Raw genomic sequence first — 57,671 nt, forward strand, 5'->3', positions numbered from 1 at the left:
GGCCATTACGCTTCGTCCTTCGAACTCGGGGAATCGGAGCGGAACACCTTGGTGACGCCGTTGACCCGCAGCAGAGCCCGTATGAGCGCCTGGAGCTGCTGGGCGTTGGCGACCTCGATCGAAAAGTCGAGCACGCCCGTGCGCTGCTTCGTCGTGCGGGCGTTCGCGGAGTAGATGTTCACGCCCTGGTTCGAGATCACGCTCGTGACGGCGTTCAGCATGCCCGGCCGGTCGGTCGTCTCGACGCGCATGCGCGTCCGATACGACTGGTCGACCTGTTCGACCTGGACGCCCATATCCCAGCGCACGTCGATCAGACGCCCCTCGGGCTGTTTGTACAGCTCTTTCGCGTTCGGGCAGTCGGTGCGATGAACCGTCACGCCTCGTCCGCGAGTGATGTATCCCATGATCGGGTCGCCCGGAATCGGATTGCAGCAGCGCGATATCTTGACCTCGGCAGATTCTATTCCGCCTGCTATAATTCGTGGCCCCTTCCGGGCCTTCCGGCGATGCTCTCGGTCCGGCTTGCGCTGAGGCTGCTGCGCGGACGGCACGACGGGCGGCGCCTGCCTGGGCACGAGGTCGGGAAACAGTTTCCCGATTACCTGCTGGGCGCGGACCTCGCCGGCTCCGATGCCGGCATACAGCTCGTCGAGGTTCGGGAAACCGATGTTCTTGATCTCCTCGACGAAGGCGGGAAGCTTGATCTTCTTTTCTTCTTCCTTCGTGCCACCCATCCGCGAAAGCGTCTCGAGGAACTCCTTCTCGCCGTTGCCGACGAACTCTTCGCGGAACTCCTTCTTGAGCCAGGCCCTGATCTTCTTCTTCGCGTTCGTGCTCTGGACGAACTTGAGCCAGTCGCGGCTCGGGCCTTTCTGGATCTTGCTCGTGATGATCGAGACGATGTCGCCGTTCTGGAGCGAGTATTCGAGGGGGACGATGTGCCCGTTCACCTTCGCGCCGATGCAGCGGTGTCCGACGTCGGTGTGGATGTGATACCCGAAATCGACCGGCGTGCTGCCCTTGGGAAGCTCGACTACGTCGCCCTTCGGAGTGAAGACGTAGACGTGATACTGGAACAGCTCGACCTTGACCGTCTCCATGAACTCGGAGGCGTCCTTGGCGTCCTGATACCAGTCGATGAGGTTTCTGAGCCACGACAGCTTTTCCTTGTAGTCGGGCGTCGCTTCTTTGCCGCTCGATTCCTTGTAGTCCCAGTGGGCGGCGATACCTTCCTCCGAGATGCGGTGCATCTCTTCGGTGCGGATCTGCACTTCGAGCGGCCTGCCGTCGTAGATGACAGTCGTGTGTAGCGACTGATACATGTTCGGCTTGGGAACGGCAATGTAATCCTTGAAACGCCCTGGAATCGGCTTCCAGAACTTGTGAACGATGCCGAGCGCGCCGTAGCAGTCCTTGACCGATTTGGTCAGGATGCGCACGCCGAGAAAGTCGTAGAGCCCTTCCAGCGTGAGATTGTGCTTCTGCATCTTGCCCCAGATCGAGAAAATCTGCTTCGGTCGCCCCGATAGATCGGCGTGGATGTGAACTTCGCGCAGGTGCTTGTCGATCTGGTGCAGCGCTTCCTGGAGCTTGGCGTCGCCCTCGAGGCCCTGCTTGACGAGAAACTCGGAAATTTCCTTGTATTGGTCTGGCTGAAGAATCTGGAAGGAAAGCTCTTCGAGCTGGCTCTTGATCTTGTTGATACCGAGACGGTGGGCCAGCGGAGCGTAAATCTCGAGCGTCTCTTTCGCGACGTATTTCTGCTTCACCGGCGGCAGATACTGGAGGGTGCGGAGGTTGTGAAGCCGGTCGGCGAGCTTGATCAGGATGACGCGCACGTCGTTCGTCATCGCGAACAGCATCTTGCGGAAGTTCACGGCCTGAGCCGCCGTCGCGGAGCTGAAGAACATCTTGTTCAGCTTGGTGACGCCCTCGACGAGCTGGGCCAGCGTCGGCCCGAACATGGCTTCGAGGTCCTGCAGGGTGGCGGCCGTGTCCTCGACTACGTCGTGGAGCAAGGCGGCGCAGATCGACGTCGAGTCGAGCCGCAGTTCCTGCGCGACGATCATCGCGACAGCTTCGGGATGAATGAAATACGATTCGCCCGAGGCGCGAAACTGGTCTTTATGGCACTCCTGGGCGAACCGGTAAGCCTTTCCGATGCGCTCGAAATCGGCTTCGGGGTTGTAGGCTTTTACTGCTGTGACGATTTCGTCGAGGGAAATGGCGTACCACCTTCCGCGGCCGTTGCGAAACTCTTCACGGCGTCTTCGAGGGTGTTGTAGACCGCGAAATGGTGCGTGAACTGGGTGATCAGGAACACGCGCCGCATCTTCGCGCTCAGATTGACAAGGCGAAGGTCGCCCTTGCCCTGCCGCGTCTTCTTCAGGCCGTGGACGAGCACGCCCATGCCGGCCGAACTCATGTACTTCAGGCTGGCGAGATCGATGATCAGGCGGCAGCGCCCCTGGTCGCAGAGCTCGTTGAGCTTGTCACGCAGGATGTCTGAATTCTCGAACGTGATCTCGCCGCGCACGTCGATGATGACGGCACCGTTGTCGCGTTCCTGGCATTCGATGGTAAGACTCATGAGAACCTCTCGGATCCGGGTTTGATGTACAATACCACCGCCTGAAACAGCGTGTCAACGGTTCCACCGTGAGAGTGAGAATTCACGATGGTTCGACCATTTCGGTGGGCTTTTCGCGGAGGCTGAGGTGGTAACTGAGCGATTCGAGTTCGATCGCGAGATCGACGTTATGGACCGTCACTTCGCCGGTCGAGATCAGTTTGAACGGAGCAAAGTTCAGTACGGCCTTCACGCCCGACAGCTGGGCAATCTCGAACACCTCGTGAACCGCCTCTGCCGGGACGGTCAGGATCAGGATCTCGATGCTGAGCTCCTTGACCGCCTTCGGAATTTCGGAGACATGGCGGATGGTTCCGGCATTCCCTACGTTTTGGCCGATCACCTGCGGGTCTTTGTCGAACAAGGCGACGACTTTGAAGTTGCGCCGCTCGAAGCCGCGATACGAGGCCAGGGCCTTTCCCAGGCGGCCTCCCGCGCCAACGATGCCGACCATGCGCTTGCGCTCCAGGCCGAGAATCTTGATGATGTGGTCACGAAGTTTCCCGACCGAGTAGCCGACACCGCGCTTCCCGAACTCGCCGAAGTAGGCGAGATCTTTTCTGACCTGGGCGGGATTCAGATCGAGCCGGTCGGCCAGTTCCTGCGATGAAACGACCGGGATGCCGTCGTCATCGAGCCCGTTGAGACACCGGAGGTAAACCGAAAGTCTCCTGATCGTGGCCTGCGGCGGCTGAATCTGGCTTTTTTCCACGCGGAGTTGCTCCTGGACAAGCGGCGATGCAACTTTCTACCACAACGGGCCCCGCGAGAGCAACAACGCATTTTTGTCCGTCGAACCCGTGGTGTTATACTATTTCACCAATAGCAGGAGGGAACATATGTCCCCTGAAATCAAGAGAGCCGAAAAAAAGTTCACCTACGGCGATTATTGCACCTGGCCCGACGACGAACGCTGGGAATTGATCGACGGCGTCGCGTTCGATATGACACCTGCTCCGTCCCGGCAACATTCGCTCGTTCAAGGGGCTCTCCAGGACATTCTCCGGCCATTTTTCCGGGGAAAACCTTGCGAGGTGCACAACGCCCCCTTCGACGTACGGCTGCCGAAAGGCCAGGAGGCCGACGAACTGGTGGACACCGTCGTTCAGCCCGACCTGCTCGTCGTCTGCGACGAGAAGAAACTCGATGACAAAGGATGCCGGGGCGCACCCGATCTCGTCATCGAGATTCTATCGCCCTCCACCTCGTCACGAGACCACATCACGAAAAAATATCTCTACGAGAAGCATGGCGTGAAAGAGTTCTGGATCGTCTCGCCAGCCGACCGCCGAATCATCGTCTATGTCCTGGAATCAGCCGGGCGCTTCGGGGAAGCGGTCATATATAGCGATATTGATATCATGAAATGCAGCCTGTTTCCCGGCCTCGAAGTAGATCTGGGGTATGTTTTCTCATCTATTCCCCGGACCGTTCGGGAGTCTCCAAGAAAATATCTCGCCTGATATATGCTTTTGCCGCCCGTCTTGATGCAAGCGGTGACGTCTACTCCAGCGAGGCTGGGAACGTGAAGCCGCGCAGGAAATCCGCGGCCGGCATCATCGATTTCCCGGGGCGCTGAAGCTTCAGCAACAGCAGAGAGCTGCCCTCGCCGCAGGCCACGCGGACGCCGTGCGCATCGGCCCGGATGACCGTGCCGGGAGCGGCCGTGACTGACTCGTCCACCGCGGCCGCCCCGACCTTGAGCCGTTCGCCGTTCGCTTCGAACCACGCGCCTGGGCAGGGCGTCATCGCCCGGATGAGATTGAAAAGCTCTGTCGCTGGTCTGTTCCAGAGAAGATGAGCCGTGTCGCTCGAGATTTTCTGCGTATAGGAGGCGAGCGCGTGATTCTGGGGCTCGGGGCGTATCTCGCCGCGTGAGAAGCCGAGAAGCGTGCGCACCACGAGTGGGGCTCCCAGCTCGCTCAGACGGTCGTGCAGGCTCGAAAGCGTGTCGGCAGGCGCGATGGGCGTCGTTTCCGTCGCGAGAATGTCGCCTTCATCCATTTTTTCGTTCATCAGCATCACGGTGTTCCCTGTGACGGAGTCGCCCGCAATCAGCGCTGCATGAATGGGGGAGGGGCCACGGTATTTCGGCAGGAGCGAGGCGTGCAGGTTGACCGCCGCCAGCCGGGGGATGTCGAGCACTTCCTGCGGGAGGATGAGCCCGTAGGCGACAACGACGAGAAAATCGGGCTTCTCTGCACGCAGTTCGGCGACCGCTGACGGATCTTTGCGGAAGGATGCTGGCTGCCAAACGGGGAGCCCGAGCGCCTCTGCTGCCTGTTTGATGGGAGTCGCCGTCTCCTTGTGCCCTCGGCCCTTGGGCCGGTCGGGCATGCAATACACCGCCGTGACCTGGAACGCGGGTGATGCAGCAAGGGCCTTGAGGACAGGCACCGCAAAGGCGGGGCAGCCCATGAAGACCACCCGCAGGGGGGAGGACCCGGCTGATTCGGGCATGTTCCGTTTTCAGGCGACGGCTTCGTCGTCGCCGTCGTCGTCCCGTTCGTCGTCTTCGTATTCGATCGTGCCGCCGGCTTCGATGATCGAAAGCTCCTGCCTGATCTGCAGTCTCCGGGCCTTCGAGATGCGGTCGACAAATACGACGCCGTCGAGATGATCAAGCTCGTGCTGGAAGGCACGGGCCATCAGGCCGTCGGCCTGGATTTCGAACAGCTTGCCGTCGAGATCGGTCGCACGGCCGACGATCTTCTTCGCCCGCGTGACGTTCTCACGCAGTCCCGGCAGGGAAAGGCACCCTTCCTCGCAGGTTTCCTTGCCGGACTGGCTGATGATCTCGGGATTGATGAACACCATGGGATTGTCGCCGGTGTCGATCACGAACAGCCGTCTGTTGATGCCTACCTGCGGGGCTGCGAGACCGACGCCGTTGTTCTTGTACATCGTCTCGAACATATCCTTGGCCAGCGTGCGAAGTTCATCGTCGATGGCCTGAATGGGTTCTGAGAGCTCGCGCAGCGGCTCTTCACCCAGGTGAAGTATGCGTCTGATCATGGAATGTCTCCTTCGGCGGACAGGGTTCCAATCGCTTGGAACGAAATGCGTGAATTTCCCGACAGTATATCAGAATCCTTCCCGCATTCCTACCACTGAAATGCTGCCGCAAGCGCCTCTTGGGTTTGTTCCGCAGGCGCGCGCTGCCGTACGCGCGCTAAAGGACGAAATATGGATCTATATCAACAGATATTTTTACCCCGGAAACGGCAGCCGCCTTCAGCGACGCCCGCAGGGCCGTCGCCAGCGCACCCCGGTCCGGGTTCCGCGCGAGGAGTTGGAAGCGGAACTGGTTGTTGATTCGCTCGATCGGTGCCGGCGCCGGCCCCAGGATGTTCCCGCCCGCGAAGCCGGGATTCCCGGAGAGGGCATCGGCGAGCTTCTGCGCCGCCTCTTTCGCCTTGTCGGCCTGCTCGCTGGTGAACAGGAGCGAGGCGAGCGCGAGGAACGGCGGAAACCCTGCCGCGCGCCGGTGTTCCGACTCTTCGGCGAAAAAGCCGTGGTAATCCTCGGTGAGGGCATGCCTGATCGAATGGTGATCGGGAAAATACGTCTGAAGAACGACGCGCCCCGCAACATCGCCGCGCCCGGCTCTGCCTGCAACCTGTGCCAGCAGCGAAAAATTCCGTTCCGACGAGCGGAAATCCGGAATCCGCAGCAGGCTGTCCGCGGCGAGAATGCCGACGAGCGTGACGTCGGGAAAGTCGAGGCCCTTGGCGACCATCTGTGTGCCGATCAGGATGTCAACCTCGTGACGGCCGAACCGTTCGAGAATCTGCTCGAGCGAGCCCCGGGTGCCCGTCGTGTCCGAGTCCATGCGTGCGATGCGGGCGCCGGGAAAATACCGGCGTGCCTCTGATTCGACGCGCTGCGTGCCGGCCCCGAAATACCGGATCGCCTCGCTGCCGCACGACGGGCAGACGGTCGGCAGGGGCTTGGCCTCGCCGCAGTAATGGCATCGCAGGATGCGACTGCCCTCGTGATACACGAGAGACACCTGGCAGCGCGAGCACTCGATGACCTTGCCGCAAGCCCGGCACAGCACGAAACTGCTGTGCCCGCGGCGGTTGAGATAGAGGATGGCCTGCTTGCCGGCGCCGAGGGTCGATCTGAGGGCGTTCGCGAGCGTTTCCGAGAACATGCTCCGGTTCTTTTTGGCGACGAGCTCCTGCCGCATGTCGACGAGATCGACCTGCGGCGGCGTGCGGTCGGTGACCCGCCGCGTCATTTCGACGAGACGGTACCGGCCGTCCCTGGCCCGCTGAAACGCGTCCATCGTCGGAGTGGCCGATCCCATCACGAGCTGTGCGTGCTCGAGTTCGCATCGCTTCGCGGCCGCCTCGCGGGCATGGTAGCGGGGGGATTCCCCCTGCTTGAATGTGGGTTCCCCCTCCTCGTCGATGATGATCGAGCCGAGGTTCGGAACCGGTGCGAAGACGGCCGACCGGGCGCCGACGACGACGGGAGCCGCGCCCGAGCGGATCAGTTCCCACTGGTCGAACCGCTCCCCGTCGGACAGTCGGCTGTGCAGGATGGCGACGCGCTCGCCGAAACGGTCGCGGAAACGTTTGACCATCTGGGGGGTCAGGGAAATTTCTGGGACGAGCACGATGACGCCGCGTCCCGCTTCCAGGAGCTCGGCCACCCAGCGGAGATAGACTTCGGTCTTTCCCGAGCAGGTGACGCCGCGAACGAGCACCGGCCGACGGTCTCCGGCTGCCGCCGCCCGGATCTCGGAAAGCACGGCCGTCTGTTCGGCCGTCAGTTCGGGAAGCGGAGGCGTGGCGGTGCGGTAATACGCGTCGCGCGCCACCTCGCGCCAGAACCGCTCTTCACGGATCGTCAGCATGCCTTTCTTCACGAGTTGCTGCACGGGCGCGTTGCTGACGTCGGCTTCCCGGCACAGCCTCGGGATGGACAGGGGCGTATTGATGCGGAGGAGCGCCTCGATTACCTGGCGCTCCTTCGGCGTCAGGGACTCGAGTTCGATGGCCCGGTCCTGCGGAATCGCAACGAGCCTGACGACGCGAGGTCCTGCCGCTTCCTGCTTCTCGAAGCCGACGACGACCATCCCTTCCGCCGACCACGTGGCCAGTCGGGCGGAAACCTGGGGAAAGCGCGCCAGCCACGATTTATAGGCGGCCTCGCCCTTGCCGCGCAGCCAGGCGACCGGGGCGGGAAGGGCTTCCATGGAGCCGGCCAGCGCCGCCGGGCCGGGCCGGGCGATCCGTGTCATCTTCTGTTTCACCCCCGCCGGAAGCATCGCGTGAAAGGCCTCGCCGGGCGTGCAGAGACAGGACTCCGCCATCCAGAGGGCGAGGCAGACGAGGGCATCGGAGAGAAGAGGGATCGGATCGAGGACTTCGGTCACCGGGAGGGTGCGGAAGTCGGGTTTTATATCGGTGACTCTAATAATATACCCAATAATTCTCTGGGACTGGACGGGCGCGACGACCCTGCAGCCGACGGCCGGGAATGCGTCTGGCGACGCGTCGAGATGATAGGTGAGAACACCGCCTTCAAACGGGATCGCGACCGGGAAAGAGACTTCGATGTAGCGCCGGACGATGCCGGTGTTCATGCCGCTGCGGACCGCTCAGCCGGCCGGCTGGGAACGTCTGTCGGCCAGGAGTTCGGCCAACCGCAGAAACGCAGGCTGGGCGGTGACGTCGGGAAGGAGCCGATCGCCCGAGCCGTCGGTGACGATCAGGTGCCCGAGCGGTTGTCGCCGGACGACGAGCGTTCCGGTGGCGGCAAGCGTTTTGACGGCAGTCTCTGGGGCGTCGGGATGGACGAACCTGACGTGAAACGCTCCGGGAGGGGCAGGGGGGACCGTTTCCGATGCTGTCGGATCGAGGGTCACGCTCAGGGCCGAGCTTCGTCCCTTTTTCGCAGGAAGCGGGAATGGGCCCTCGTATGTTTCGATATGGAGCATGGGTGCTTTTTCCGAAGTCGGAAAGCCGAGCCTGCGGAGCTGACGCCTCAATTCGGCGAGCCACGCCGGGGCATCGCCGGCAAGCGTGGCGAGAGGAGCCGGAACGGTTCGCGTGACGGCCACGGGGAATGCCGCAAGAGACTCGCGCCTGGAAAGAAGCAAGACCACGTCGGAGAGAAGCCGTTCGAATGTTTTCCGCCACATGCCGGGATGCTGGGGCAGTTCGACGAGGGTATGCCCGAGCGCGGCGCACTCGCGCGCAATCGGTTCGCCCGATTCTGGAAGCGTCTCGTGAAGGAGGAACAGGGCCCCCCCGCGGCGGAGCATCAAGTCGATCGCAGGGGTGCGCGCAACGCCTCGCGTGAGATCGGAGAGGGTTGCCGGTGGAAGCCCGATGGCGACAGTCGCGGCAAAAACGTCGGTGCGTTCGGCCCAGGCGGGATGCGGTTCGTGAAAAAGAACCGGGGCTCCACTCAGGGCGCGCAGGGCCTCAGGAGCGGCCCACCCCTCGGCTTCGGGAGCAAGGGCAATGCGGATTTCGAACCCGCCCTGTTGAAAATGCCAGACGAGATCGGGCGCGAAGCCCGCGGCGAGCCCGCGACCGACGACGATCAGCAGGCGCGCCGCGGCAGGCTTACTTTTCGACCTCAATCTCGAGGGCTCCGGAGGCGATCTCTTCCATCGCGACCTTCACGTAGTTCTCGTCGCCGGTGTCGATCAGCCGCTTGCGGCCTTCGACCAGCATCTTGACGCGCTGGGAAATGGCCATGACGGCGTCATACTTGTTCGGGATGCGATCGGTGATTTCGGTGCGTGAGCGGAACTTCAGAGCCATTTATTCGACCTCCGGTGTGTGGTTGATCTCTTCGGTAGCCTCTTCCTCGCTGTGGTCCGCGATCTTGCGGCCAAGCAGGCGGAGCGCTGCGGTTTCGGGGTTGATCGCCGAAAGAATGACGTGATCGGAATCGGTGACGACGATGGCGCGGGTTTTCCGGCCGTAGGTCGCGTCGATCAGCTTGCCCCGCTCCTTGGCGTCTTCCTTGAGGCGCTTGATCGGAGCCGAGCCGGGGCTGACGATAGCAACGATGCGGCCGGCGACGACGACGTTGCCGAACCCCACGTTGAGAAGACGGACCTTCATACGATGCTCCTCACACTCTCACTCGATGTTCTGGGCCTGCTCGCGAATCTTCTCGATCTCGCACTTGATGTCGAGAACCTGCTGGATGACGAGTATATCGCCAACTTTACTGCCTGTCGTATTCGCCTCGCGGTTGAGCTCCTGAAGCAGGAAATCGAGGCGGCGGCCGATGGGTTCAGAGCTGTTCATGATGGTGCCGAGTTCTTTCAGGTGGCTTGCGAGCCGGGTCAGCTCCTCGCTGATGTCGGAGCGGTCTGTCCAGATGGCGATCTCGGAGGCGAGCCGCGAATCCTCGATCCCGGACTGGCCCGCGAGTTCCTTGATGCGGGCGGTGAACCGTTCGATGAACGCGGCGCGATACTGGGGAAGACGCTCCTCGATCGCCTTTCGGCATTCGTCGAGGCGATCTTTACGTCGAAGGATGTCGGCGGCGAGATTCGCCCCTTCGCGTTTGCGCGACTCGATGAAGGCAGCGATCGCTTTTTCCGCGACCGGCTTGATGCGGGCCCAGATGACGTTCTGGTCGGCTTTTTCGGAATCGACCTTCATGACGCCGGGAAGCCCGAGCATGCCGTCGAGCTGAAGCGGAAGCGCGCGGCCGGTCTCCTTTTCGAGATCTGCGGCGAGGTCGATGAAGGATTTCAGCAACTGCCGGTTGACGACGGCCTGCTGCGTCGGGGTGTAGTCGACGATCTCGAGGTTGACCGAAACCTTGCCGCGGGAAATGCGCTCGCTGATGAGACTGCGAAGCATCGCGTCGGCCCAGCCGTACCCCCACGGCACATGCACGTCGAGTTGGAGAAAACGGTTGTTCACGGACTTGAGTTCGACCGCCACACGGCCGGTCGCATCCGTCACTTCACCTCGCCCGAAACCCGTCAGACTCGCTACCATATCCGCATATTATACTGTATTCCCCAGATGAATGCAAATCGAAAAACTCGCACGGGCGGAGTAGGATTGACACGCTATGATGCACTGGACGGATACGCATTGCCATCTCGACGCCCCGGAACTGGCTGCTGACATCGCCGGTGTGCTGGAACGGGCCGAACAAGCCGGGGTCGGGCGATTGATCGTTCCCGGCGTGACCGGCGGTGTTCGTGATCCTGGCTGGCCAGGGTCGGTGGCGAGGGCCTGGGGGGTGCATCCATGCTACGGCGATGACAAACGCCCGGAAGATATCCTGGCGGAATGGGCACGGTGCGGGTATCGGCCCGTGGCGATCGGTGAATGCGGGCTGGATGTGAAGTCGGATGTCCCGATGTGCCATCAGATCGAAATATTCACGGCACAGGCCGAGATCGCGCGACGAAGCGGGCTTCCTCTGCTCGTGCATCTTCGGGGCGCCTGGGACAAAGCCCGCGCAATTCTCCGGGACCATGCGGTCGGCGTTCCCTGGATCATGCATGCATTCAGTGGCCCGGTCGAGATCGCTCGCCATTTCCTCGCGGACGGGGCCGTCATCTCGTTCGCTGGCTCCCTGTGCATGCCCCAGGCGCGGAAAACGCCGGCCGTCGCCCGTGATGTTCCGATCGACAGGCTCGTGTTCGAAACCGACGCTCCCGATCTGAAACCCTATTTCTTCAATGCGCCCTGTAACGAACCGGCTTCCCTGCCGGGGATTGCAGCGTATCTGGCCGACCTTCGCGGCGTGGCCGTTGAGGAAATTCAGGCTGCAGCCGCCTCGACCGTGCGCCGCATCTTCGGCTGATTCCGCCCATCAGGGGGGCGCACCAATTCTCGAAACTGCTGACGTAGCATGGCGTTACCGGACAGTGCAGAGTCACACGCCCGTTCATCCCGACTTGTCGAAGGGTGAACGGCACTCGCGCGTCGACAGGCTCAGCACGAGCGGAACATCGTCACTGTGCGAAACGTCTCATACGCTTGTTCTGCCCTGCCTTTGGGGCGGAAGCCTCGCTGTGGTATGCTCCTGCAACATCGACACGGAGGAAGGCGGGGGCTGACATGGGCGGGGATGAGACACGGTTTTACCGGACGGAACTGCTGATCGGGCCTGACGCGCTCAAAAAGCTGGAGGGTGCGCACGTTGCCGTGTTCGGGATGGGCGGCGTCGGGTCGTATGCCGTCGAGGGGCTGGCGCGGGCCGGCGTCGGGCACCTGACGCTGGTCGATTTCGACACGATCGGCCGCACCAACCTGAACCGCCAGATCATGGCGCTCGAATCGACGATCGGCAGGCCGAAGGTCGATGCGATGGGTGATAGAGTGCTCGATATAAATCCCGCCTGCGTCGTCGAGCGGCACCAGGTCTTTTTCGACCGGGAACAGATCGCCGGTCTCCTGCAGCGCCCGTATTCGCTCGTCATCGATGCGATCGACTCGTTCAACCCGAAGATCACCCTCATGGTCGAGACCGTGAAGGCGGGGCTGCCCCTCCTGTCCGCCATGGGCGCGGCAGCCAAGATCGATCCCACGCGCGTGAAAGCCTGTGATATCAGCGAGACCACGATCTGTCCCTTCGCGCGCCGCATCAGGAAACGGCTGCGGAGTTTCGGCATCGAGCGGGGCATCACCGTGATCTCCTCGGTCGAGCCGCCGATCATGCCCTACCACCCCGACGAGATCCCCGGCGAGCGGCGCGAGGTGACGCTGACGCGCGGCCGGCCCCGGATGATCCAGGGCTCGATCGGATACATGACCGCCATCTTCGGGATGATGCTCGCCGGCGTCGCCGTTCAGCGGCTGACGGGACTTGCGACGGCGTCCCAGACGCCGCGAGGCTTCACCGCGAAGGCCACGGCCTCGCTCCCGGCCGTCAAAGACGACGAAAACGAAGACTGAAAGCGGCATCCGCCGTTCCGGCCGTTCAGGAAAAGGGCTGAGATGCCAGCTCGATGACGGTATCGAGGGGAATGGTTTCGCCCCGGGCCTTAGAATCTAAATTCAACAATATAAAACGATCTTCCCAGGGCGGCTTCGCGCCGGGGAAGGCATGCTTCAACAAGGAAAGCGCCATCTTGCGCCGGCTTCCCAGCATAACCGAAAGAAGCTTCAGGGCACGTTCCCGGCGCCCAAATTCGCCTTCGTCGAGGGGCAGGGGACGCAGTTCGAGGATCGTGCTGTAGACCTTGGGAGAGGGGCGGAACGAGGCGGGGGAAAACCTCGTTCCGAGAACCGGCTCGGCGAACAGCCGCACCTGGGCCGACAGGTAGCCGTAGGCGTCAGTTCCGGGCTTCGCCGCAGCCTTGCGGGCGACTTCATCCTGAAGCAGGAACACGAGCCGGGTGGGTTGCGGCTTCAACATCAGAAAGCGACGGAGAATCGCCGTGCCGCAGTAATACGGAAGGTTGCCCGTGACGAACAGGCGCTTCCCGGCCGGCACCAGGGGGGCAAGGTCCATCTCCATGACGTCGCCCCACCGGACGGTGAGGCGGTCTCCGAATCGGGCGAGCTCGTCCCGCATCCGCTCGTCGATCTCGAACGCCTCGATCGACGCGCCGGTCGCGATCAGCTTCTCCGTCAGCGCACCCGTGCCGGGACCGATCTCCCAGACCACGTCGCCGGGGCCGGCGTCAAGTCTGCGGACGATCTCGGCTGGCAGCCGCGCATCGGTGCAGAAGTTCTGGCCAAGCGATTTTTTCGCGGCCGGTTTGCCGTCACTGGTCATCCTGCCACCAGTCGTCCGACGGGGTTTTCGCGACGTCCTTTATCGTCTCGAGAAACTCGTCCCGTTTCGCGCGCGGCATGGTCGGCTGCGTCAGCGCCTTCAGAACGCGGACTTCGAGTTCACGGCGGGGGAGGTCGAGCCTGACGACGTCGCCCGCCGCGATTTCACGGGTGGGTTTGGCCGGAATGCCGTTGATTGAAATCAGGCCGCGTTTGCAGGCTTCGTTCGCGAGAACGCGGCGTTTGATCAGGCCGGTCGCCTGGAGAAATTTATCGAGTCTCATGTGCGTTCGTCCTCGGATAAAACGACGGGGACGGGCCGGTCGGCCCGCCCCCGTCGATCGGTTGTCATTACAGCAGTTTGAGCAGTTCCTGGTTGCGGATGACGTGGGCCTGGTTGCGCATGCCTGTCAGGAAGCCGGAATAATATTCCTGCATATATTCCTGCTTCAGCTGGGCACGAATCTTTTCGCGAACGGTGGTGTCGAGCTTCGCCTTCTCGCCGCGGTCGCCCTCGGCCTCGTAGAGGATGATGGACCAGCCGTAGCTCGTCTGCAGGGGCGGGGTGAACTGGCCGACATTCAGCTTCCAGACTGCTTCCTCGACGTTGGCGGGGAGCTGGCGGCGGCGGATCTTGCCGATGCTGCCGCCTTCCGTGCCGCTGCCGTCGATCGAGTAGCGCTTGGCGAGCAGCGAGAAAATCTCGCCGTTCTGCAGCCGCTTGTACACGTCGTTCGCCGTTTCTTCGTCGGAGACGAGAATCTGGCGCAGTTTGCGTGACTCGGGTGTGTCGAACTTCTCTTGGTTCTTCGCGAAGTAGTCCTGGATCGCGACCTCGGTGGGTTCGAAGGTCATGATGTTGCGCAGTTCGTCCTTCAGACTTTCGAACGGCTTGAACTGATCGACCTTGTAGGAGTCGATGCGGATGAAGTGGAAGCCAAGCTCGGTCTCGATCGGGCCGAGCATCCGGTTTTCCGCGCCGATCTTCGGAAGGGCCGCGAACTCCTTGTGGATGGCCGGGAGGTAGGTGTGCCCGTCGACGGTGACCTGGCCGACGGCCTGCGTCAGCGCGAAGTTCGAGAAGCCGGGATTGGCGGAGAAGGGCAGGGGGCCGATCTTGACCGAACCCGCTTCGTGCGCCTCGGAGGCGACGGCTTCGAAGGTGGCGGCATTGATGCGCTTGGCGATTTCCTGGGCCTTGGCGGACGCGAGTTCGCGGCGCCGCTTGTCTTCGAGAATACTGCGGATCTTCGCCTTGACCGTATCGGTGAAGCTGAGCTGGATCGGATCGAGGATCGATTCGAGCTGGAAGAGGTGGTAGCCCTTGTCAGTCTTGATCACGGGCGAGACTTCCTCCGGCTTGAGACTGAACACGGCTTCCTCGATTTCCGGCATGATGCTGCCGCCCTGGCCGATCTCGTCTTCGAGCATCGCGCGCTGTTCGGTGGAGTAGTCGGTCGTGATCTCACCCTTGAAGAACACCGGCAGCTTGCCTTCGGTGCGGCGGGATTTGCCCATGGAATACTGCATCGCGACTTCCTTGGGCGTGCGGCTCTTTTGTTCGAGCAGATCTTTGGCTAATTCGAGATCGCTCTGGGCCTTCGCGTCAGCCTGCTCTTTCCGAAGTTCGGCCTCGATACGGCCGCGAACCTCGCTCAGCGGGCTTGTCTTGCCGGCGTCGCGACTTTCGACCTTGATGATGTGCCAGCCGAACCGGGTGCGGACAGGCTCGGTCACGTCGCCGATGGCCGCGGCGAACGCGGCATCCTCGAAGGGCTTGACCATCTGGCCGCGGGCGAATGCGCCGAGACTGCCGCCATCCTTCTTCGAACCGGTGTCATCGGATTTCTCGGAGGCGAGCTTGGCGAAGTCTTCCTTGCCGTTCACGATCCGGTCGCGGATCGCGCGGATCTCGGCCTCGGCCGCCGCGAACGCCCGCTCCTCATCGTGGGCGGCGCTCACGTCGAACGAATGCGTGCTGTGCTTGTCCCTGATTTCGAGCTTGGCGGGGGTTTCGCCGGCCGGAAGGACGATGCACACGGCGCCGGAGACGGCTTCCTGCGGTTTCCCGGAAAGGGGCAGGGCGAGAGCGCCGTCGACCTTCTTCTGGCTCTCGGCAGTCGGCTGGAGAGTGGTTCCCGACGCCGTCGTGAGAACGATGCTGGAGTAGTCGAGCGCGGCATCGGCCTTGCGGTCGGCGATGCCGGCATTGAAGGTGTAAAGCGTCTCACCGTTCTTCTGTCCGATCGCGAAGTTGCGAAGCGAAATAGAATAGTTGTCGAGATCTTTCTCGAAACTGTTGCGGGGCTTGATCAGGATATGCCGGGCGGTGACCGTCTCGGGAACCTTGAACTCGTCGATCTTGTCGGTGTAGCGGCGCTTGATATCGCTTTCGGAGACGGGCATGCTCTTCTGATACTCGGCGTCGTTTGGGTTGATGAACACGTGGAACACGGACGCGCGCTTCGAACTCATGAACTCGCCGCGGTTCTTGTCGTAGTATTCCTTGATCTCGGCGTCGGTGATCGAGGCGATTCCGGCGAAATCGCCGGGGGCGATCAGCAGGCTGGTAAAGGTGATTTCGTCGGGGTTCTTGAAGCGTAGCTTGTTCTCTTCGTAGAACTTTCTCATCGCCTCGTCGGTGAGACTGGCGACGGTGCTGACGGGCCTGACGACGCGGCTCTGCACGGAGCGGATGATCTCTTCACGATACCGGCGGTCGGAGTATTCCTTCTCGTCGATGCCTTCGCGCATGAGCATGCGGTCAAACTCTCCCGGGGCGATCTGACGGCGGTCCTTGTCGACGAGCGACTTCGGACTTTCGACGGGGCGGATGTTGTTCGCCTTCGCATACAGGTTCAGCAGGCTCGTGGTGATCAGCCCCTCGAGCACGCTTTCCTTGATCTGCGCGCCGAACGCCTCGCGCAGCTGCTGGGGAACGTTCTGCAGCCGGCGATACTCGTTGGTGGACATCAGCGCGGTGAACAGTTGCTTCACCGTGATCGCTTCGGTCAGGGAGGCGTTCGCCGTTGGGTAGGAAACATGGACGGCCGGAAGATCGGCTTTGGCTGCGAGTTCAGCCGGCAGGGCCGATTCCGAGCGCATGGCTTTCGCCTCGTTCGCTTCGGCGCGTCGCCGCTTCTCGTCCATTTTGCTCTGGGCGCGGCTCGAGCCGTAGCCGATGATGAAGCACGAGAGGACGAACAGGGAAACCGTCGCCCAGATGATCTCCTTGAGATGGAGTCTCAGCCACCTCATCGACATGAACCTCGCCTTGGCCATTGCTACCGCTCCTTCAGAAAGTGAGTGATGGTGTACAGGTTGATCCTGCTCACGTTTGGGCGCGCCCGCTTCCAGCCGCGATGTATTCGGGCCGGAGGCGGACGAGACGACGGATTATAGCACCTCACCTCTCGGGTGTCAAAGACTCCGATGTCTCCGGAAAAGGCCGCGGAGTCTTTGCGTTGACAATCGCGGGTACGGCTGTTAGCCTCGCAGCATGTCGAAGAAACCCTGCCGGAGAAGGCCGGCGTGAGTCTCGGAAGAGCGTTCGGTTCCCTTGCCGCGCTGACCCTGCTGTCCCGTCTGAGCGGCTTCGTCCGGGTCGCCGTTTTCGCCGCCATCTACGGCGGCGGTCGCGAGGCCGATCTGTTTCTGGCCGCGATGATTCTGCCGGAGCTGCTCTACAAGTTCATGGCGGACGGCCTGGTGTCCGCCGCGGCGATCCCCCTCTTCGTGCGTCGCCGCGACGATGCCGGCGCGGTCCGCAGATCCTTCTGGAGCCTGTTCTGGTTCGTGTCCGCCTGCGCCCTCGCGCTTTCCGGCGCGCTGGCGCTGGCCGCGCGGCCCATCTGCGGCGTCCTCGTCCCCGGGTTCCTCCATGAGACGTTCGAACGCATGGTCGCCCTCTGGCGCATCCTGACGCCCTACACTCTCCTGTCGGTCCAGGCGGCCCTGCTGACGTCGTATCTGAACGCCATCGGCCAGTTCGCCCGGCCGGCCGTCGGACCGCTCCTGGTGAATCTCGCGATCATCGTCGGCATGCTCGCCGTGCGGGGCGGCCCCGTCGAGTCGATCGGAGTCGCCGTTCTGGCGGGGGCTTTCCTCCAGTTCGCCTGGCTCTTCCTTCTCGCGTTGCGCAGCGGAGCCTCCGGCACCGGTGCGGAATCGTCCCCGACAAATATAGATAAAAATATTATATATGACTTCATCTTCGGAACCGGCCCCGTCGCCGCCTGGGTGCTTCTGACGGCGATCGTGCCACTGTTCGAACGATCCCTGCTCTCCGCGGGAGCGGAAGGCGCGGTTGCGGCGCTGAACTACACCGACAAGCTCATCAACCTCCCGCTCGGAATCGTCTCGATAAGCCTCGCATCGGCGGTTTTCCCGTCGCTCAGCGCGGCCCCGGAAAACGAGCGCTTCCGACTCGCCGGGAACGCCCTCTGGCTTCTCGGCGGCCTCCTCGTGCCCGTGATCCTCGTCATGACCGGCGGCGCGGAGGCCGTCACGACGGTGGTTTACAAGAGGGGCCGATTCGACGCCGCCGCCGCGGCGTTCACGGCAAACCTGCTTCAGGCTTACGGATGGGCCCTGTTCCCCGTATCCGTGACGATGCTCCTGAATCGTCTGTGTTTCGCGGCCGCCCGGTTCCGACTGCCGTTCATCGTCGGGCTCGCATGCACCGCGATGCAGGTCTGCCTCGATTACCTGCTCGTCGCCCACATCGGGCCCGTCGGCGTCGGGTGGGGAGCTGCGGGGGCGGCCGTCCTGCAGGTCGGGCTGCTGCTGACGGCCATGGCTCTGACGACCGAGGCGCGACGGGATGCCGCGAGGTTGCTGATTCCGATCGCCTGCTGGAGCGCCATCGGTCTCGTCGGAGCCGCTCCGGCCGCGCATCTCTGCGCGAAAATCTGCGGCGCCCTTCCGGAGGGAGGGACGTGGGGGTTCCTTCGGCTTGTGACGCTCTGGGGCGCGTTTCAGGCCTTCGCCGCCGTGACGGTCCTGCTTGCGCGAGGGAGAGGAGGTGCGGCCGTCAGGGCGTGACGGGGGCTGACGCCGCTTCCGATCGGGCCTGCCTGAACTGTTCGGCATCAACCGACGGCAGGAAAATCGCCGCCGCGAAGCCGTCGGTGCCTTCGAAGGTGAATGTCGTGTTCCGGCTGTCCCGCCGGCTTTGCCAGTGCGCGGGATCCGGCAGGATCGCGTCGAAATCGGACGGGGCGACGATGCTGATCTTCACGTTCCGGAAATCGACCGGGAAGATGCCCCACTTTGAGATCAGCGGACCGACCATGAACCGCTTGCCGAACTTCTCGTTGTCGAAAAGGGAGCGGAGGTCGTCGAGGGCGAACCCGCGTTTTTTGGGGGCCGCGTCCTGGAGCGCCGACTGCTGTTCCCGCTGTTCCCGGTTTGCCGCTTCGAGACTGTACTGGATGCCGTGCCGGGCTTTGAGCAGGAGAGAGATTTCCTGGCCCGGGGCGAGAGAAAACGGCAGACGCGGATTCGCACGGTCATACCGGACGGGTCGGCCGTTCACTTCGAGCTGGGCGGCCGCATCGCCTGTCAGGTAAAGGATGCGGATCTTGAGAGAACTCTCGACCTGTTTGTCGCTGACGTTTTTGAGGGTTATTCGGACGGTGCTCTCGGCCGTTTCATCGAGGAGGCGGCTTTTCGCTTCGCATTCGACCACCTGGAACGCGTCCGAATGACCCCGTTCGAGAACGAACTCGGGAAGCCTCGGAAGCAGGTTGCGGCTCGCGGCCGTCAGCGGAAGCACCCCGGCGACGACCAGAAAAAGCGCGAGAAGGCTCGCGAGATAAGGCGTCCTGGGGAATGATATGCCGTACGGTATCACGATTGTCGAGGCTCCAGGCGTTCGTTAGATGTCTGTCCCGGCGATTCCGGAATATTCGTAGTATAGCCAAACGGTGGAAAACTGTCAAAAATCGGCTCGCGCGAGGGCTGGAAAATTCCACCGGGGTCTGGACGTACGGCGTCGCTGCATGTAACATCGTCGAACCGCCGCCGTCCTCCGGCGACCGTTCGAAAGGGGAATCGCATCCATGCCTACATCCGCTTCCGCGCAGGAAGTCCTCAAGCCGGCCGTCGCGGCCGGCGTTTTCGCCGATCTGCACGTACACAGCACCGCTTCGGACGGCGTGTTTTCCCCGACGGAGATCGTGCGACAGGCAGCCGAGATCGGCCTGGGTGCGATCGCCCTCACCGACCACGACACGCTCGCGGGAGTTCCCGAGGCCCGCTTCGCAGCGGTCGATGCAGGAATCGAGCTGGTTGCCGGCATCGAACTCTCGTGCGGCTGGCCGGGAAAAGACGTTTCCCTGCACGTGGTCGGCCTGTTCCTCGACGAGACGTCAGAATCGCTGGTCCGTCTCCTGGACGACCAGAAAACACATCGGTTTCACCGGGCCATGGAAATCATCGACCGGCTACAGCGGCTTGGATTTCCGATGGAGCCCCTCCGTGAGCGGTTCGCGGCCTCGACCGAGAAGGTCCTCGGCAGGCCCCATGTCGCGCGATATCTCGTCGAGATCGGGGCGATCCCCGATTTCCAACAGGCGTTCGAGCAGTATCTCCGGCGCGGCCGGCCGGCATACGTCCAGAAAAAGCACGTTCTTCCGGAAGAAGGGATCGAGGCGATTCACAGTGCCGGCGGAATCGCGTTCATCGCCCATCCCGGCCTGATCTCCGACTGGCCCGCCGTCTGGGAACTGATAAAGGATCATCGCTGGGATGGCGTGGAGGCCCATTATTCCGAACACACGCCTGAGCAGTTCGACTTTTTCCGGCGCCTGGCGGCGGAATACGGATGGCTGATGAGCGGCGGCAGCGATTACCACGGCGACTACGGGAAGCACGCCAGCCGTTTCGGCCTCTTCGGCCTCGACCGGTCCGGTTTCGCACGGCTTTCGGCCGGAGCCGCCGAACGGCGGCTGAAAGAAGAGAAGGCGGCATGAAACGGATTTTTTCGACACACCCCCGGAAGCAAGAGGGCAAGAACACGCCCCAAGAGAGCCCGGCCGTCACCGCCCGGCCTCTCCGCAAAGGCCGCCCGGTTTCGGACCCGCGTTCGGAGCCGGCGGGAAAGCGCGAGCGGATCTGCTTCGAATGCGACGTTTCCTCTCTCACCGCGTCGGGCCGATACGGGCGGGAACTCCTGCTGGCATCGCGGGGAATCGAGCTTCCTCTCTCTCTTCAGATCCGCAAATCCTACGATCACGACGACGCCTTCGTCCTGCCGAACTTTCTCGAAACCCTCGCGCAGCGTCCCCCCATCGGAAGCACCAGGATGGTCTGCCTGCCCGCCTTTGCCCTTCCCGAACGCGTCGAAAACGGGCGCTACTGGGCGCTTACCGCATTCAATCCCGAGCGACTGAGCGACGCCGAGCGGCGGGCCCTCCGCCGGCCGGAACGCCTGTTCGTGCCGACGGAGGCCCATGCGGCCCGGCTTGTGAAAGAAAAAATATCTAAAAGTATAATAACCGTCCTCGAGCCCGCGGTGAATCCGGGGATATTCACACCGAACGCGGTCTGGCCGGCCGAACGGCTGGACAAGGGAAAGGCGTTTACGTTCATCGCGGTGATTTCCCCCCTGCGCCGGCACGGCATCGATCTCCTTCTCCGCGCCTGGGTCGAGGAGTTCCGGGCCGGCGAACCGGTCCGGCTGGTGCTGAAACTTTCCCATCTTCCGCGGCTCAAAAAACGCCTTCCGTACGAAATTTCCGACCTGGCGATGCGCCTAGGGGCGTTGAACCGCCTGTTCGCGCCAGTTTCCGTGCTCGAAGGCTTCTGGGCGGAAGACGACCTTGCCGGCCTGGTCGCCGGATCGAATGTTCTCGTCTGTCCCGACCGCCTGCCGTTCACGGGCTTCAGGATCCGAGAGGCGGTCGCCTGCGGCGTTCCGGTTATCGCTCCGGAATCTGTGCGCTCCGTCGTGCCGCTCGATGAGAAAACGGGATATCTCGTCGAAACGCACGAGGTCGAACAGCCGGCCGAATCGCTGTTTCCAGGGTCTCCCGCCTGCCGCGTCGCCGAACCGGACGTCGCCGCTCTCCGACGCCGCATGCGCGAAGCCTTCGGTTCAGCCGCGGAAGCTCGGCGGCGCGGGGAAGAAGCCGCGCGGCGTTCGGCGAAACAGACCGACTGGGAAAACCGCGCGAGACTCCTTCTGCGTCAGGCGGAACGCTGATACAGCGGCAGGGTGATGACGAACGTCGTTCCCTTGCCAACCGTGCTCTGAACGGTCAGGGTGCCCTTGAACAGCTGAATGATGCGGTAAGAGACCGCGAGACCGAGGCCGGTTCCCTTCCAGTCGCGCTTCGTCGTGAAGAACGGGTCGAAGACCCTGCCCAGTTGCGCCGCGGGAATGCCGCATCCGGTGTCGTTGACCTGGATGCGCGCCGAAGCGCCCTGTCGCTCCAGCGCGATACCGATCCGGCCCGGGCCGGTGATCGCCTGGACGGCGTTCAGCAGCAGGTTGACCAGAACCTGCTGGAACTGGTGGGGGTCGCCGAAGATGTACATCTTTTCCTGCGGGGGGTCCCAGGCGAAATCGATCCGCCGCTCCGTGTCCTGGTACCGGACGAGCTTGACGGTCTCGTCGATCGTATCCTGCAGCTGAAACACTTCCGGAGTGACGTCCCGGCCGTGGGCGAAAATGTGGAGATCCTTGACGATCTTCGCGATACGACCGATGCTCGACAGAATGAGGTCGCACAGCTCTTCGTGCCTGCGGCCGCCCTGGTCGGTCTTGCGCAGTAATTGAATAGCGTTTGATATACCTGTCAGGGGGTTGTTCACCTCGTGGGCGATGCCGGCGGTCAGAATGCCGAGCGAGTTGATCTTTTCGGCCTGAATCAGCGCTTCCTCCATCGAACGGCGCTGCGTCACGTCACGGATGACCACCTGAAGCATCGCGACCGCGCCTGCGGCGTTCTTGATCGGCGAACAGCGCATCTCGAGATGCAGCGTGCCCTGATTGGACGACGCCAACTGGACGGTTCGGTCTACCGACGAAGCGGTCGTTGCCGCCTGCTCGGCGATCGCGGCGACCTCGCGGAACAGGTCGGAAACCGGGTAGAGGGCCGTCAATTCGCGTCCGGTAAACGCTTCCGTCGTTTTGCCCCTGAGGAGTTCCACGAAGCGGGAGTTGTGAAATAGCAGTTCCAGTCGGTTCGACAGGAGCAGAAGGGCGTCGGGAGACTGCTCAACGAGGCTCCGATAGCGTGCTTCCGAGAGTTCGAGGTCGTTCTTGAGTTTGCGCATGCGCAGGTGGGCCTTGATGCGCGCCAGAAGTTCGCCGATCACGAACGGCTTGGTGATGTAATCGTCGCCGCCGGCCTCGAAGCCCGTGATCTTCTCGGTGAGCGAGTCCTTGGCCGTAAGCAGGAGAATGGGCAGCGAGCGGGTCGCCGGCTCGGCGCGCAGCTTGCGGCACAGTTCGATGCCGTTCATCTGCGGCATCATCAGGTCGAGCAACATCAGGTCGGGCTGGAAGCTCGAAACGGCTTCGAGGCCTTCGAGCCCGTCGAACGCCTGGTGCACTTGGTAGCCTTCATCGGTCAGCGTCTGCACCAGCAGATCGTTCGCATCCCGGTCGTCTTCGACGACGAGAATGCGCGAGGGGGGGCGCTCCTGGCTGGCGGCTTGAATCTTCATCGCTGCGAAGGCGGCCGGCGGATCAGCGCGAGAACACTCCCAGGATCTCGAGGTGGAACGTGCCCGGGAAGAGGTCGAACGCATACACCTGCTCGAGTTGGTAACCCATCTGCATGATCGCCTGCGCGTCGCGCTTGAACGTCATTGGGTTGCAGGACAGATACGTCATCGTGCGCGGCTTGACGCCCATGAGACCGCGCATCACCCGCTGGGAAAGGCCCGTGCGGGGCGGATTCAGATGGATGGCGGCGAGGCTCCCCTTCGTGAGGGGGGAGCCAAATATAGATTCTACTTTTTTACAATAGAAGCGCGACCGCGAGGGGTTGCGGACTTTCTGGTTCTTCAAGGCGTCCTGATACGAATCTTCGTTGCACTCGACGCCGATCACCTCGTCGAACCGGCTTTCGAGAAGCACGGTCTGAATGCCGACGCCGCAGTACAGGTCCAGGAACTTGCCGCGCTGTTGGGTGGCTTCGTAGATTGAGATCAGCGTGTAAAAGATCGCCTCCGCGCCTTCGAGATTGTTCTGGAAGAAGGATCGCGGGGACACGGTCCAGTTGCGCTTCATGAAGGTGAACGGCTGCTGCTCGCGCATGAGAGTGAGATAGACCGCGTCGGGGGCGGCGACTTCGAGTCGGCCCAGTTTCTGGTGCGTGTCGTGATAGCCGCGCCAGGCGTTCAGCGTCGCCTCGTCAGGCGCGGCCCTGAGCGTGACCATCATCTGCTGCTGCGGCCCGAGCGTTCGAACCATAATTTCTACGATATTTGCGGCCATGCCCCGGTTCTCGGGCTGGTTCAAAAACGCGCAGAGGGCTTCGTAGGCTTCCATGTTCTCGGCGCACTGGACCTGGCAACCCCGGATGGCGACGACGTCGTGGGTGTGATACGCGTAGTTCCCGAGCGTGACCGTGCCGTCTTCGGCGACGGCGACCTTGAGCTCCATCTTGTTCCGGTAGCGGGTCGCCGGAAGCGGCTCGATCGGGTAGACGGTTCCCGGGTTCAGCGGCTTGACGAGCCAGCGGAGCATGGCTTCCTTCTCGCGGCGCTGATGTTCCGGTTTCAGGTGCAGCCAATGGCATCCCCCGCAGGCCGGAAAATTCGGGCAGGGAGACTCGCGCCGGGCATCGGACGGCGTGAGGATCTTCGAGACGCGGCCCCGCAGGTAATCCGATTTCGTCTCGGTGACCTCGATCTCGGCGGTGTCGCCGGGCGCCGCGTAGGGAACGAACAGAACCTTGCCGTCCAGGCGGGTGAGGGCGTCGATGCCGTAGGTCATTTTTTCGATAGCCAGCGTATGCATGTCGATGCGTCGTCCTTACGTTTCAGTTGCTGCCGCCGGCTGTAAAAGAGCCGGGCATGTCCGCTTGCCGCGGGTCGCGCCGGGCGGCCGGGAAACGGGGATACCCGGCAGAAGGCACAAGGTCGGTAACGCCGCGCGCGTGACGGCATTATTGCCGTCTCCGGTGCCGTTTGTCAATAACTGCATTTTTCCCGGAGTTGTGGTATACTCGTCTGACCGTCTTCCTAGGGTCGTACCCTGGCGTCGATACTTGGGTTGACGAGATGATAAAGGAGCGACACAGCAATGTCCATCACCAAAGAATCCAAAACCCAGGTCATTCACGACTACCAGAAGACCGAAAAGGACACGGGCTCGCCCGAGGTCCAGGTGGCCATCCTGACCACCCGCATCAACAACCTCGCCGCCCACTTCGAGAAGAACCCGAAGGATCATCATTCCCGCCGCGGTCTGCTCAAGATGATCGGCTCCCGCAAGCGCCATCTCAGCTACCTGCGCGAGAAGGATTACGAGCGCTACCAGACCCTGATCAAGCGCCTCGGCATCCGCCGCTAAGGAGCATTCATGGATAATCAGGTACAGATAACCGCCTGTTCGCTGCCCAATCAGACCGTTACGTTCGAAACCGGCCTGATGGCCAACCAGGCTGATGGCGCCGTGGTCGTTCGCGCCGGAGACTCGGTTGTCATCGGAACCGCCGTCGCGAGCAAATCGGTTCGCGAAGGCTGTGACTTCTTCCCGCTGACGGTCGATTACTTCGAGAAGACCTACGCCGCCGGCCGCATTCCCGGCGGATTCTTCAAGCGCGAAGGCCGCCCGACCGGCAAGGAAATCCTCACCAGCCGTCTCATCGACCGGCCCCTGCGGCCGCTCTTCCCCGACCACTTCTTCAACGACGTCCAGATCGTCGGCATCGTCCTTTCCTACGATCTCGTCAACCAGGTCGACATCCTGGCGATGAACGCCGCGAGCTGCGCCCTGCTGATCTCGTCGATCCCGTTCGACAACCCGATCGGGGCCGTGCGCGTCGGCAAGATCGACGGCAAGCTGATCCTCAACCCGTCGCCCGCCGATCTCGAGCACAGCACGCTCGAAATGGTCGTCGCCGGCACCGAGCAGGCCATCACGATGGTCGAGTCCGGCTCCGCCGAAGTGACGGAAGACGAGCTGATCGAGGCCCTCGGTTTCGCCCACGACAACATCAAGAAGCTGGTTGCCTCGATGCGCGACCTCCAGTCGCGGATTGGCAAGCCCAAGATGGTCGTCGTGCCGCCGGCCCCCGACACAGAACTCGAGCAGCTCGTGCGCGACACGATCTTCGCGGACGTGCGCGACGCGCTGAACACTGCCGAGAAGACCGCCCGGAAGAACAAGTTCCAGGTCATCGGCGACAAGCTCGAGGCGGCTCTGCAACAGAAATACGGTGAGCAGGCCGGCGAAAAGGGCAAGCGCGCCCATGCCATCCAGGAAGACATCGTCCAGCGCGAACTGCGCCGGATGATCCTCGAGGAAGGCCGCCGCATCGACGGTCGCGGCTTGGCCGACATCCGCCCGATCACCTGCGCCGTGGGCTTCCTTCCCCGCACGCACGGCTCGGCGCTGTTCACCCGCGGCCAGACCCAGTCGCTCGGCGTCGTCACGCTGGGCGCGGCTTCCGACTCGCAGATCATCGACGGCATCGACGAGGAATACAAGAAGCAGTTCCTGCTGCACTACAACTTCCCGCCGTTCTCGACCGGTGAATGCAAGCCCATGCGCGGCCCGGGCCGCCGCGAGATCGGCCACGGCGCCCTCGCCGAGCGTGCTCTCGCCCGCGTCATGCCGCCGAAGGACGTGTTCCCCTACACGGTGCGCGTCGTCAGCGAGATCCTCTCCAGCAACGGAAGCTCTTCGATGGCGTCGGTTTGCTCGGGCGCCCTCTCGATGATGGACGCCGGCGTTCCGATCAAGGCCCCGGTGGCGGGCATCGCCATGGGCCTGATCAAGGAGAACGACAACTTCAAGGTCCTGTCCGACATTCTCGGCGACGAGGATCACTTCGGCGATATGGATTTCAAGGTTGCCGGCACCACCACGGGCGTCACCGCCCTGCAGATGGACATCAAGATCAACGGCGTCACCCTCGAGATCATGAAGACCGCGCTCGCTCAGGCAAAGCAGGGCCGCTTGCACATTCTCGAGAAGATGGTGCAGGCGATCGCGAAGCCCCGCGCCTCGCTGTCGGTCTACGCGCCGCGCATCGAATCGATCGATATCGATCCGGACAAGATCCGCAACCTGATCGGACCCGGCGGAAAGACCATCCGCAAGATCCAGGAAGAGTGCAAAGTCCAGATCGACACCGGTGACGACGGCCACGTCACGATCGTCAGCCCTGACCAGGCCGCGATCGAGAAGGCCCTCCACATGGTTCGCCAGATCACCGAAGACGCCGAAGTGGGCAAAGCCTACACCGGCAAGGTGAAGCGCATCATGAAGTTCGGCGCGTTCGTCGAGATCCTGCCCGGCGTCGAAGGCATGGTTCACATCAGCCAGCTCGACCACAACCGCGTGAACCAGGTGGAAGACGTCGTGAACATCGGCGACGAAGTCACCGTGAAGGTGATCGAGATCGACTCACAGGGCCGCGTGAACCTCTCCCGCAAGGCCCTCCTGCCCGAACCGCCCGGCGGCGTCCGCCCGCCCGAGCCCGCCCGCGAACCCCGCGGAGACCGCCCTGACCGCGGAGACCGCGGCCCCCGCCGCGATCGCGGCGATCGTCGACCCGAGTAAAAATATCAAATCATATACAATCCCCGGGGCGTCCGCCCCGGGGATTGTCGTATCACGCAGCGGCTGATCGCGATCCGCTCGCGGCAGACTCTGGAAACACCGCGAAATTCTTCTGCGAATTCCAGAAATGCTTCGTTCCGTTGCGCCGTTGCGGTGGAACCGAACGTCTCCGTGACGTTCACGCGCCTTGGGGTTTACGCTCAGCCGCTCAACTGGCGGGCGACCTCGAGGTCGTATTCGGCCCGGCGGATCAGCATGTCGCGGTTTTCTTCCTTGAGGTGCTGGATGGCGAGCGTCTTGACCCGGAGCAGGTGCGTCATCGCCTCCTCCGAACTTATCCAGAGCGGGGCTTCGGGCGGAGCAGAGCGGGGATACACGCGTCTGATCATCTCCCGGAGGTCTTTCTGGGCCTGGACGAACTTCGTTTTGTACTGGACGTATCCGTCCTTGTTCTTCAGCCGGAAGTAGCATTCCGACATGCTGTCATACAGTTTCATCCGGTTCTGGAGATCCTTTTCCGGAAGATCCGACAGGATCTCGTTGAACTTGGAAAGGGCCTGGTCGAATTTGCCGGCGGCATACAGGGCGTTTCCCAACGCGATTTCCGGGTGGTTGATCGCCGCCAGCCGCTTCGCTTCCTCGTAAGCCTCGTCACGCAGAGGGGCATCGCCCTTGGGCTGCTTCCGCTTCGAAAGGGAGCGGGCCATTCCCTGGTCGAAGGCCGACATGGCCGCTTCGGCCCGGCCCGTGTCCAGGTGCCGTTCGGCGAGGGCCATCTGGTGGGAAATGGCCGAGGTGGATCGGTATGAGGTTTCAGACGTCCCCTTCGGGGACTTCTTATAGGTCGCGTAATCGACGTAGATACGGTCGTGCGAGAAGCGCTTGATGTTCGATTTGAAGATGGTGCTCAGGAAATTGTAGATCAGGAGGAGCAGAACGATCGTCACCACGACGACGGGCCAGCGTTTCGGTTCCATATCTCAGAACCTGCCGTCCGCGTCGGTGCTGCAGAACGTGCCGGGGTTCATTTCTTCGGCGAGCTTGACGCGGCTGTACAGCTTGGCCACGATGTCCAGTTCCTCGTCCCGCCGGTCGGAATGGTGCTCGTCGATCCTGCTGTGGACCCGGAGGGTGATGAACGCCGTCGCCGACGCGTTCGCCGCGTTCGCGGTGTCGACGGGAACGATCTTCACGTAATCGTCTCCGGCCGTCGCGGTCGGATTGAACTCCTGCGCGTACGGTTTGAAAATAAAGTCGGCGATATTTTCGAGAACGACTTTTTCCTTCGCTTCGTTTTCGGTGCCGGAATACTGCGAGGCCGGACCCTCGGTGAATGTCGGGGACGCTTCCTGAAACCTCAGTTTGCCGGGGGTCTGCGTGCGCTTCACCTTGCCGTCGGCGGTCCAGAGATACTCGACCTTCAGCACGTCGATCTGCTGGCGTGCCGGGGGAATGGCTGCTCCGCCAGCGCTGTCGTCGTAGAAAATGTAATCGAGCGGGGTTCTTGTATATTGAAAACAATACATGCCGAGCTTCTTTTCGGCCGGGTTGACGGCGTAAAACCGGTAACAGGACGCGACATCGCGGCTGATCTGGTCGAAGAACCAGCGCGCCTCCGACTGCATCTGGCTCATCGAAACGTTGTACCGCATGGTTTCCCGGCCGCCAAAGTAGATTTTCCACGCGTAGCCCATCAGGAACGTGACGATGACGATCGTCACCATCATCTCCATGAGGGTGAATCCGCGGCGCCCCGGGGCCGTCGTCTCAGTTCTCGCCATAATTCACCACCACCGTGCCGAACCCGAGGCTGAACGTGCGGTCGGGTTCGCGCCACCGGACTTCCATCTCGATGCGGTATTTCGTCGGGTTGGCATCATCGTCCGCATTCGCGACGACTTTCGTCTCGAACCGCTCGTAGTAGACCGGCCACGTGATCGAGGAGTCGTCGGACTCGACCATCTTGCCTTTGACCTGCTTCCAGTCGTGAAACAGGCCGAACGTCGGGGTGTCGAGCTCGCGTCTGACGCCGGCGAAGCCGAGACTTCGGACTTCATCGATGATCGTACGCCCGAGACTCTGGGCGATCATCAGGTTCTTCGCCTGGGCCGTCGTCTTGTGACTGCTCTGGAACAGCACAATCAGGGGCAGCATGCCGAACGAGAAGATGAGGATCGTCATCAGCAGCTCCGGCGTGGAAAACGCCGACCGGGGGAGGAGGCGCGAAATGCCGCGAGTATGGCCGGAAGAAGGGTGGATCACTGGGTGGCTCCGGAGAAATGCAGATGCTGGATCCGCGGGCTCATGACGACGACATGGGCTGCGATTTCGTGCGCTTCAGTGTTCGGTTTCGAAGCGCTGTCGCGCTCCTGGTCCTCCAGGAACTGGTTGATCATCCAGACCTTGGGCGACGTTTCCGTAAAATATAATGGATTGTTTATATCGTGGAACACCCATAGATCGCCGTCGAGGCGGGACTTCTTCATGAAAAAGTTACAGTAGTTGCCGATGATCGAGTTCACCTTGTCCCGGAGGTCGGGAAGCTTGAGCGTCGTGCTCCATTGGGCCGGGATGTCTTCCGGGTTCATGCCGCAGTCGCGGAAGTCCTGCTCGCTCATGATCCCGTCGGTGGTGCGGATGCCGGCGAGCGAGAAGACCGACGCTTCGATTTTCTTCCCCTTCCCCTCGATGATCAATTGGCACTGGTTCAGGTCGGGCAGGGTGCCGTTGCTGTTGAAGGGGTAGTAGACGATCGTCAGGTGACTGTCGCTGCGCGTGCCGTCGTTGGCGCGGGCGGCGATGATGTTGCCGCGGATCACCGCCGGCTTGAAATTGTCGCCGACGAAAATCATGCCTTTTCCCTTGTACACGACGGGACCGAACGTCTCGAACGTGTCGAGCCAGTAGAGCCCGTCGAGAATCCAGAAGCCGTCCTTGTCTTTCGGGATCTCCGCCGTGCTTTTCAACTTGTGCGTCGCGGCCTTGAAGAAATACTTGAAGTTGGTGGGGTAAAAGTTGCGCAGATCCGAGTCGTTCATCGCCGTCGGGGATTTCGGGTCCTGCGGCTTGATGACGAGCCCCACGAGAGAGCCGCCGGCGTGCCAGAGCAGTTTGGCCGGCGTGGTGATGTTCCGCCAGGCGCCCACGGCGAGATCCTTCACGCCGCTCCAGAGCGCATCGAACAGGCCTTCCGCATCGCGGAAGTTCCCGTAGTTGAGGCTGAACTCGGGCATCTCGAGACGCGGGTAGTTGTTGGTCGTGTCGAGAATGCGAATGCCGGCCGCATTCCGGATGATGAAATGCCGGACTTCGGCATAGATCTTCGTCTGCTCGTCGACGTCGGCGTCGTTGAACAGATTGCGGTGCTCGATGCGCAGGTCGGGATCGGGATCGGGCCAGGTGTCTTCGATCTGGTTGGGGGCGAACGCCGCCTTGCGGCGCTGCGGAACGTATTTCCAGGGGAAGCGGCAGAACGGGCCCGCCGGGAAGAACACCTGCTTCTTGCGCGTGCCCCGGATGTACTCTTTCTGGAGCTCGCTGATGCCGGTCGTGAGGAACTTGCCCAGGTCGGACCAGGTTGTTTTCTCGCGTTGCGGCAAATACCCCTTTTTGTAGGTATTGTATTCGAACAACTGCTTCTCGCTGTCGGACATCGTCTCGAAGTCTTTCTTCGTATTGTCGAGATTGTTCCACCATGCGTAGTCACGGCCTTCCCAGAGGGCTCGGGCGGGGTAGGCAAGATACGATAGGCCATTATATGTATCAGAATATTGGAACGCGAGGTTGAACCCGGGCCTGCCGTCCGTGCTCGTCTGGAGGAAGGCGCCGTACATCTCGGCCTTGTCGGTCGAGGCCGGGTTCGTATCGGGATTTTCGAGGCCGATCACGGCAGGGCCGTGAATGTAGATACGCGACTGGTAGGGGTGGTTCCAGAGGACGAGCCTGCCGTTTCCGCGGGAAAGGTCGTTTGCGACCTCGCTCGCGTCGCGCGGATCGACGCCAAGGCAGCTGTACAGAGTGTAGTTGCGGCCGATGGGGCCGACGTTCACGACTTTCATGTCGCGGGTGATCTGGAACAGGAACCGGCTTTTCTTCAGACCGCTGGTGACGGCGACGGTGACGTCGAACCCGATGCTCAGGTAGAAATCCCGGGTCATCGTGTTGTCGAACGACTTGTCGGCGCGATCTTTCGGGGTGTAGACGCACTCCGGCTTGGTGAGCGGGCGATGGTCGATCGGGCGGCAGTCTGTGATGCGAGGCTGGACCTTCTCGATCTCGAAGCCGGCGCGCGTCATGTGGAGCGAGATCAGCGCGTTCGTCTGCGTGACGTAGTTCTTGAATGGCGGCAGAACGTCGAGCAGTGTCGGGTTCAGTCCCGTCGAGCCGCCCTTGTCGCGGTAGTCGGAGGTGGACAACTGGCGGAGCAGCGGCCCCTTCTTGCCGTCTTCCGAACCGTCCTTGAACAGCCTGTAGAGCTGGACGGTCGCCTCGTCGGCGGCGGCCTCGGCCAGCTGCTGGGCCATCGTCGCATACACCGAAAAAGCCGCTTGGGTGTATTCCGTACTGGTCGTCTGCTTGAGAAACAGGCCCATGAAGGCGAGGAGACCGAGAATCAGGACCGCGACGATGTAGGCAAAACCGCGTCGGTTCATGATCTCCTCCTTTCGCCCGCTCCGGAACAGGCCCGCTCTCGACAAGCGTACTCATTCCAGTGTATCAGACGCCGGAAAAAGCGTCCACTATTCCTCTTTCTCGCCGAACACCTCGGCGGTGAACCGCCACAGCTTCGCATCTGCCGCGAGGCTCTTCCCGTCGGGAGCGAGATGGCTTCCCGGCGGCAGCCCGGCCTTGAGGCACAGATGGTTCAGGTAGGTGTCGCGGTCCCACCCGTATTCCGTTGGCACTTGCGGCAGCAGGAGGCCGGAGCCGGGGTATTTCCGCAGCAGGAGCCCGTCGCGGCCGACCTGAATTTCATCGATGCTGGAGACGGGGATCAGCGGGGAGAGAACGGATATCTCGATGTCGATCTTCGCCAGCTCGCTTGGTTCGACGGCGGGAAACCGCGGGTCTTCGGTCGCCGCGGCGATCGCCATGTCCTGAATGCCCTGCGAAAGCGGGCTGCGCCCCTCGATCAACCCGATACAGCCGCGCAGTTCGCCGTCGATCTTCAACGTGACGAAAACGCCGCATTTTTCGGCGAATCTCGGACTCTTCAGCGTCAGAGGCGGACGGCCTTTCCCGTTCAGGACGGCTTCGAGAGTCGTTCTCACCGCCGCGAGCGCTTCCTTGTGAAACTCGTTCATCTGATCCTCCGGTTTTCCTGCGTTCTGGGAATCGGTCATCGATGTCTCTGCCTGAGGCGGAGTCGGTTGCCCCGTCTGCTCCTTCGCCAGGGGGAGTCCGGGCGCCTCGAACACCACGGCGGCATAGCCCACGACCCGTTCCGAACCCGATTCGCGGCTGGAATCGGTACGTTCGATTACGCGAACCGTCGCGGATGCCGCTTTCATCACCGTAAGAAGGGCCGTGACGCCGTTCAGTCCGCACAACTCCGTCGCGCCCGCCTCGCAGGCCTCCCGAAGCCCGTCGGGATCAAGGGCCCTGACGGACTCGAGCCCCCGGGAGTCGAGGTGTTCCGCCTCGGCCGCCCCGTGATAATGCGACCAGTCGGTCGAGACCACGAGAAGAACGCGTTCCGGGCGACCCGAGAGTCTCTTCACCAGCTCGCGGCCGAGAAGCGAACCGTTCCCCGACGGGCCGCCGATGCTGAGAAACACGGAGGGGCGGAGACCGATCGCCTTGACGAGGAAGGGCAGAACGACTTCGATCGAATGCTCCTCGGCATGCTGGTCGGGGTCCGCGACGCAGACGCCTGCCTCGAGAAGTTCACGCGATGCGCTGGCGTCTGCAAGAACCGGCCCCAGCGGCGTGTCGAACGCCCCTTCCGGCCACACGGAGATCGTGGGGCGGCCGGACCGGTGATCCAGCCCAAGGACATACACGCGGTCGAACCGCTGGCCGGCAATCGCCTTGAACGCCTTCGCCGCTGTCGGGCCGGAATACTGATACCCGGCGTGAGGCGTGATCAGCCCGACGAGCCGGGATGCGGTGGCGACGGGCACGATGTCTCCCGCGTCCCTGAAAAAACCGTCGAGAAGCGTTTCGAGTTTTGCCGGGTCGCCCGGGTAAAACAGATCCGCCATGGCCGCCGGCCTGACCTGCGCCGGGGCCGCGCAGACGCTCGCTGCCACCATCGCCGTCGCCAGGAGAAAAACCCGGAACGCTCTCACGCTCTCTGCCATATCGCTCTTGTTATATAATATCACGTCTGAATATTGCGTGCAGGGCGCGTCTCGACGCGCCCTGCAAACAGCCATGTGCTCTCTCTTTCAAACTTCAGACGTTTCACTTCCACCTGTCTTCACGCCCTGGTTACGCCAGGGTGTGAAGATAGGCGGGCGTGAGTTTGCCGGACGCGATTTCCTGGACCGGTCCGGCCATGAACAGCACGCCATTCTTTTCCTGCGATATCGAAAGGTCGCCGCCCGGCATGTGGACCGTCACCGGCGATTGCAGTTTCTTCGCCCTGATGCCAGCCGCCGTGACGGCCGTCGCGCCGGTCCCGCAGGCTTGCGTCATGCCGCAGCCCCGCTCCCAGACGTGGACGCGCACTTCGTGAGGCGACACGACCTGAACGAACTCGACGTTGATGCGCCGGGGATGATTCGCATGCGTTTCCAGCCAGGCGCCGGCACGGACCATCTCGTCCTCGTCCCACGGCTCATCGACGAACAGCACCGCATGCGGGTTTCCGACGTTCACATGGATAGGTTCCAGCTTTTCGCCTTCCCAGTCGAGTGGCTTGCGGTCCTTTTCAGCGACCAGCTCGCCGGTCGAGACAAGATCGAACGAGGCCGAGCCCATCTCGACTCGATACGAGGCCGTGCCGTTGCATGCGCTCTCGAACCGGACTTCGCGGATGCCGCCGCCGGTTTCGATCAGCACGGGCTCAATGCCGAGACAGTGGCCCTTGAACAGGTGGGCGACGCACCGGATGGCGTTTCCGCACATTTCGGCCTCGGTTCCGTCGGTGTTGAACATCTGCATCCGGCAGTGATGCTTCGGATCGCGCGGATCCATGATGAAGACGATGCCGTCGGCCCCGATGCCGCGCCGTGGATCGCAGAGAAGCTGCAGGATGCGGGGTTTCTTGAGCCGGGAAAAATCCTGTCCCACCTCGTCAAAAAATACGAAATGGTTTCCCAGGGCGTGCATTTTATGAAACGAATACATGGGAACTCCTCTCGGGAATGATTTGTCGCATCAACCGGCAGGCGATCTCAGCCAGGGCAGCAGTTTCGTCGTCGCAAAAAACACCAGCAGCACTCCGGTCAGGAACAGGAGCATCTGTTTCAGATCCTCGCGCTTCAACTGGAGATTCCTCCAGTTGCCAGCCGTGAACAGCAGCCCCATGAACGGGAGAACCGGCAGACCCACGCCCGCCAGCAGGGCGCTTGACACGGCAATCAGGAACGAAGCGGTCAGAAGCAGGATATTCTTTCGCTCGCCGAGCCCGAACCTCAATGCGGCCTGATAGAAAATGCCAAAAAAGAGAAAATCCGTCAACCCGATCAAAAAGGGCATGGCAGGCCGGGGACCGCCGAGGATGGGGAAACGGAGCAGAAAATAATGGATCTGCTCACTCCGGATGATGACAGCCGTCGCCCCCGCCGAGACGCTCCAGATGTCGGCGCAGGTCGCGATGATGGCGATGGGGATGAGATGCGCCTTCTCGTCGATGCCGCTGCCGATCCAGAGGCCGATTCCTGCCGCGAGAAGCAGCTGCGCCAGCCCCAGGGCGAGAACGCCGGTCGGCGGCTCGGGCCAGGTGTCTTCGATATGTTCCGAGACGGCTTCGTAGACGGCGTTGCGCGCGTGAACGAGGCCGTCCGACGTTGCCGCCACGGGCAGCATGGCATGAGCCGCCGAGACGAACAGGACTTCGCCGGGAACCGTGGCTGCCGAATTGATGATCCGGCCGCGAAGCACGAGAGGCTTGGCGAGAAGAACCACCAGCGCCAGCCCGATCGCGCCGACGGCGAGATACGTGCTTCGATGCCAGAACAGACGCGTGCCGGCCGCGACGAAGCAGATCGCAAGCGCGATGAGCAGGGTCGCCGTGAAAAACAGGGCCGTGGTCTGCGACCAGGCAGGCAGCAACCCCCCCAGATGAAGGGCGGCCGAAAAGGCGGCAATCCAACCGATGACGGCGCCCGCGAGCGGCTTCCAGGAACGACGGGGGGCCGCGTCGCCGCCCGTGGGGGATGCGTCGCCGGTCACCGTTTCGATGTCAGGGTCGAGATGCTTTCCGAGGCCAGCCGGACAGCGTCTGGATCCGTTCCGCTCTTCACGGCGTTTTCATAGGCCGCGACGGCGAGGTCCTTTTTCGACAGTTTTTCGTAGATCCGGCCCATGTGGAGATGCACTTCGCTCGAGATGGGCTCGTGCGACAACCTGAAGATCTTCAGCGCCTTTTCCTGGATATTGCGGGCGTCTTCATACTTCCCCTGGCGATACTTCACCCAAGCGAGCGAGTCGAGATACGTCGCCCGGTTCGGCTTGTCGAGCTCGAGGGCCTTGTTGATGAGTTTCCCCGCCCGCTCGAGTTCGCGATTCTGGTCCGCCAGCAGGTAGCCGAGCGTGTTCGCCAGGCTGCCGTTGTCGGGCATCAGCTCGACCATGCGGCCGAAGACCCTGATGGCGTCGTCGAAACGGCGCTTTTCAAGGAAGGCCGAGCCCATCACCGAAAGCACGCGAAGGTTGTCGGGATTCCGCTCGAGGAGCGCTTCCCATTCCTGTCGTGCCTTTTCGAAGTCGCCTTTCTCGAAGTAGACGACGCCGAGATTCAGCTGGGGACTGATATCCGACTGGTCGGTCGCGATGGCGCTTCGATAAATCCGCTCGGCCTCGACGAGGTCTTTCGTGCCCAGGTAGACGTTGCCGAGGTTGATCCGGGCTTTCACGTTCGAGGGGTCGAGGGCCAGAACACGGTTGAACTGCTCGATCGCGCGGTCTTTCTCCCCCACGACCGAGTAGACGAGACCGAGGTTGTTCAGGGCGTTGACGTGCTCCGGATCGGATTTCAGCACCGCCTCATACTCCCGCACGGCGTCGAGATACCGCGAGATCTCGTGGTAGGCGACACCGAGGTTGTAATGCGCCTCGGGCGGCAGATTCGCGTCAAGGGCGAAGGCAGCCTCGTAGGCTTTGACGGCCTCTTCGGGCTTTCCCTCGAAATACAGCGCCATGCCCAGCAGATACGAGGTGTAGGCCTGGTTCTTGTCGATCGCGAGGGTGCGGCGGAGGTAGCCGGCCGCTTCCCCGTAGCGTTCCTGCTGGAGATACAGCTTCCCGAGGTTGCGGAGCGCTTCGGCATACATTGGCTCGATCGCGATCGCGCGCTTGAGCATGTCTTCCGCTTTCTGGGGGAGGTTTTGCTGAAGATACAGCAGTCCAAGAAAGTTGCAGGCCTCTTCCGAATACGGGTCGAGCGTTTTCGCCTTCAGGAACGCCTCTTCGGCCTTCTGCTCCTGTTCGAGCAGAAGGCTGTTCAGGCCGTCCCGGATCAGTTCCTTCGCCATCTCCTTGGCCGTTCGCGCGTCAGCCGGACGGACCGCCTCCTGAGCTGTCTGGGAGGCAGTCTCAGGAGCAGCGAACATCGGTCCGGCTGCCGGAAGCAGTGAAAGAATCAGGGCCAGCAGGCGGCCGGTCTTCGGATGGTTAGGGAACATGCGACCTCCTCGGACGCTCACAGGTCTTCCTTGCGGGCGTCACTTTCTCGAATGGACTCGTTGATTGCGTCTTCAAGGTCTTTGAGGATCTTTTCGACGACGAAGGATTCTTTTTCGATCCCCTGGGCTGAGGCGATATACAGGGCGTGATTTCCGTCCTTGATGGCTCTCAGAGAGCGTTTGGCGTATTTCGAAAGATTGTCGGCCGAGGCGAGACCCGACTTGAAGATGGCATCCCGATTCTGCATCGGAACCTGGCACAATACGCCCATCAGGAGGTGGAACCGCGAGGAAAGGCCGCGCGACATGTCGAGGACGGAGCGGGCCTTCTTGTCCGATGGGGCGAACCTGTAGCGGGCCTGGTGACGCGGGTGCGTGAACGGCTCCGCCTCTTCGGCCATGAAATGCGCGGTCTTGAGCAGGGTCTTGCACATCGTGAGCTGTTCGTTCATGGTTTTCGAGACGATCATCGTCTCTTTGATTTCCTGCACGGCAGGCGCGGGGTCGGCCTGGAACAGGAGCGCTGCCAGAGAAAGAAGTTTCAGCCAGCGACGGTTGACGAGCATGGGTCCGTGGCCCTCCATTCACATATTCTACATCCGTCGCGGCTTCGTGAGCAAACCGCGACGTCCCATCCCCCGAAGGAAGCGGGTTAAGCCCCTCTATCGGAACAAGTCGCCCGTCTCTTGACGTACCGTTTTCCGAGTGCCATCATTCGCACAGAAAACGAAACCACAGAGGCACAGAGACACAGAGAAACGTGTTATTTATAAAAGATAAAATATTTTCTCCGTGCCTCTGTGTCTCAGTGGTTCGTTGTTTTGAATCCATCGATAGATAAGGAGATATTCGCATATGTCACGACAGGTTGTTTCCACGGACAAGGCGCCGGCGGCGATCGGGCCGTATTCGCAGGCCATCAAGGCGGGCGGCTTCGTGTTCACCTCGGGCCAGATCCCGATCGCCCCGGCCTCGGGAAAAATTGAGGCGTCCGACATCACCGGCCAGACCGAACAGGTCATGAAAAATCTCGAGGCCGTTCTCGCTGCCGCCGGTACCGGTTTTACGAAGGTCGTCAAAACCACCATCTTCCTCGTCGACCTCGCCCACTTCGCCACCGTCAACGAGATCTACGGCAAACACTTCCCGAAAGAGCCGCCCGTCCGCTCTTGCATTCAGGTTTCGAAGCTGCCCAAAGACTCCCTCGTCGAAATCGAGATGGTGGCTCTTGTCTGAACGGCATTGAGGCGGCAAAGGGTGCCGCTGCAAAGGGACATACGAAAAGCCGCCCGGCGTAAGCCGGGCGGCTTTTCGTATGTGCACCGTGCGCTCGGTTTGAGCATATCAGATTGGAGGTGAAAATCCTACCTGGAGCCCCATGGAGGGAATCCAACACCGATGTGGCAAGGGCCTGAGGAAGACCGAGGGTCCGGTTATTTCGATTTCGACGAGAGTGCCTTTGGTTAGCCAGAAACATCTTCCGCGTTGGCTTCTTGGGATAACTCAATTCAGGGGGACGTCACCCGGCTTGATGTAATATTCGACGAACCGGCCACGAACTTGGCCTGTCTGATAGTTGCCAAGATCTCCCGTGTCACCCGCCGAAATAGTGCTTCCTGCGCGCGTATATTCCGATGGATCGAGAATTTCGAACACGGCAAAACCGATGATGCGAACCGAAGAACCGAACGCATATTGCGAGGGAAGATATGCGCCGTTGGGGTGATCCTGGCCTTGGAGATCGTAAATTGCAGCTGCGGTTGCATTATGAGTGTTATTAATCGGAACTTCCGGAGGAATGTCTGTGATGGGGATGAGAACCCGACGATTGGGAGGATATGTGGCGTCTCCATTCACGCGAAAACTTACTGCCTGATCCGTTGGTCCTGACTGGTTCCCAGGTTCGGGGATAATGCGGTCGTTCATCTGGAGGGGCTGATTGAAGCCGTATTCGAAGCGATCTCTGTAGTCGTTGGCTCCGCCCCCGGTGGTATTGTCCGGATCGATGACACCGTAGTTGCTTTTCTGTTTTCCCGTGACGGGAGTATCCTCTCCTTCTGCAAGTTCTTTGGTTACCAACGAGCCTAGTAGAACATTGTTCAGCACGAGACGTTTAGCTTGGACATTGTGGTGATAATGGCCTCCAAGGAAGGTAAACGTTCCTCTTGCGTAATTTCCTGAAATATACTTTACATAGTTCGAGTTCGATGTCTGAGTTCCCAATATTGTAACGGAGCTTTTGATCTGGGATCTGAGGAAACTTGCGGTGTGACCGCTTCCCGTGTCGGGTTTTCCAGAATGATTCTGGCATCTCGGATCGAGTGGCGCCGACAGGGTGAACGGCTGTTTCGATGACGTATCTCGGGAATTGATATCTGAGAACCATGTAGCACCGGATCTCCAAGGGAACGTCTTATAATGCATCCCTGTGAAGGCGAGACATTCATCATATGCGGTTGTCGCAGATTCCCCGGCGTGAATACCTGATTCCCACAAAGCCAGATCAAGCGTTTCAGGAGCAAAGCATTGCGCGAAGAGGAAGCCCCCGAGTTGAACATGCTCACGAACCTTTTTCGTGACTTCCCATTTCATCTTTTGAACGTTGGTGCCTTTGTTGAACCATCCGTCCGCGTTGTCAGGAACAGGTCTCCCGCCGTTCGTATATACTTCATACTGAGGCTTGGGCTCGGATCCCGGATCGCTTGTGAATCCGGTTGCGAACGACAGCAGATTCGCATATTCGAGACATTGCGGTCTGTCGGGGTCGGTTTGGTTACAAATCTTAATTGAGGAAATTGTTCGCCACAAGGTCCCATCCGCACAAGATTTCTCGGTACACCGTCTTCTCGCGTTATGACAGTTGGTCACGGTATCACTTGGTTCAGGAGTGTATCCACTTGCCCACCTACCGGTGGATGCGGTGAAATTACTCTGGCAGTAGCTGCACATGCGATTTCTGCACGTGGTTCTTCTTGAAGAACTGGTTGTGGAACCTAACAAGCCACGGTCATAGAAATCTTTACACGTATAGCCATAGTAGTAACACCCGCCGTTGAATCCTGTGAAATCTTCATGGTGAAGGTGAACCCAGTGATATCCATTCAGGGCTCCGGCTAAAATTTCCCCGTCGTAGATCCGGGTGGCTTTGGACGGATCGTAGGAAGCCGTACGTGTCCACCCGTTTGCATTGACCGAGGGAGGTTTACTGTATGTCCCATATGGGATCCTTGCCTCGCGGAGGACTGTTTCAACAGGGTCTGGATTGTCCTGGGACGAATAGACTGCGATTCTGGGGCGATTGTACAACTCCAAAGTATTGGGATTTACTTGATCGAATATGGCTTGGACATTTTCGCGGCCTGTGATGATGGTGTAGTTAACGCCGTAATCAGTGAGCTTTGAAATAATAGCGTCATCATACGGTAGAAAGAACGATCCGCCCCGATAGCCCAGCAGCCAATACACGGGTGTATACCCCGGGTCTGACTCCTCAATCTTCAAACACCAGAATGCGATCCCGTATGCCCTTTCATACCCAAGGGTTGTTTGAGCTCCGGTGTCCATCGGAACGAGAATCATTTTGACATCATCTGGTGTCGTTGGCGGCTTGCTTCCACCCCCGCTTCCGAGTTTGAGGATGTATTCGGACCCGCTGGCAAAGGCGTCTCCGGGACCGAAAAAATCGACCGAATAGGTCGTTTTGGTGAGGTCTTTCACCACGCCATGGGGAATGGCCAGCGGAACGATGGAAGCGCTCATCGTTCTGTCGTTTTCACGTGAAGCGGCAACTCGCGCGGTTGTATATCCATAAATCCTGGAAAAGAAGAGACCGACGGGTTCTGAAGCTGTCACTTCCAGCGTGTTAGTTGGATCGATGGTTATTTGAACGTTTGCCAACTGGTCATCAGAGTATCCATTCTGGCGTATGACATCAAGAATCTTGGCTTTTACAGTGTTTTGCCCGCCTTGGGAAAGGGGGGCATTTGTACCGGAAGTTAATTCGATCATCTTATCGTAACCAGCTTTCCAGCCGGCATTGACAGCTGTTTCCAGCCGAATCTTCTGATAATACATCCACCCCGCATCCGTCACCAGCGCCGTTAATCCGATGAGAAAAACGGTGGCTACCGCAGTCATTACCAGAATCGAACCTCTTTTTGAATAAAGCATACTCTTCCCCCCTTTTTTCCAAATATCCCAATTTAACCGTGATCTTGGCTCCTCGGCCCTCTCCAATCATTGTAAATGGCGGGGAATCTCGAGTGGGGGAGACCCTATTAACGCGTGAATACAGCCACTGGCTTCTGATATAAAGCAGCGACACTCAGAGGAATGACCGGTTTGCCGGAAATACCCGTCGTGAGCGTGGAATAGAATGGAGTATACAACGGCGATTCGTAAGAAAGGGTCACTCTCACTGCCTTCCCTCCGGTTGGCATGGTGACATCAGGGGTCGACTGGACTTTGAATGAGGTGTTCCACCATGCTGGTTTTTTTGAGGTTGCATAGGTTTCGATCTCGGAGGGAGATCTTCCCGTCGTTCCGTTACTTTCGGCAGCCCATTTTGCCGTGGCATTTGCAATTTGCTGAAGGGCGATGATGTTGTAAAACGCGAAGCCAAAATCAACGATCCCCCCAATGAACAGAAGAATAACCAGAGGGCATATGATTACGAATTCAACAAAGGACTGACCTCGCTTCTGATACCTCATGCTAAAACCTCCATTCGAGAACCGGACAATTGAATGGCGAATAATTCCGCAGAAAAATTGCCCAGCGGCAAATATGTTACAAGGCTTGAATGATGGTGTAAATATACCTCACATGCTTTCCATTATTCCTTTGCCTCGGTGGCAGACGCCCAAACGATCACTTCAGGTTTGCCGGTTATGGCTTGAAAAATATTCCCAATGAAAGGAGTGAGCATCTCAATCCGGCATCCGACACGGACTGTGATTTCTCGCGATGCATCTCCAACTCCTGAATACTCAGGTTGGGGAAGGGTCGGAATGGTAGGATTGCAGTAGTTGGCCGGATTGATGGCTGGAGATCGATGAGCATCGAAGGCCGCCTCTACCTGTGGAAGAGCAGGATGGGTCGTGCTGGTGAAAACGTTTCGTGCAACCAGTTGATTCAGTCGCTTCGAGCCTTCACGTGCCGCTTCCACGCATTGGAGATTGATGCACGACCATGTATGGAGAATGCGACCAAAATCGACAATAGCAAACACAAGGAAAAGGAAAAGCGGCAATACAAGCGCTAGTTCGAGCGTAGCCTGTCCGGTTCGCAATCGGCTGTTCATAGGGATCTTCTCCTGGGTGGAGATGTGTCCAAAGGACGCTCCGGTGTAAATATGCGCAAATATCATGCCAAAGGCATCATTGCGAAAATCCATAGGCTAAGATAATAATGTCTCTGGAGAGTTGGAATATCAATCTCTTTATTCACCAATTCTCGGTTAGCGGTCTGATACCGACTTCTGCGGGGGATGCCGAGCGTTCGCGTTCCTCTGCCGTTTGGTTTCGGAATCTCGACGCATCGGTCCGCCTGCGGTTAATACACGTCAATCGCCGCACCTCTTCGCACTGAGGCCGGTTGGCAGCCTTCCCGGGTAATGCGCGCTTCCTTTCCCGCTTTTGCCCGTCGAATATACAGCCATGCGTTCCGAACAAGTATTGGACTTTGGAGAGTTGAGCCTTCCCATCCCGCATGGTCACCTCGTATCCTCTTCCTGTGTGTCGGGCCAGCGTTTTGCCCGCGGCTTCCTTCAGGTTCAGCCTCGCGACGAACATCCTTGCCGTTCGGCTCGTGATTCCTCTTGTCGGGGTCACAGATGGCTTGCACCTCCCAGGAAGTGCCACCCTGGCGCGCACAAAGAAAGCCGCCCGGCTTATGCTGGGCGGCTTTCTTTTAGGAAATTACAGGCCGCCAGAGGGGAGAGTAGTGGTCTTCGGGGGCGTGACCTGGAGGAACGCCCCGGTATAAATGGCTGCTCCGACGAATCTATATGCCACCAACGCGCCGTTGTTGTCATACACAGGTGTGGTAACGGTATCCAGAGAAGTGATCGCATACCAGCCGGCTGGCAGGTTTACTATGGAGACGTTCCCGACGGCATTCGTCGTGGGGCGGTGAATGATCGCCGGCTGGCGGGTATCGCTGTTATCCGGTTTATACCACAGGGCGACCTTTGTGTTGGTGACGAGAGCGTCCGTCGTCGGATTGCGGATCGTACCCGCCAATGCGCCGGTAGACGTGAAAGCGGGACTGATTGCGATCGTTCCTATGTTTTTACCAGCTACGTTCAGGCCGGCGCCGTCGGCGACCGTGCCATTGTTCGCGGCAACTCCTCCGACGAAAAGATTGGTGGTGCTTGCGACGATGACCACATTCCGGTCTGTGAATCCGGTTTTGGAGAAGGTGACCGTGTATTGGCCTTCGGACACCCCATACAGAATGAATGAACCGTCTTCCAGGGTACTGGTGGTGAGGGCGCCTACACCGAGAGAAACGTCGGCAAACATCACAGGCGTGCTGTCAGCAGCGCTGACGAGTTTTCCAATGACGGTATAGGATGCAGCCACCTGAGCAGCGCCCGGTTTGGGACGCAGGGAAAGGTTCTGCTCGACATTGGAATTCGCAGCCAGATTGATGACGGCATAATTCTTTTCGTAGATGCCGCTTTTATCATAGGCTTCGATATAATAAATGCCGCCCGAAATGCCTGTAAATGAATAAAAATTGCTGTTTTGGGCATCACGCTTCGCGACCAGGACGGCATCACGATATAACCGGACGGCGACGTTCGCATTGCTGCTCACGATCGGGTTACCGGTGGAGAGATCGAGCAACCGTCCGTACAGGGTTGTGGTTCCGGCGATGTTGACGGTCGTGGAGGCCGTGTTTGTCGTGCCGGTCGAACTGGCGGACGATCCGGCCGGGTTGGAGTCGCAGCCGGTCAGGATGACGGCGGCCAGACAAACGACGAAGGCGATGCTCAGAAAAAAGCGGGTTGAGAGACGCGGGACGGAAAACATGCGTTCAGGTCTCCTTTCGGGACGGGCAGATGGCTTGTTCATGGAATCTTCTCACTTTTGATGACGAATCTGGAAACGGACTGTGTCGGACGTTATCTATGCCGGCTCGATGATGAGCCTCTCACCGGCTTGTACCCCTTGTTTTTCGCGCACTCCTGCGGGCAGTTCCAGCACTTTTACCGCGTTGCGGTGCCAGCCCGAAACTCCCCACCAGGGAGCCAAAACATCATAGCATGCCACGACTTGGTTGTCCTTGTCGAGAAAAATCGCATCGATCGGGTACCCCATGAACATCATGTGAATCGACGTGCATGGTTCGATCAGCAATCCTTCCCCCGGCTGGAGGGGCGACGTGAACATCAGACCTCGCAGACGGCTGATGAAGGTATCGGCATATCTGGCCCGGTCGGCCAGCAGTTCGCCGTTCGCCCTGGTGACACGATACGATGACAAAGGCTGATGATCCCTCACGTGGCCCGGCGAACACCTCATTCACCGGTTTTCATGGTACTCTTTCCCATTTCCTCGATGATCTGATAGGCGGCGGGGCCCATGATGACGATACCGACATTCGGGAAAATGAAGAAAACCAGGGGAATCATCATCTTGACCGGTGCTTTTGCCGCCTCTTCCTCGGCGCGCTGCCGCCGCTTCTCGCGAAGCTGGTCGGACTGGATGCGCAGAACCTGACCGATTGAGACACCGAGCTGATCCGCCTGGATGATGGCCGAAACGAACGCCGAGAGATCCTGGTGGTTGACGCGTTCAGACATATCCTTGAAGGCGTCACGCCGTGACTGGCCCATCCGGATCTGTCTGAGGGTCAGGCTGAATTCGTCGGGAATCGGGCCGCGCATCTTCTCGACGACCTTGTCGCAGGCGGCATCGAAGCCGAGTCCTGCTTCGACCGCAACGGTCAGAAGGTCGAGGACGTCCGGGAGCTGGCGGGTGATTCCATGCAGGCGGGTCGCGATCTTGTTCTGGAGATACATGCGCGGAAGCAGTGTCCCGAGGCCGATTCCAACGAACGCGAACAGTCCTATCTGGCCTGGCTGCATCTGAACGACGAAGCCGAAGGCGATCATGACCGAGGGCAGAATGACTCGGAACAGGTTCTGAATGACCATGAACTCGCCGACCGTCAGACCGCCCGGATATCCGGCCTGGGCCAGCATTTTGCGGAGCGAGCCGCGCTGGATCTGCCGGATTTCCTTCGGATCGCGTTTCCCGGCGAGGTTTGCCAGGAATGGCCTGATGACGCGATCCACGAACGGCTTGTTCAGCTCCTCGTCCTTGATCGCCACCGCTTCGCTCGTGCTCACGCCGCCGTCGAGCTGTGCGAGGCGGTTCTGGATGTCAGACTGCGAACCCGACGGGAACAGCAGGAGAATGACGAGGAAGACGGCGACGGCACCGATGATCATAAACAGGGTGTTCATGTCTCTCTCCTCACACTTCGATGTCGACGATCTTCATGATGATCATCATGCCGATGATTTCCCAGATGATGCCGAAGACAAGCAGGAACCAGCCTCTGTACCAGCCCTGTTTGAACGTGAACAGTTTCGTCATGAAGCCGGGATTCACGATGTAAATCATGAGCCCCATGCCGACGGGGAGCGCACCGACGATGAAGCCGGAGACCTTGGCCTGCGCGGTTTTCGTCTGGATGTCGCCCTTGATTTTCTGGCGCTGCCTGATCGTTGCCCCGATTTTGTCGAGAATTTCGGCGAGGTTGCCGCCGACCTGGCGCTGAATGAGCACGACGGTCGTGACGAGATCCCAGTCTTCGTTCTCGACGCGCATGTTCAGTCCGCGAAGGGCGTCTTCGAGGTTCAGACCGAGGCTGTTTTCTTTCAGGACCCGCCTCAACTCGATGGACATCGGGGGCGGAGCCTCGCGGGCGACCATTTCCATCGCCTGCAGAAGCGAATAGCCCGCTTTCAGGCCGTTCGCGATCATGATCAGCGCGTCCTGGATCTGGTTCCCGAACGCGGCGGAGCGCTGGGATTTCATGATCGTGACCCAGAGATTGGGCACGAAAAATCCGATGACGCCCAATCCAAGCCCCATAATGGGATTTTGCGTGATGAGCGTTCCGAAAATCGCCGGTATGATCGTGGCGAGAAAGACGACCGAGACGAATTCGTTGGCTTTCAGCGGAACGCCGGCTTTTGCGAGCTTATCGGCGATTCGAGCCGCCATGCCTTTCGGCGTGAGCACGAAGCCGACGTTCCCGAGGAGTTTTTTTATGCCCTGCTCATCCCCGCGGGTTTCTTTGACCCAATCGTCTTCCCCGTCTTCCGAGCCTCTGTCACGCTTTTCATCATCTTCGTCGGGAGGGGTGTACTGCTTGGCAATCATCTCGGATTCGACGAGATACTGCTCCATACGCGCGCGAACGTCTTCCCCGGGGGCCGAACCGAACAGGGAAAACAGCAGGAGGGTAAACAGCAACGCCGTAAAACCGGCTACAACGATGAAAATCAGTTGCACGCCGTCACCATCCTTTGGCGGAGTCGGTGAAGATGTTCGGCGGCAGATGGATTCCAGCTTCTTCGAATTTGGTTGCGAATTTCGGTCTGATGCCGGTTGCCTTCAGGCGGCCGATGATCTTCCCTTTTTCATCGACACCTGACTGCTCGAACCGGAAGATGTCCTGCATGACGATCTTGTCGCCTTCCATGCCCTGGATCTCGGTCAGATACGTGATCTTGCGCGAACCGTCCTTGAGACGGGACTGCTGGATGATCAGGTGAACGGCCGAGGCGATCTGCTCGCGGATGGCGCGAACCGGAAGATCCATGCCGGCCATCAGAACCATCGTTTCGAGACGGGCGAGCATGTCGCGAGGCGTGTTTGCGTGTCCCGTGGTCAGAGAGCCGTCGTGGCCGGTGTTCATGGCCTGGAGCATGTCGAGGGCTTCGCCGCCGCGGCATTCGCCGACGATGACCCGCTCGGGGCGCATGCGAAGCGTGTTCTTGATGAGCTCGCGCATCGGAACGGCGCCCTTTCCTTCGATATTTGCCGGACGCGTTTCGAGACGCACGACATGCGGTTGGCGCAGCTGGAGTTCGGCCGCGTCTTCGCACGTGATGATGCGCTCGTCTTCCGGAATGAAGGAACTCAGGATGTTCAGCGTGGTCGTCTTTCCGGAGCCCGTGCCGCCCGAAACGACGCAGTTGAGGCGAACCTTGATGCAGGCCTCGAGAAACTTCGCCATGTCGTCCGTCAGTGTGCCGAAACGCACCAGATCGGCGATTCCGAGGGCTTCCTTCTTGAACTTTCGAATCGTGATCGTCGGCCCGTTCAGCGCGAGAGGCGGAATGATCGCGTTCACGCGGGAGCCGTCGGGAAGACGCGCGTCGACGTACGGAACCGATTCGTCGATGCGGCGGCCGATCGGCGCGACGATGCGTTCGATGATGCGCATGACGTGATCGTTGTCCTTGAACTTGATCTCGGAAAGGGTCAGCTTCCCTTTCTTTTCGAAGTAAATCTGGTAGGGGCCATTGACCATGACTTCGGAAATGTCGTCATCGTCGAGCAGCTTCTGGATCGGGCCGAACCCGATCATGTCGTCCAGCAGAACCTGCGTCATCGACTCCATTTCACGGGGCGAGAGAGAGATGTTCAGCTTGCTCCCTTCCTCGGTCGTGACCTGGGTGATGCGGTCGCGGAGCATGCCGCGCTTCTTTTCCTGGTTCGTCTCGGTCATGATCGCCTGGGGCATGTCGTCGATCAGCCGCGTGTGAACCTTTTCCTTGAGCCTCTCAAAACCGGTGATTTCGCGGGTTACCGCAGATTCGAGGATGCCGGATTTTTCTACGGACTTCTTTTCCTCATTCAGACGAGAAAGTAAACCACCCATCAGACGTTACCTCCCTTGATTCAAGACCCGAAGTAGGATGTTTTTGAACTTGTCGATGACACTCTCCTGCTCTTCCGCGGGAGCCTCTCTCTCCACGCCGGCGATCGTCATGGCCATGTCTTTTATGGTTTTGGCCAACGGAGTGTCAGGGGATTTTACCACAAAAGGTTCACCTTGGTTAAGTGCCTGCTGCGCCGTCGCCATATCCATCGGAACGGTCGAGAAAAGCGGGATGGCGAGACCCGCCTCGATATCCTTGCATCCGATGCCGGCGTGCGGGAAATCCTTGTTGAGGACCAGCTTGATCTTGTTCGTGTCGAACTTGATGTCGGAAAAGGTTTTCAGACACAATTTCGTGTTCTTCAGCGAGCTGATCTCGAGAGTCGCCACGAGCAGCACGAGATCCGTGCGATCGAGGATGGCCAGTTCGAGGTCGCCGATGTGCGGTGCGGTGTCGAAAATGATGAACTGGTAGTTCTCCGATACGTGATCGAGAATCTGCTTGATGTGCTGGGCCTTGATCGACTCGGCGTATGCCGGCTCGATGGGCGCCAGGAGCAGTTCGAGACCGCTCGGGTGGCGAACCGTGTTCTTCTCGATGTCTTCGGGCGAGACCTCATCCTTGTTGTCCTGGATGATGCCGTAGATGTTTCGGTTGCATTTCTGGTTCAGCGTGATCGCGACGTCGCCGAACTGAAGCGACGTGTCGATCAGGAGCGTATGCTTGCCCAGTCTGGCCAGGCTTACCGCGAGGTTCGTCGCCAGCGTGGTCTTGCCGACGCCGCCCTTCGTTGAGAAGAACGTCAGGACCTGCGCCTTTTGCTCTTCTACAAGCGCATCGGGGGTGTCCTTCACCCACTGATTGAAGACGTTCAGGATCGCTTCCGACAACTCGCTTCCGGAAAAGGGCTTCGTGAGGAAGTCTTTCGCGCCGGCTTTCATCGCCCGGCGGAAATACTCCTGCTCGCTCTGGATCGACATGATGATGACCTGGATGTTCGGCCGCTCCTTGGTGAGCGTTTCCGTGGCCTTGAGGCCATCCAGTTTCGGCATGTTGATGTCCATCAGGACGACGTGCGGCGACAACTCTCGTATCAACTTGAGGGCTTCGTCGCCGTCACCGGCTTCGCCGACGACGCGTACATTGTCAAGGGTGCTCAGCATGCGGCGCACGTTCGAGCGGAGCTCGATCATGTCGTCGGCTATGAACACCTTGATGCGTTGCGCCATTCATTTCTCCCGGGCGGAGGGTGTCTCCTTGTTTAAGTCAAGAAACATATCACAGGAGGTCTCACCCGGACAACGGAAATGCGAGATATTTGAAAAATTCCCGCGAATATCCGTTCGTACCGTCGACGGCCGGTCACCAGCGCAGGGGGAGTTCCACGAACGTCGCGAGCAGGGCACCCAGGAAAATATCTATCCCGAGATAGAACCTGAATCCGGTCTGTCCGGCCGTGTTGTGAATCGTTTTGTCGCGGAACGCCCCGCTCTGAATGCTCGCCAGCAGCATGGGCAACGCATCCTTCCCGAAGTTCAGCCTCTGGATGATGATTGCATGCGGGATCCCGAGAATGCAGGAATACAGAAACGTGCCGATGACGAACTTCGTTCCGGCCAGCGCCGCGAGCCCGCCGAGGAGTTTCACGTCCCCCATGCCGATGACGCCGATCATGGCCGGCCCCATATACAGCGCGATGCCGACGAGAGTCGCGAGAAAACTGTATCCGAGGCCGGACCAGCCATACCACCAGGCGTTTGCCAGCCAGCCGGCCAGAATCATGGGAAAGGTCAGCCAGTTGTAGATCTTGCCCCGACGCATGTCGGTGATCATGCCGGCGGCGGCGCCCGCGAGTGCGATCAGGCGCATCCAGAGATCCGGAGGCTGGGGAATGGCGAACTCGAACAAGGCTGTTTTCTCCTGAATGCTGCCTGAATACTAGCACGGTCTTCGCCTGCGTAAAACCATTTTCGGTTGATGACCATGGCACGTGGAAAACGAAGCATGCCGTCCGCGTGTGCCGGACGGCATGGTGGAGGGCAAGGTAAAACGATTCAGGTCGTGACGTAGCCGAGAACGGTGGCTCGGATGTTTTTCAGGAAATCCTGGCTTGCCTTGATGTCCGCTTCGGGCTCGCCTTCGCGGTGCAGAAACACGACACCGCCCGCCTGCTCGGCGAGAATGCCGGCGTCCGGATATTCGAGAAGAGCCGGGGTGTCGATGAGGACCAGCTCGACCCTTCGCTTGAGGGTGTCCAGCAGTTCGATCATCGAAACCGAGCCCAGAAGTTCGACCGGGTGCGGCGGGATCGGGCCGGCCGTGATCAGGCCGAGGTTCTTGAGCATCGTCGGCTTGACGATGTTTGCCGACGACTGGCCGCAGAGGGCCGTGCTCAGCCCGGTGTGGTTGTCGGTGTCGAAGATGCGGTGAAGGACGGGCCGCCGGAAGTTCGCGTCGATCAGGACAACCGAGTAGTTCGCCTGGGCGAACAGAATGGCGAGATTCGCCGTCAGCGTGCTTCGCCCCATTCCCGAGCGGGAAGAGCAGACCTGGATGATGCGGGTGGCGTTGTCGGCGAGTGCGATCTGGAGGTTCGACACGAGGGTTCGATACGGCTCGAGCCGCCTCGAATCCGGCTCGTTGAGAACGATCAGCCGCTCGTCGTAGCTGGCGTGATGGACCGAGTCGGGCACCGGCAGCGCGAGACGCGTCGACGAGAGCGGAGACATCTGGAGAAGGTGAGTGGACGGCCTGGCCTCGTAGCCGGGGGCTGAGACGAAGACCGGGGTGGGCGCGCCCACGAACTCCGCCTTCATCGGAACCGGCGTGTAGAGCAGAAAAACGGCGAGAAGCGTTCCGCCCAGCATTGCCGCGAGTTCGCGCTGGAGCAGGGAAAGACCGATCGGTTTCGGTGCATCGATGTCCTTGCGGAGAACCTGGATCCGTCCGACCGCGGTCGACTGCTTGATCTGCAGCTCTTCAAGCCGCATCGTGACGTCGGCGTAGAGCGTTTCGAGTGACCTGATGCGGGAGGTGCTGGCCGACGAGGCGAGGACGGGAGCGCGGCCGCCGAAGGGGTTCGCCAGTGTCGGCTCCGGCGGCGTGCGGTTGGCTTCGAACCAACGCTTTTTCAACTCTTCCAGCTTGGCGGTGTTTGCCTCGATTTCCTGCTGGAGGGTGTCATACTCGGGGTTCGGTTCTTTTCTGTCACGCTGCGAAGCGAGTTTGCGCTGACGGGCCTGGAGTTCGGAGATGAACTCGTTCGCCGCAACCACCTTGGGGTGCTTCTCGCGATAGGTTTCGAGCAGGCGCGCAAGTTCCGCGCGAGCCTCCGCGAGCGTGTCGCGCACTTCCGCCAAAGCGTTGTCGGTGCGTGACGACGGGACGACGCGAATGCGGGGAAGGGTCTGCAGGCGCTTTCTGTCCTCCTGCAGTTTCGTGCCGACGCGCTGGATCTCCTCGTCGAGGGCGAGCGCCTCGTTTTCGAACAGGGGCGACGGCAGCGCATCCGCCGTGCCTCGGCGCGCTTCCTCGAGTTTCTCTTTGAGCACGTTCTTCTTTTTTTCGAGCATCTCGATCTCGAACAGGTTCGTCTCGTTCGAATACCCGAGGAACCGCTCGGAAAGCATCTTGATGACGGCATCGCCGAGCGCGGGCAGTTCCGCCGGATTCGGGTCGCGAACGGTGAGTTTCACGAGCCCCTGGCCGGCGTCTTCCAGCGTGAAGGGCGCGTAGCGCGGCTCCGACTTTCCGAGATCGAGACCACAGGTCTGCAGGACTTCTCCGATCACGTCCTTCTGAGACAGGATGCCGTTCATCGCCGCGGCCGGGCTGTCGCCGGGACGCAGCTCGCTCGTCATGACTCTGAGAAGGGATTTGCTCTCGTAAACGGTCGGGAAGACGCGGCTGACGAGCGCCGTGACGAGTAGCGTCGCGGCCACGATCATGACGGCCGCTCCCCGATGTCGGTCGAGGCTGCGGAGGATGCCTTCGAACAGGTTCTCCTGCGCCATTGTTTTGCCTCCTAAGCACGAATCCTGCCCCGGCACGTCGCGCATACCGGAGTCTCAGGAAACATCGGCAAATCCGACCGCAAATCGAAGGGGCACGGTCGAAAACCGTGCCCCCGAACGTGATGGCGTTGGATCAGCGCTTCGTGAACTCGTTTATCGCGGATGCGACATACTCGACCGCTCCGTCTGGAAGCTCCGAATACACGGGAAGCGCGAGGGTGTGCTGTGCTGCCGCTTCCGAGTTGGGGAAGTCGCCGTGTTTGTAGCCGAGCGATTTGAAGCACTCCTGCTCGTGGAGGCTGAGCGGGTAATACACGGCGCAGCCGATTTCTTTCTCGGTGAGGAACTGCTTCAGCTCGTCGCGTCGCTCGACGCTGATGACATACTGATTGTAGATATGGTAGCGGCCCGGCTTGGCGACCGGGGTGCGGACGGTCTTGTTGCCGGCGAGCAGTTCGTTATAGCGGGCGGCATTCTTTCTTCGGCCTTCGGTCCAGGCGGCAAGGTGAGGCAGCTTGACCGAGATGACGGCTGCCTGAAGGGCGTCGAGACGGCCGTTGATGCCGACTTCCAGGTGGTGATACTGGCGCTCGCCGCCGTGCACGCGCAGCTTCTTGACATGCTGGTACAGCTGCTCGTCGTTGGTCGTGACAAGGCCGCCGTCGCCGAAACAGCCGAGATTCTTGCTCGGGAAGAAGCTGAAACAGCCGAAATCCCCGATGGTTCCCGCCTGCTTGTCATTGAAGCTGGAGCCGATCGACTGGCAGGCGTCCTCGATGACCGGCAGCTTGTGCTGGCGGGCGACGCTCATGATCGCGTCCATGTCGGCGCACTGGCCGAACAGGTGAACCGGGAGAATCGCCTTCGTGCGCGGCGTGATGGCGGCGGCGATCTTCGACGCATCGATGTTGTACGTGTCGGGCTCGATGTCGACGAAGACGGCCCGGGCTCCGACGCGGGCGATCGCACCGGCGGTCGCGAAAAAGCTGTACGGCGTCGTGATGACTTCATCGCCGGTGCCGATGCCCAGCGCCATGAGTGACAGCAGAAGCGCATCGGTGCCTGATGAGACGCCGACGGCGTATTTCGCGCCGGTGTAGGCGGCGAGCTCCTGCTCCATCTTTTCCACGCGGGGGCCGAGGATGAATCCCTGGCTTTCCATGATGGACAGCACTTCGGGAACGACCTTGTCCTTGATCTGGGCGTATTGAGGCTTGAGATCCAACAGCGGGACCTTCATTGACGTGTTTCTCCTCCGGCTTCTGCGCGGTGAATTCGAATCGAGAACAGCGCGTGAAAACTATCACATGACGGGGATCGCGTCAATGCCGCTTTGCGCGATTCCCGGAAAAAAATCAGTATCCCCCGTCGTCGCCGGCAGTGCGCGACGATGGGTTTTGTGGTATAATCGCCGGGTGAAATTCGTTGATGAACTCGTAATTGAAGTTGAATCCGGAAAAGGCGGCGACGGCATGATTGCCTTCCGCCGCGAAAAGTTCGTTCCCTTCGGCGGCCCTTCGGGCGGCGACGGCGGACGGGGCGGGGACGTCGTCATGGTTGCCACGCGCGACCTGAACACGCTGTATGAGTTGAGCTACCAGCGGATCTATCGCGCCAGGCCCGGCGAAAAGGGCGGCCCCAAAGACATGATCGGTTCCGATGCCCTCGACGAGACGATCCGGGTTCCCGTCGGAACGCTTGTGTACGATGCCGAAACCGGCGAACTGCTTGCTGATCTCGCGAGCGCCGGCGCCCGCTTCGTCGCGGCGCGTGGCGGCCGCGGCGGCAAAGGCAACGCCCGATTTGCAAGTTCGGTCAGGCGCGCCCCGCGCATTGCCGAAAAAGGCGAACCCGGCGAAAAGAAACACCTCCGTCTCGAACTGAAACTGCTCGCCGACGTCGGTCTGGTCGGTCTTCCCAATGCGGGAAAGTCGACCCTGCTGCGCGCGATCAGCAACGCGAGGCCCAAAGTTGCGGATTACCCCTTCACCACGCTTGTTCCGCACCTCGGAATCGTCAAGCCCGACGGCCTGCCGGCGTTCTGCGTCGCCGACCTGCCCGGGCTGATCGAAGGCGCCCACATGGGTGCGGGCCTCGGCATCCAGTTCCTGAAACACATCGAACGGACCCGGCTGCTGGTGCATCTCGTCGATCTCTCCGAGATCGACCCGGATGAGCCGCTCGCTACCTTTGACGTGATCATGCGCGAACTTGGCGAGTTCGATTCGACGCTGCTCGAACGACCGATGCTGGTCGTGGGCAACAAAATGGATCTTCCCGAGGCGCGCGATGCCTGGAAAAAGTTCGAGAAAGCCCTGAAAAAGCGCAAGCTCCCGGCGTTCCCCCTTTCAGGCGCGACGAAGGAAGGCACCAAGGAACTGGCCGAGCGGATCTGTGCCGAACTCGCGAACCTGCCGGTCCAGGAGACGATGGCCCCCGCCGTCGGCGAAAAGGTGTTTGCCTACCTGCCCCCGTTCCAGGTCGAAGAGGTCGAGAAGGGCTACTGGGTGGTGAAGGGCGCCGAGATCGAACGTCTCGTCGCGATGACCGATTTCACCAGCGACGAAGGGGTTGCCCGCTTCCGCAAGAAAATCCAGAAAATGGGACTCACGGACGAACTGGCTCGCATCGATGCGGACAAAGAAGACACCGTCGCCATCGGGGAAATGGAGTTCGCCCTCAGGGAGTTCTTTTCATGAAGATCGGCCTCTTCGGGGGCAGCTTCAATCCGGTTCATCGTCACCACGTGAGGATCGCCGAGGCGGCGCGCGACGCATGCGGCCTCGACGAGGTCTGGTTCGTTCCCGTTCACCGGCCCGTTCACAAGGAAGATCGCGATCTTCTGCCGTACGAGGCGAGACGTTCCCTGGTGGAAACGGCCATCCGCGGCCGGCACGGCCTCCGGATCTGCGACGTCGAGCGCGATCTGGGAGGCCTGTCCTATACCATCCGGACCGTGCGCGCCCTGCGGGAACGCCATGCCGGATACGAGTTCATGCTGGTGATCGGGGCGGACTCTCTTCGTGATCTGCCGGGCTGGAAGTCCGCTGAAGAGTTGGTCGGCGAGATCGGTTTGGCCGTCGTCGTCCGACCGGGAGTCGGCGCCGATCTGCCTCTTCCGAACGGACGGAGCGGTTGGGTTCCCCTCGACCCCGACCCCGCTTCGTCGAGATCCGTCAGGAACGAGATCGCCCGGGGGCGCCTGACGCGCCTCCCGGTGCCGCCTGCCGTCATGGCCCAGATCGTGGAACGGGGGTATTATGGCTGCTGGAATGGCCCTCATGGTATATGGCATGATATAATATCTGCCCGGGCCGCCGCGCTTCCGGCGGGATTGCGGACGCATGTCGAGAGCGTCGCCCGCCTTGCCGCGGAATACGCCTGCGAGTTCGGTCTCGACGCGAGACTCGGACTGCTCGCAGGGCTGGCGCACGACCTGTTTCGCGGGGCCGGGCCGTCCGAGATTTATGCGACGGTTGAGCGCGGCGGTATCCGCCTCGGAGCGCTCGAAAAGAAGGTTCCGATGCTGGCGCACGGGGCCGCGGCGGCGGCGTTCCTCGAAACGCTCGATCCCCCTCCGCCGCCGGCGCTCTGCCGGGCTGTCCGATGGCACACGTTCCCCAGGCCGGCTCATGCGCCCCTGACGCGGGCCCTCGTCATGGCCGACGCCCTCGACCCCTCACGGGGTGAACCGGAGCGCGACCGCATCCGTACCTCGGACCTGCCGATCGAGCAACGCTGGAGGAGCGTCGTGGCGCTCAAGCGCGTATGCGCCGACCGCGAAGAACGCCGCAGGAGTCATCTCGAGCCGGCTCTCGCCGTAGGGTGCGCATGGAACCTGGAATGACGCCGCCGACGCAGGAGCTTGCTCCGGTTCCCGAGGGGGAGGCGGAGGGGCGGCCGCTTCCCGAGCATCGGGGCGGAAGGCGCATCTGGACCGTTCTCGAAATATTGTTCATTCTATTGAATGTGCTCTTTTTCGCCGGCTGGATGCAGAGATGGTTCTTCATTCGCGTGCCGACGGGAGAGATCGCCGAGCGCGCCGGAGTGTCGGGCGGAGAAAGCATCTCCGAACCGGCCGGGATTTCTCGGTTGTCGCGCATGAACATCCTGTGTCTCGGCATCGATTCGGTCGAAGGAACGCACCGGACCGACACGATCCTGGTGGTCGGCATCGACCCCCACGACCGGCGTGTGACGGTCCTTTCCGTCCCCCGCGATACCCGGGCGCTCATCAACGGAACGGCACACAAGATCAACGAGATGTATGCCCGCCATGGCGAACTCGCCCTCCGCGGCATGATCGAAGAACTGCTCGACATCACGATCGACCGGTACGTCATGGTCGATTTCGCCGGGTTCACCAACACCATCGACCTGCTTGGGGGCATCGACCTGTTGATCGAGCAGTCCATGCACTACGACGACAACTGGGGAAATGTCCACATTCATTTCAACCCGGGCCAGACGCACCTCAACGGGAAGAAAGCCCTCGAATACGTGCGGTTCCGGGCCGACGCGGCCGCCGACCTCGGCCGCATCAAGCGCCAGCAGCGCTTCATCAGCGCCGTGCTCGAAAAGCTCAAAAGCCCATCCATCGTCGTGAGGCTTCCGCAGCTGATCCAGGAGGCCTACGGACATATCAGCACCGACTTGCGCATCGCCGAGATGCTCGACTTGGCGCTCGCCCTCAAGGACGGTCCGATCTCGATCCAGACGATGTCCCTGCCGGGAGACGCCCGGTATATCGACAAGATCAGCTACTATCTTCCGTTCAAGGAAGAGGCGGTCGCGATCGGCGCCAGGCACTTCGCGACCCTTTCCCTGCTCGATCTGGAGGCGCCCTTCGCGACGCGGGGAGTTGCGAGCCAGGCTGCGCCGGTGACGACGGCCTCCGCACCGCCCCCGCCGGAACAGACCGCATCCCAACCCCGCTGAGAAACACGATGAAGACGTCGCTGTTCGATTTCGAACTCCCCTCCGAACTGATCGCCCAGACCCCCGCCCCCGAACGGACGGCTTCGCGGCTTCTCGTCTACGATCGTTCCGCGGAGACCGTCGACCATCTGTCGTTCCGAGACATTCTCAACCTTATTCCGCCGGGGGACCTGCTCGTCGTGAACCGGTCCCGCGTCATTCCGGCCAGGCTGTTCACCTGCCCCCCCCCGGGAACGAAGCCCGCCGAGATCCTCCTCGTGCGCGACCTTGGCGACGGGCGGTGCGAGGCGATGGTCCGGCCCGGGCGGCGATTCAAGGTCGGCGCCTGTCATGCGGTTCCCGGCGGCGTCACGATGACCGTCGAAGACGTTCTGGAATCGGGACTGCGTGTGCTCCGGGCCGGCCACTGCCGGGACGTCGTCGCCGTCTTTCGCGAGCACGGCGAAATGCCCCTTCCGCCCTATATCACGTCGAGGGACAGCGCCCCAGAACGCTATCAGACGGTGTTCGCGACCGAGGAAGGCTCGATCGCCGCGCCGACCGCCGGGCTTCACTTCGACGCCAGGTTGATGGACGATCTTCGCGCCCGCGGCGTGCTGATCGGGGAGACCGTCCTCCACGTGGGCCTCGGCACCTTCAAACCCGTCGAGGCGGACGACACGGATCAGCACGTTATGCATAGTGAGAGATATTATATAAGCCCCGGGCTTTCGGAGCTGCACGCGTCGGTCCGTGCGTCCGGCGGCTCCGTCTGGGCGTGCGGAACCACCTCGGTCAGGTCCCTGGAATCCGCGATGGGCGATGACGGGCGCTTGCGCACGGGGCCGCAGGAAACGGCGTGCTTCATCACGCCCGGCTATACCTTCAAGGCGGTTGATCACCTGATCACGAACTTTCATCTGCCGCGCTCGAGCCTC

General features: G+C 60.9%; 50 protein-coding genes (1 of these 50 running past the window's edge). 13 read left to right on the forward strand and 37 right to left on the reverse strand.

Annotated elements, in window-relative coordinates; genetic code table 11:
• Positions 1-5 precede the first annotated feature (5 nt).
• From PLU72_06620 to PLU72_06630, 3 genes are all read right to left on the reverse strand, one after another.
• Positions 6-2,228, reverse strand: coding sequence for a bifunctional (p)ppGpp synthetase/guanosine-3',5'-bis(diphosphate) 3'-pyrophosphohydrolase (locus tag PLU72_06620; protein HOT27843.1), 2,223 nt, complete (start codon positions 2,226-2,228; stop codon positions 6-8).
• Positions 2,198-2,593 carry an STAS domain-containing protein gene (locus PLU72_06625; GenBank protein ID HOT27844.1) on the reverse strand — a complete coding sequence of 132 codons (396 nt, stop codon included), beginning with the start codon at positions 2,591-2,593 and terminating at the stop codon, positions 2,198-2,200. The genes PLU72_06620 and PLU72_06625 overlap by 31 nt, the downstream gene beginning before the upstream one ends.
• 82 nt (positions 2,594-2,675) lie before the next feature.
• On the reverse strand, positions 2,676-3,344 hold the full coding sequence (locus tag PLU72_06630) for a redox-sensing transcriptional repressor Rex (protein ID HOT27845.1): 669 nt from the start codon (positions 3,342-3,344) through the stop codon (positions 2,676-2,678).
• A gap of 127 nt (positions 3,345-3,471) precedes the next feature.
• Here PLU72_06630 and PLU72_06635 point away from each other — a divergent pair, with 127 nt between their 5' ends.
• Entirely contained in the window at positions 3,472-4,095 is a 624-nt protein-coding gene (locus tag PLU72_06635; protein HOT27846.1) for a Uma2 family endonuclease, read from the forward strand.
• Positions 4,096-4,135: 40 nt separating this feature from the next.
• On the opposite strand, the gene fmt is transcribed toward PLU72_06635, so the two are convergent.
• The 7 genes from fmt to PLU72_06670 form a co-directional block, all read right to left on the reverse strand.
• Positions 4,136-5,092 carry a methionyl-tRNA formyltransferase gene (fmt, locus tag PLU72_06640; GenBank protein HOT27847.1) on the reverse strand — a complete coding sequence of 319 codons (957 nt, stop codon included), beginning with the start codon at positions 5,090-5,092 and terminating at the stop codon, positions 4,136-4,138.
• A 9-nt stretch (positions 5,093-5,101) separates the two neighbouring features.
• The gene (gene def, locus PLU72_06645) at positions 5,102-5,647 is read right to left on the reverse strand and encodes a peptide deformylase (protein ID HOT27848.1); all 546 of its coding nucleotides are present in this window, start codon (positions 5,645-5,647) and stop codon (positions 5,102-5,104) included.
• A 157-nt stretch (positions 5,648-5,804) separates the two neighbouring features.
• Positions 5,805-8,228, reverse strand: coding sequence for a primosomal protein N' (gene priA, locus PLU72_06650; protein ID HOT27849.1), 2,424 nt, complete (start codon positions 8,226-8,228; stop codon positions 5,805-5,807).
• A 15-nt stretch (positions 8,229-8,243) separates the two neighbouring features.
• Positions 8,244-9,233: a hypothetical protein gene (locus PLU72_06655; GenBank protein ID HOT27850.1), complete on the reverse strand. Its 990-nt coding sequence runs from the start codon at positions 9,231-9,233 to the stop codon at positions 8,244-8,246.
• Positions 9,217-9,417: a DNA-directed RNA polymerase subunit omega gene (locus PLU72_06660; GenBank protein HOT27851.1), complete on the reverse strand. Its 201-nt coding sequence runs from the start codon at positions 9,415-9,417 to the stop codon at positions 9,217-9,219. Before PLU72_06660 ends, PLU72_06655 begins: the two co-directional genes overlap by 17 nt.
• A complete protein-coding gene (locus tag PLU72_06665) occupies positions 9,418-9,723 on the reverse strand; it encodes a DUF370 domain-containing protein (GenBank protein HOT27852.1) in 306 nt (101 codons plus the stop codon).
• Between the two features lie 18 nt (positions 9,724-9,741).
• Positions 9,742-10,617 (reverse strand): YicC family protein, encoded by an 876-nt coding sequence (locus PLU72_06670; protein HOT27853.1) that lies wholly within the window; start codon positions 10,615-10,617, stop codon positions 9,742-9,744.
• A 76-nt stretch (positions 10,618-10,693) separates the two neighbouring features.
• On the opposite strand from PLU72_06670, the gene PLU72_06675 reads away from it, so the two are divergent.
• Both PLU72_06675 and PLU72_06680 read left to right on the forward strand, forming a co-directional pair.
• Entirely contained in the window at positions 10,694-11,437 is a 744-nt protein-coding gene (locus PLU72_06675; protein ID HOT27854.1) for a TatD family hydrolase, read from the forward strand.
• A gap of 257 nt (positions 11,438-11,694) precedes the next feature.
• Entirely contained in the window at positions 11,695-12,531 is an 837-nt protein-coding gene (locus tag PLU72_06680) for a tRNA threonylcarbamoyladenosine dehydratase (protein HOT27855.1), read from the forward strand.
• Between the two features lie 25 nt (positions 12,532-12,556).
• Here the strand turns inward: PLU72_06680 and rsmA are convergent, their stop codons facing one another.
• The 3 genes from rsmA to PLU72_06695 all read right to left on the reverse strand — a co-directional run bounded on the left by rsmA (position 12,557) and on the right by PLU72_06695 (position 16,638).
• Entirely contained in the window at positions 12,557-13,357 is an 801-nt protein-coding gene (gene rsmA, locus PLU72_06685; GenBank protein HOT27856.1) for a 16S rRNA (adenine(1518)-N(6)/adenine(1519)-N(6))-dimethyltransferase RsmA, read from the reverse strand.
• Positions 13,347-13,640, reverse strand: a complete 294-nt coding sequence (locus PLU72_06690; protein HOT27857.1) for a S4 domain-containing protein — start codon at positions 13,638-13,640, stop codon at positions 13,347-13,349. Before PLU72_06690 ends, rsmA begins: the two co-directional genes overlap by 11 nt.
• A gap of 67 nt (positions 13,641-13,707) precedes the next feature.
• Positions 13,708-16,638 (reverse strand): peptidylprolyl isomerase, encoded by a 2,931-nt coding sequence (locus tag PLU72_06695; GenBank protein ID HOT27858.1) that lies wholly within the window; start codon positions 16,636-16,638, stop codon positions 13,708-13,710.
• A 249-nt stretch (positions 16,639-16,887) separates the two neighbouring features.
• Here PLU72_06695 and PLU72_06700 point away from each other — a divergent pair, with 249 nt between their 5' ends.
• On the forward strand, positions 16,888-18,399 hold the full coding sequence (locus tag PLU72_06700) for a lipid II flippase MurJ (protein HOT27859.1): 1,512 nt from the start codon (positions 16,888-16,890) through the stop codon (positions 18,397-18,399).
• Here the strand turns inward: PLU72_06700 and PLU72_06705 are convergent.
• Positions 18,389-19,210: a hypothetical protein gene (locus tag PLU72_06705; protein ID HOT27860.1), complete on the reverse strand. Its 822-nt coding sequence runs from the start codon at positions 19,208-19,210 to the stop codon at positions 18,389-18,391. The two genes, PLU72_06700 and PLU72_06705, sit on opposite strands and share 11 nt — an antisense overlap.
• A gap of 208 nt (positions 19,211-19,418) precedes the next feature.
• Between PLU72_06705 and PLU72_06710 the strand changes: the two genes are divergently transcribed.
• Both PLU72_06710 and PLU72_06715 read left to right on the forward strand, forming a co-directional pair.
• Positions 19,419-20,330, forward strand: coding sequence for a PHP domain-containing protein (locus PLU72_06710; protein HOT27861.1), 912 nt, complete (start codon positions 19,419-19,421; stop codon positions 20,328-20,330).
• On the forward strand, positions 20,327-21,562 hold the full coding sequence (locus tag PLU72_06715) for a glycosyltransferase (protein HOT27862.1): 1,236 nt from the start codon (positions 20,327-20,329) through the stop codon (positions 21,560-21,562). Before PLU72_06710 ends, PLU72_06715 begins: the two co-directional genes overlap by 4 nt.
• Here the strand turns inward: PLU72_06715 and PLU72_06720 are convergent.
• Positions 21,547-23,031: a response regulator gene (locus tag PLU72_06720; GenBank protein HOT27863.1), complete on the reverse strand. Its 1,485-nt coding sequence runs from the start codon at positions 23,029-23,031 to the stop codon at positions 21,547-21,549. The genes PLU72_06715 and PLU72_06720 overlap by 16 nt on opposite strands.
• Positions 23,032-23,053: 22 nt before the next feature.
• Positions 23,054-24,331 (reverse strand): TRAM domain-containing protein, encoded by a 1,278-nt coding sequence (locus PLU72_06725; protein ID HOT27864.1) that lies wholly within the window; start codon positions 24,329-24,331, stop codon positions 23,054-23,056.
• A gap of 285 nt (positions 24,332-24,616) precedes the next feature.
• On the opposite strand from PLU72_06725, the gene rpsO reads away from it, so the two are divergent.
• On the forward strand, positions 24,617-24,886 hold the full coding sequence (gene rpsO / locus PLU72_06730; GenBank protein HOT27865.1) for a 30S ribosomal protein S15: 270 nt from the start codon (positions 24,617-24,619) through the stop codon (positions 24,884-24,886).
• Between the two features lie 9 nt (positions 24,887-24,895).
• On the forward strand, positions 24,896-27,103 hold the full coding sequence (gene pnp / locus PLU72_06735; GenBank protein ID HOT27866.1) for a polyribonucleotide nucleotidyltransferase: 2,208 nt from the start codon (positions 24,896-24,898) through the stop codon (positions 27,101-27,103).
• 200 nt (positions 27,104-27,303) lie between these two features.
• Here the strand turns inward: pnp and PLU72_06740 are convergent, their stop codons facing one another.
• From PLU72_06740 to PLU72_06780, 9 genes are all read right to left on the reverse strand, one after another.
• Positions 27,304-28,080, reverse strand: coding sequence for a hypothetical protein (locus PLU72_06740; protein ID HOT27867.1), 777 nt, complete (start codon positions 28,078-28,080; stop codon positions 27,304-27,306).
• 3 nt (positions 28,081-28,083) lie between these two features.
• The gene (locus PLU72_06745) at positions 28,084-28,884 is read right to left on the reverse strand and encodes a prepilin-type N-terminal cleavage/methylation domain-containing protein (protein ID HOT27868.1); all 801 of its coding nucleotides are present in this window, start codon (positions 28,882-28,884) and stop codon (positions 28,084-28,086) included.
• Complete coding sequence (locus tag PLU72_06750; protein ID HOT27869.1) at positions 28,871-29,284, reverse strand: hypothetical protein; 414 nt, start codon at positions 29,282-29,284, stop codon at positions 28,871-28,873. Before PLU72_06750 ends, PLU72_06745 begins: the two co-directional genes overlap by 14 nt.
• 77 nt (positions 29,285-29,361) lie before the next feature.
• Positions 29,362-31,755, reverse strand: coding sequence for a hypothetical protein (locus PLU72_06755; protein ID HOT27870.1), 2,394 nt, complete (start codon positions 31,753-31,755; stop codon positions 29,362-29,364).
• Between the two features lie 87 nt (positions 31,756-31,842).
• Positions 31,843-33,393: an AmmeMemoRadiSam system protein B gene (gene amrB, locus PLU72_06760; GenBank protein HOT27871.1), complete on the reverse strand. Its 1,551-nt coding sequence runs from the start codon at positions 33,391-33,393 to the stop codon at positions 31,843-31,845.
• A gap of 142 nt (positions 33,394-33,535) precedes the next feature.
• The gene (dapF, locus tag PLU72_06765; GenBank protein HOT27872.1) at positions 33,536-34,396 is read right to left on the reverse strand and encodes a diaminopimelate epimerase; all 861 of its coding nucleotides are present in this window, start codon (positions 34,394-34,396) and stop codon (positions 33,536-33,538) included.
• Between the two features lie 30 nt (positions 34,397-34,426).
• Positions 34,427-35,443: a hypothetical protein gene (locus PLU72_06770; protein HOT27873.1), complete on the reverse strand. Its 1,017-nt coding sequence runs from the start codon at positions 35,441-35,443 to the stop codon at positions 34,427-34,429.
• A complete protein-coding gene (locus PLU72_06775) occupies positions 35,440-36,894 on the reverse strand; it encodes a tetratricopeptide repeat protein (GenBank protein HOT27874.1) in 1,455 nt (484 codons plus the stop codon). The genes PLU72_06770 and PLU72_06775 overlap by 4 nt, the downstream gene beginning before the upstream one ends.
• Positions 36,895-36,911: 17 nt before the next feature.
• Positions 36,912-37,460, reverse strand: coding sequence for a hypothetical protein (locus PLU72_06780; protein ID HOT27875.1), 549 nt, complete (start codon positions 37,458-37,460; stop codon positions 36,912-36,914).
• Positions 37,461-37,749: 289 nt separating this feature from the next.
• Here PLU72_06780 and PLU72_06785 point away from each other — a divergent pair, with 289 nt between their 5' ends.
• On the forward strand, positions 37,750-38,130 hold the full coding sequence (locus PLU72_06785; GenBank protein ID HOT27876.1) for a RidA family protein: 381 nt from the start codon (positions 37,750-37,752) through the stop codon (positions 38,128-38,130).
• A gap of 267 nt (positions 38,131-38,397) precedes the next feature.
• Here PLU72_06785 and PLU72_06790 read toward each other — a convergent pair whose 3' ends face one another.
• From PLU72_06790 to PLU72_06845, 12 genes are all read right to left on the reverse strand, one after another.
• On the reverse strand, positions 38,398-41,064 hold the full coding sequence (locus PLU72_06790) for a hypothetical protein (protein HOT27877.1): 2,667 nt from the start codon (positions 41,062-41,064) through the stop codon (positions 38,398-38,400).
• A 107-nt stretch (positions 41,065-41,171) separates the two neighbouring features.
• Positions 41,172-41,606 (reverse strand): TadE/TadG family type IV pilus assembly protein, encoded by a 435-nt coding sequence (locus PLU72_06795; protein ID HOT27878.1) that lies wholly within the window; start codon positions 41,604-41,606, stop codon positions 41,172-41,174.
• A 122-nt stretch (positions 41,607-41,728) separates the two neighbouring features.
• Positions 41,729-42,196 (reverse strand): TadE/TadG family type IV pilus assembly protein, encoded by a 468-nt coding sequence (locus tag PLU72_06800; protein ID HOT27879.1) that lies wholly within the window; start codon positions 42,194-42,196, stop codon positions 41,729-41,731.
• A gap of 616 nt (positions 42,197-42,812) precedes the next feature.
• The gene (locus PLU72_06805; protein ID HOT27880.1) at positions 42,813-43,931 is read right to left on the reverse strand and encodes a hypothetical protein; all 1,119 of its coding nucleotides are present in this window, start codon (positions 43,929-43,931) and stop codon (positions 42,813-42,815) included.
• Positions 43,932-44,027: 96 nt separating this feature from the next.
• Positions 44,028-44,384: a DUF192 domain-containing protein gene (locus tag PLU72_06810; GenBank protein ID HOT27881.1), complete on the reverse strand. Its 357-nt coding sequence runs from the start codon at positions 44,382-44,384 to the stop codon at positions 44,028-44,030.
• Between the two features lie 35 nt (positions 44,385-44,419).
• Positions 44,420-45,370 (reverse strand): type II secretion system F family protein, encoded by a 951-nt coding sequence (locus PLU72_06815; GenBank protein HOT27882.1) that lies wholly within the window; start codon positions 45,368-45,370, stop codon positions 44,420-44,422.
• A 10-nt stretch (positions 45,371-45,380) separates the two neighbouring features.
• Positions 45,381-46,427, reverse strand: coding sequence for a type II secretion system F family protein (locus PLU72_06820; protein HOT27883.1), 1,047 nt, complete (start codon positions 46,425-46,427; stop codon positions 45,381-45,383).
• A gap of 4 nt (positions 46,428-46,431) precedes the next feature.
• Positions 46,432-47,802 (reverse strand): CpaF family protein, encoded by a 1,371-nt coding sequence (locus PLU72_06825; GenBank protein HOT27884.1) that lies wholly within the window; start codon positions 47,800-47,802, stop codon positions 46,432-46,434.
• A 6-nt stretch (positions 47,803-47,808) separates the two neighbouring features.
• Positions 47,809-49,032 (reverse strand): response regulator, encoded by a 1,224-nt coding sequence (locus tag PLU72_06830; protein ID HOT27885.1) that lies wholly within the window; start codon positions 49,030-49,032, stop codon positions 47,809-47,811.
• 133 nt (positions 49,033-49,165) lie between these two features.
• Positions 49,166-49,711, reverse strand: coding sequence for an A24 family peptidase (locus tag PLU72_06835; protein HOT27886.1), 546 nt, complete (start codon positions 49,709-49,711; stop codon positions 49,166-49,168).
• A gap of 146 nt (positions 49,712-49,857) precedes the next feature.
• Positions 49,858-51,816: a polysaccharide biosynthesis tyrosine autokinase gene (locus tag PLU72_06840; protein ID HOT27887.1), complete on the reverse strand. Its 1,959-nt coding sequence runs from the start codon at positions 51,814-51,816 to the stop codon at positions 49,858-49,860.
• A 133-nt stretch (positions 51,817-51,949) separates the two neighbouring features.
• The gene (locus tag PLU72_06845; protein ID HOT27888.1) at positions 51,950-53,056 is read right to left on the reverse strand and encodes a DegT/DnrJ/EryC1/StrS family aminotransferase; all 1,107 of its coding nucleotides are present in this window, start codon (positions 53,054-53,056) and stop codon (positions 51,950-51,952) included.
• Positions 53,057-53,231: 175 nt separating this feature from the next.
• Here PLU72_06845 and obgE point away from each other — a divergent pair, with 175 nt between their 5' ends.
• The 4 genes in view from obgE to queA are tightly spaced (at most 8 nt apart) and all read left to right on the forward strand, a layout consistent with a single transcriptional unit that may run on beyond the window.
• Complete coding sequence (gene obgE / locus PLU72_06850; GenBank protein ID HOT27889.1) at positions 53,232-54,515, forward strand: GTPase ObgE; 1,284 nt, start codon at positions 53,232-53,234, stop codon at positions 54,513-54,515.
• Positions 54,512-55,663, forward strand: a complete 1,152-nt coding sequence (gene nadD / locus PLU72_06855) for a nicotinate (nicotinamide) nucleotide adenylyltransferase (protein ID HOT27890.1) — start codon at positions 54,512-54,514, stop codon at positions 55,661-55,663. Before obgE ends, nadD begins: the two co-directional genes overlap by 4 nt.
• Positions 55,648-56,754 carry an LCP family protein gene (locus tag PLU72_06860; protein HOT27891.1) on the forward strand — a complete coding sequence of 369 codons (1,107 nt, stop codon included), beginning with the start codon at positions 55,648-55,650 and terminating at the stop codon, positions 56,752-56,754. The genes nadD and PLU72_06860 overlap by 16 nt, the downstream gene beginning before the upstream one ends.
• 8 nt (positions 56,755-56,762) lie before the next feature.
• A protein-coding gene (gene queA, locus PLU72_06865) for a tRNA preQ1(34) S-adenosylmethionine ribosyltransferase-isomerase QueA (GenBank protein ID HOT27892.1) crosses the window boundary here: on the forward strand, positions 56,763-57,671 show its 5' portion. It continues 114 nt past the right edge of the window; the window shows 909 of its 1,023 coding nt (coding positions 1-909); it begins with the start codon at positions 56,763-56,765; its stop codon lies beyond the right edge, outside the window.

This window comes from Candidatus Ozemobacteraceae bacterium (assembly GCA_035373905.1).
Classification (GTDB): Bacteria; Muiribacteriota; Ozemobacteria; order Ozemobacterales; family Ozemobacteraceae; genus MWAR01.

Excerpts from the sequence above, each read along its gene's own strand:
- PLU72_06815 (HOT27882.1), bottom strand. The coding sequence starts at position 45,370 with ATGAACACCCTGTTTATGATCATCGGTGCCGTCGCCGTCTTCCTCGTC.
- PLU72_06725 (HOT27864.1), bottom strand. The coding sequence starts at position 24,331 with ATGCATACGCTGGCTATCGAAAAAATGACCTACGGCATCGACGCCCTC.
- PLU72_06670 (HOT27853.1), bottom strand. The coding sequence starts at position 10,617 with ATGGTAGCGAGTCTGACGGGTTTCGGGCGAGGTGAAGTGACGGATGCG.
- fmt (HOT27847.1), bottom strand. The coding sequence starts at position 5,092 with ATGCCCGAATCAGCCGGGTCCTCCCCCCTGCGGGTGGTCTTCATGGGC.
- dapF (HOT27872.1), bottom strand. The coding sequence starts at position 34,396 with ATGTATTCGTTTCATAAAATGCACGCCCTGGGAAACCATTTCGTATTT.
- PLU72_06720 (HOT27863.1), bottom strand. The coding sequence starts at position 23,031 with ATGAAGATTCAAGCCGCCAGCCAGGAGCGCCCCCCCTCGCGCATTCTC.
- PLU72_06690 (HOT27857.1), bottom strand. The coding sequence starts at position 13,640 with ATGAGACTCGATAAATTTCTCCAGGCGACCGGCCTGATCAAACGCCGC.
- PLU72_06680 (HOT27855.1), top strand. The coding sequence starts at position 11,695 with ATGGGCGGGGATGAGACACGGTTTTACCGGACGGAACTGCTGATCGGG.
- PLU72_06790 (HOT27877.1), bottom strand. The coding sequence starts at position 41,064 with ATGCTTTATTCAAAAAGAGGTTCGATTCTGGTAATGACTGCGGTAGCC.
- PLU72_06840 (HOT27887.1), bottom strand. The coding sequence starts at position 51,816 with ATGGCGCAGGAGAACCTGTTCGAAGGCATCCTCCGCAGCCTCGACCGA.
- PLU72_06715 (HOT27862.1), top strand. The coding sequence starts at position 20,327 with ATGAAACGGATTTTTTCGACACACCCCCGGAAGCAAGAGGGCAAGAAC.
- PLU72_06805 (HOT27880.1), bottom strand. The coding sequence starts at position 43,931 with ATGTTTTCCGTCCCGCGTCTCTCAACCCGCTTTTTTCTGAGCATCGCC.
- nadD (HOT27890.1), top strand. The coding sequence starts at position 54,512 with ATGAAGATCGGCCTCTTCGGGGGCAGCTTCAATCCGGTTCATCGTCAC.
- PLU72_06775 (HOT27874.1), bottom strand. The coding sequence starts at position 36,894 with ATGTTCCCTAACCATCCGAAGACCGGCCGCCTGCTGGCCCTGATTCTT.
- PLU72_06695 (HOT27858.1), bottom strand. The coding sequence starts at position 16,638 with ATGGCCAAGGCGAGGTTCATGTCGATGAGGTGGCTGAGACTCCATCTC.
- PLU72_06745 (HOT27868.1), bottom strand. The coding sequence starts at position 28,884 with ATGGCGAGAACTGAGACGACGGCCCCGGGGCGCCGCGGATTCACCCTC.
- PLU72_06785 (HOT27876.1), top strand. The coding sequence starts at position 37,750 with ATGTCACGACAGGTTGTTTCCACGGACAAGGCGCCGGCGGCGATCGGG.
- PLU72_06675 (HOT27854.1), top strand. The coding sequence starts at position 10,694 with ATGATGCACTGGACGGATACGCATTGCCATCTCGACGCCCCGGAACTG.
- PLU72_06665 (HOT27852.1), bottom strand. The coding sequence starts at position 9,723 with ATGAAGGTCCGTCTTCTCAACGTGGGGTTCGGCAACGTCGTCGTCGCC.
- PLU72_06625 (HOT27844.1), bottom strand. The coding sequence starts at position 2,593 with ATGAGTCTTACCATCGAATGCCAGGAACGCGACAACGGTGCCGTCATC.
- PLU72_06780 (HOT27875.1), bottom strand. The coding sequence starts at position 37,460 with ATGCTCGTCAACCGTCGCTGGCTGAAACTTCTTTCTCTGGCAGCGCTC.
- PLU72_06800 (HOT27879.1), bottom strand. The coding sequence starts at position 42,196 with ATGAACAGCCGATTGCGAACCGGACAGGCTACGCTCGAACTAGCGCTT.
- PLU72_06795 (HOT27878.1), bottom strand. The coding sequence starts at position 41,606 with ATGAGGTATCAGAAGCGAGGTCAGTCCTTTGTTGAATTCGTAATCATA.
- rpsO (HOT27865.1), top strand. The coding sequence starts at position 24,617 with ATGTCCATCACCAAAGAATCCAAAACCCAGGTCATTCACGACTACCAG.
- PLU72_06750 (HOT27869.1), bottom strand. The coding sequence starts at position 29,284 with ATGACGATCCTCATCTTCTCGTTCGGCATGCTGCCCCTGATTGTGCTG.
- PLU72_06860 (HOT27891.1), top strand. The coding sequence starts at position 55,648 with ATGGAACCTGGAATGACGCCGCCGACGCAGGAGCTTGCTCCGGTTCCC.
- pnp (HOT27866.1), top strand. The coding sequence starts at position 24,896 with ATGGATAATCAGGTACAGATAACCGCCTGTTCGCTGCCCAATCAGACC.
- PLU72_06740 (HOT27867.1), bottom strand. The coding sequence starts at position 28,080 with ATGGAACCGAAACGCTGGCCCGTCGTCGTGGTGACGATCGTTCTGCTC.
- priA (HOT27849.1), bottom strand. The coding sequence starts at position 8,228 with ATGAACACCGGCATCGTCCGGCGCTACATCGAAGTCTCTTTCCCGGTC.
- PLU72_06660 (HOT27851.1), bottom strand. The coding sequence starts at position 9,417 with ATGGCTCTGAAGTTCCGCTCACGCACCGAAATCACCGATCGCATCCCG.
- PLU72_06830 (HOT27885.1), bottom strand. The coding sequence starts at position 49,032 with ATGGCGCAACGCATCAAGGTGTTCATAGCCGACGACATGATCGAGCTC.
- def (HOT27848.1), bottom strand. The coding sequence starts at position 5,647 with ATGATCAGACGCATACTTCACCTGGGTGAAGAGCCGCTGCGCGAGCTC.
- PLU72_06635 (HOT27846.1), top strand. The coding sequence starts at position 3,472 with ATGTCCCCTGAAATCAAGAGAGCCGAAAAAAAGTTCACCTACGGCGAT.
- PLU72_06755 (HOT27870.1), bottom strand. The coding sequence starts at position 31,755 with ATGAACCGACGCGGTTTTGCCTACATCGTCGCGGTCCTGATTCTCGGT.
- PLU72_06710 (HOT27861.1), top strand. The coding sequence starts at position 19,419 with ATGCCTACATCCGCTTCCGCGCAGGAAGTCCTCAAGCCGGCCGTCGCG.
- PLU72_06845 (HOT27888.1), bottom strand. The coding sequence starts at position 53,056 with ATGAAGGTCCCGCTGTTGGATCTCAAGCCTCAATACGCCCAGATCAAG.
- rsmA (HOT27856.1), bottom strand. The coding sequence starts at position 13,357 with ATGACCAGTGACGGCAAACCGGCCGCGAAAAAATCGCTTGGCCAGAAC.
- PLU72_06825 (HOT27884.1), bottom strand. The coding sequence starts at position 47,802 with ATGGGTGGTTTACTTTCTCGTCTGAATGAGGAAAAGAAGTCCGTAGAA.